The 47,025-nt window shown below is 51.0% G+C and carries 51 protein-coding genes, 1 other RNA gene, 5 pseudogenes and 1 other annotated feature; of the genes and pseudogenes, 23 read left to right on the plus strand and 34 right to left on the minus strand.

Going from position 1 to position 47,025, the window contains the following annotated elements; translation table 11 throughout:
• Window positions 1–235: 235 nt before the first annotated feature.
• Complete coding sequence (locus ABLV12_RS09575) at window positions 236–367, plus strand: type II toxin-antitoxin system CcdA family antitoxin (RefSeq protein WP_223175080.1); 132 nt, start codon at window positions 236–238, stop codon at window positions 365–367.
• Here the strand turns inward: ABLV12_RS09575 and ABLV12_RS09580 are convergent.
• The 3 genes from ABLV12_RS09580 to ABLV12_RS09590 all read right to left on the minus strand — a co-directional run bounded on the left by ABLV12_RS09580 (window position 323) and on the right by ABLV12_RS09590 (window position 2,569).
• The gene (locus ABLV12_RS09580) at window positions 323–469 is read right to left on the minus strand and encodes a hypothetical protein (RefSeq protein ID WP_348867022.1); all 147 of its coding nucleotides are present in this window, start codon (window positions 467–469) and stop codon (window positions 323–325) included. The two genes, ABLV12_RS09575 and ABLV12_RS09580, sit on opposite strands and share 45 nt — an antisense overlap.
• Window positions 466–1,101: a phage baseplate assembly protein V gene (locus ABLV12_RS09585; protein ID WP_064397987.1), complete on the minus strand. Its 636-nt coding sequence runs from the start codon at window positions 1,099–1,101 to the stop codon at window positions 466–468. Before ABLV12_RS09585 ends, ABLV12_RS09580 begins: the two co-directional genes overlap by 4 nt.
• A 109-nt stretch (window positions 1,102–1,210) precedes the next feature.
• Window positions 1,211–2,569: an adenylate/guanylate cyclase domain-containing protein gene (locus ABLV12_RS09590; RefSeq protein ID WP_064397989.1), complete on the minus strand. Its 1,359-nt coding sequence runs from the start codon at window positions 2,567–2,569 to the stop codon at window positions 1,211–1,213.
• Window positions 2,570–2,687: 118 nt separating this feature from the next.
• Here ABLV12_RS09590 and ABLV12_RS09595 point away from each other — a divergent pair, with 118 nt between their 5' ends.
• Complete coding sequence (locus ABLV12_RS09595; RefSeq protein WP_148720829.1) at window positions 2,688–3,041, plus strand: hypothetical protein; 354 nt, start codon at window positions 2,688–2,690, stop codon at window positions 3,039–3,041.
• Window positions 3,042–3,145: 104 nt separating this feature from the next.
• Here the strand turns inward: ABLV12_RS09595 and ABLV12_RS09600 are convergent, their stop codons facing one another.
• The 4 genes and pseudogenes from ABLV12_RS09600 to lysB form a co-directional block, all read right to left on the minus strand.
• A complete protein-coding gene (locus tag ABLV12_RS09600; RefSeq protein WP_064397991.1) occupies window positions 3,146–3,595 on the minus strand; it encodes a phage virion morphogenesis protein in 450 nt (149 codons plus the stop codon).
• Window positions 3,592–4,007: pseudogene (locus ABLV12_RS09605) on the minus strand (phage tail protein). Before ABLV12_RS09605 ends, ABLV12_RS09600 begins: the two are co-directional and overlap by 4 nt.
• The gene (gene lysC / locus ABLV12_RS09610; protein ID WP_074185865.1) at window positions 3,970–4,215 is read right to left on the minus strand and encodes an Rz1-like lysis system protein LysC; all 246 of its coding nucleotides are present in this window, start codon (window positions 4,213–4,215) and stop codon (window positions 3,970–3,972) included. Before lysC ends, ABLV12_RS09605 begins: the two are co-directional and overlap by 38 nt.
• Complete coding sequence (gene lysB, locus ABLV12_RS09615) at window positions 4,115–4,396, minus strand: Rz-like lysis system protein LysB (RefSeq protein WP_077266543.1); 282 nt, start codon at window positions 4,394–4,396, stop codon at window positions 4,115–4,117. The genes lysC and lysB overlap by 101 nt, the downstream gene beginning before the upstream one ends.
• Before the next feature lie 28 nt (window positions 4,397–4,424).
• Between lysB and ABLV12_RS09620 the strand changes: the two are divergent.
• Window positions 4,425–4,547, plus strand: a pseudogene (locus ABLV12_RS09620) (3-hexulose-6-phosphate synthase); the annotation flags it as partial.
• 84 nt (window positions 4,548–4,631) lie between these two features.
• On the opposite strand, the gene ABLV12_RS09625 reads toward ABLV12_RS09620, so the two are convergent.
• The 5 genes and pseudogenes from ABLV12_RS09625 to ABLV12_RS09645 all read right to left on the minus strand — a co-directional run bounded on the left by ABLV12_RS09625 (window position 4,632) and on the right by ABLV12_RS09645 (window position 8,173).
• Window positions 4,632–4,838 (minus strand): hypothetical protein, encoded by a 207-nt coding sequence (locus tag ABLV12_RS09625; RefSeq protein ID WP_064397993.1) that lies wholly within the window; start codon window positions 4,836–4,838, stop codon window positions 4,632–4,634.
• A gap of 440 nt (window positions 4,839–5,278) precedes the next feature.
• Window positions 5,279–6,292, minus strand: a complete 1,014-nt coding sequence (locus tag ABLV12_RS09630) for a Gfo/Idh/MocA family oxidoreductase (RefSeq protein WP_064397995.1) — start codon at window positions 6,290–6,292, stop codon at window positions 5,279–5,281.
• Window positions 6,293–6,302: 10 nt separating this feature from the next.
• A complete protein-coding gene (locus tag ABLV12_RS09635; RefSeq protein WP_064397996.1) occupies window positions 6,303–7,283 on the minus strand; it encodes a PTS glucitol/sorbitol transporter subunit IIB in 981 nt (326 codons plus the stop codon).
• Window positions 7,280–7,655, minus strand: a pseudogene (locus tag ABLV12_RS09640) (PTS glucitol/sorbitol transporter subunit IIA). Before ABLV12_RS09640 ends, ABLV12_RS09635 begins: the two are co-directional and overlap by 4 nt.
• Window positions 7,652–8,173, minus strand: coding sequence for a PTS glucitol/sorbitol transporter subunit IIC (locus ABLV12_RS09645; RefSeq protein WP_064397997.1), 522 nt, complete (start codon window positions 8,171–8,173; stop codon window positions 7,652–7,654). The pseudogene ABLV12_RS09640 and the gene ABLV12_RS09645 overlap by 4 nt, the downstream one beginning before the upstream one ends.
• A gap of 371 nt (window positions 8,174–8,544) precedes the next feature.
• On the opposite strand from ABLV12_RS09645, the gene ABLV12_RS09650 reads away from it, so the two are divergent.
• Complete coding sequence (locus tag ABLV12_RS09650; protein ID WP_047723069.1) at window positions 8,545–8,955, plus strand: helix-turn-helix domain-containing protein; 411 nt, start codon at window positions 8,545–8,547, stop codon at window positions 8,953–8,955.
• Window positions 8,956–9,005: 50 nt separating this feature from the next.
• Here the strand turns inward: ABLV12_RS09650 and ABLV12_RS09655 are convergent, their stop codons facing one another.
• The 4 genes and pseudogenes from ABLV12_RS09655 to ABLV12_RS09670 all read right to left on the minus strand — a co-directional run bounded on the left by ABLV12_RS09655 (window position 9,006) and on the right by ABLV12_RS09670 (window position 13,428).
• Complete coding sequence (locus ABLV12_RS09655) at window positions 9,006–9,278, minus strand: hypothetical protein (protein WP_148720830.1); 273 nt, start codon at window positions 9,276–9,278, stop codon at window positions 9,006–9,008.
• A 451-nt stretch (window positions 9,279–9,729) separates the two neighbouring features.
• Window positions 9,730–11,799, minus strand: a complete 2,070-nt coding sequence (locus tag ABLV12_RS09660) for a DUF927 domain-containing protein (protein WP_348867020.1) — start codon at window positions 11,797–11,799, stop codon at window positions 9,730–9,732.
• Between the two features lie 35 nt (window positions 11,800–11,834).
• Window positions 11,835–12,050, minus strand: coding sequence for an AlpA family transcriptional regulator (locus ABLV12_RS09665; protein ID WP_047723071.1), 216 nt, complete (start codon window positions 12,048–12,050; stop codon window positions 11,835–11,837).
• A 347-nt stretch (window positions 12,051–12,397) separates the two neighbouring features.
• Window positions 12,398–13,428 (minus strand): annotated as a pseudogene (locus ABLV12_RS09670) (IS630 family transposase).
• Between the two features lie 584 nt (window positions 13,429–14,012).
• Here ABLV12_RS09670 and ABLV12_RS09675 point away from each other — a divergent pair.
• Both ABLV12_RS09675 and ABLV12_RS09680 read left to right on the plus strand, forming a co-directional pair.
• Entirely contained in the window at window positions 14,013–15,236 is a 1,224-nt protein-coding gene (locus ABLV12_RS09675; protein ID WP_064397999.1) for an ATP-binding protein, read from the plus strand.
• Between the two features lie 5 nt (window positions 15,237–15,241).
• On the plus strand, window positions 15,242–15,913 hold the full coding sequence (locus tag ABLV12_RS09680; RefSeq protein ID WP_064398003.1) for a hypothetical protein: 672 nt from the start codon (window positions 15,242–15,244) through the stop codon (window positions 15,911–15,913).
• Window positions 15,914–16,032: 119 nt separating this feature from the next.
• Here the strand turns inward: ABLV12_RS09680 and ABLV12_RS09685 are convergent.
• Both ABLV12_RS09685 and ABLV12_RS09690 read right to left on the minus strand, forming a co-directional pair.
• Window positions 16,033–16,116 (minus strand): annotated as a pseudogene (locus ABLV12_RS09685) (hypothetical protein); the annotation flags it as partial.
• 88 nt (window positions 16,117–16,204) lie between these two features.
• Window positions 16,205–17,401 (minus strand): hypothetical protein, encoded by a 1,197-nt coding sequence (locus ABLV12_RS09690; protein ID WP_064398005.1) that lies wholly within the window; start codon window positions 17,399–17,401, stop codon window positions 16,205–16,207.
• A gap of 130 nt (window positions 17,402–17,531) precedes the next feature.
• Here ABLV12_RS09690 and ABLV12_RS09695 point away from each other — a divergent pair, with 130 nt between their 5' ends.
• On the plus strand, window positions 17,532–17,807 hold the full coding sequence (locus tag ABLV12_RS09695) for a hypothetical protein (protein ID WP_224314291.1): 276 nt from the start codon (window positions 17,532–17,534) through the stop codon (window positions 17,805–17,807).
• Window positions 17,808–17,907: 100 nt separating this feature from the next.
• On the opposite strand, the gene ABLV12_RS09700 is transcribed toward ABLV12_RS09695, so the two are convergent.
• The 4 genes from ABLV12_RS09700 to smpB form a co-directional block, all read right to left on the minus strand.
• A complete protein-coding gene (locus ABLV12_RS09700; protein ID WP_064398009.1) occupies window positions 17,908–18,549 on the minus strand; it encodes a hypothetical protein in 642 nt (213 codons plus the stop codon).
• Between the two features lies 1 nt (window position 18,550).
• Window positions 18,551–19,798: an integrase domain-containing protein gene (locus ABLV12_RS09705; protein WP_064398011.1), complete on the minus strand. Its 1,248-nt coding sequence runs from the start codon at window positions 19,796–19,798 to the stop codon at window positions 18,551–18,553.
• A gap of 166 nt (window positions 19,799–19,964) precedes the next feature.
• Window positions 19,965–20,328, minus strand: a transfer-messenger RNA (tmRNA) gene (gene ssrA, locus ABLV12_RS09710).
• Window positions 20,329–20,471: 143 nt separating this feature from the next.
• Window positions 20,472–20,954 (minus strand): SsrA-binding protein SmpB, encoded by a 483-nt coding sequence (gene smpB, locus ABLV12_RS09715; RefSeq protein ID WP_004104655.1) that lies wholly within the window; start codon window positions 20,952–20,954, stop codon window positions 20,472–20,474.
• 149 nt (window positions 20,955–21,103) lie between these two features.
• On the opposite strand from smpB, the gene ABLV12_RS09720 reads away from it, so the two are divergent.
• Both ABLV12_RS09720 and ABLV12_RS09725 read left to right on the plus strand, forming a co-directional pair.
• Complete coding sequence (locus tag ABLV12_RS09720; RefSeq protein WP_004104653.1) at window positions 21,104–21,541, plus strand: type II toxin-antitoxin system RatA family toxin; 438 nt, start codon at window positions 21,104–21,106, stop codon at window positions 21,539–21,541.
• Complete coding sequence (locus tag ABLV12_RS09725; RefSeq protein ID WP_004104651.1) at window positions 21,531–21,821, plus strand: RnfH family protein; 291 nt, start codon at window positions 21,531–21,533, stop codon at window positions 21,819–21,821. Before ABLV12_RS09720 ends, ABLV12_RS09725 begins: the two co-directional genes overlap by 11 nt.
• Window positions 21,822–21,891: 70 nt before the next feature.
• Here ABLV12_RS09725 and bamE read toward each other — a convergent pair whose 3' ends face one another.
• The 3 genes from bamE to nadK form a co-directional block, all read right to left on the minus strand.
• A complete protein-coding gene (gene bamE, locus ABLV12_RS09730) occupies window positions 21,892–22,233 on the minus strand; it encodes an outer membrane protein assembly factor BamE (RefSeq protein WP_004104649.1) in 342 nt (113 codons plus the stop codon).
• Window positions 22,234–22,380: 147 nt separating this feature from the next.
• Window positions 22,381–24,042: a DNA repair protein RecN gene (gene recN, locus ABLV12_RS09735; protein ID WP_064399039.1), complete on the minus strand. Its 1,662-nt coding sequence runs from the start codon at window positions 24,040–24,042 to the stop codon at window positions 22,381–22,383.
• 86 nt (window positions 24,043–24,128) lie between these two features.
• Window positions 24,129–25,007 (minus strand): NAD(+) kinase, encoded by an 879-nt coding sequence (gene nadK / locus ABLV12_RS09740; RefSeq protein WP_004104646.1) that lies wholly within the window; start codon window positions 25,005–25,007, stop codon window positions 24,129–24,131.
• Window positions 25,008–25,132: 125 nt separating this feature from the next.
• On the opposite strand from nadK, the gene grpE reads away from it, so the two are divergent.
• On the plus strand, window positions 25,133–25,723 hold the full coding sequence (grpE, locus tag ABLV12_RS09745) for a nucleotide exchange factor GrpE (RefSeq protein ID WP_148720850.1): 591 nt from the start codon (window positions 25,133–25,135) through the stop codon (window positions 25,721–25,723).
• A 64-nt stretch (window positions 25,724–25,787) separates the two neighbouring features.
• Here the strand turns inward: grpE and ABLV12_RS09750 are convergent, their stop codons facing one another.
• Both ABLV12_RS09750 and ABLV12_RS09755 read right to left on the minus strand, forming a co-directional pair.
• Window positions 25,788–27,077, minus strand: a complete 1,290-nt coding sequence (locus ABLV12_RS09750; protein ID WP_004104643.1) for an HlyC/CorC family transporter — start codon at window positions 27,075–27,077, stop codon at window positions 25,788–25,790.
• A gap of 18 nt (window positions 27,078–27,095) precedes the next feature.
• On the minus strand, window positions 27,096–27,887 hold the full coding sequence (locus ABLV12_RS09755) for an inner membrane protein YpjD (RefSeq protein ID WP_004104642.1): 792 nt from the start codon (window positions 27,885–27,887) through the stop codon (window positions 27,096–27,098).
• A gap of 164 nt (window positions 27,888–28,051) precedes the next feature.
• Here ABLV12_RS09755 and ffh point away from each other — a divergent pair, with 164 nt between their 5' ends.
• From ffh to ABLV12_RS09790, 7 genes are all read left to right on the plus strand, one after another.
• Complete coding sequence (ffh, locus tag ABLV12_RS09760; RefSeq protein ID WP_004114506.1) at window positions 28,052–29,419, plus strand: signal recognition particle protein; 1,368 nt, start codon at window positions 28,052–28,054, stop codon at window positions 29,417–29,419.
• 235 nt (window positions 29,420–29,654) lie between these two features.
• Window positions 29,655–29,903, plus strand: coding sequence for a 30S ribosomal protein S16 (rpsP, locus tag ABLV12_RS09765; RefSeq protein WP_004104640.1), 249 nt, complete (start codon window positions 29,655–29,657; stop codon window positions 29,901–29,903).
• A gap of 18 nt (window positions 29,904–29,921) precedes the next feature.
• A complete protein-coding gene (gene rimM, locus ABLV12_RS09770; protein WP_004104638.1) occupies window positions 29,922–30,470 on the plus strand; it encodes a ribosome maturation factor RimM in 549 nt (182 codons plus the stop codon).
• 45 nt (window positions 30,471–30,515) lie between these two features.
• Window positions 30,516–31,283, plus strand: a complete 768-nt coding sequence (trmD, locus tag ABLV12_RS09775; protein WP_004104636.1) for a tRNA (guanosine(37)-N1)-methyltransferase TrmD — start codon at window positions 30,516–30,518, stop codon at window positions 31,281–31,283.
• Between the two features lie 39 nt (window positions 31,284–31,322).
• The gene (gene rplS, locus ABLV12_RS09780; protein WP_004104634.1) at window positions 31,323–31,670 is read left to right on the plus strand and encodes a 50S ribosomal protein L19; all 348 of its coding nucleotides are present in this window, start codon (window positions 31,323–31,325) and stop codon (window positions 31,668–31,670) included.
• 120 nt (window positions 31,671–31,790) lie between these two features.
• On the plus strand, window positions 31,791–32,228 hold the full coding sequence (locus ABLV12_RS09785; protein ID WP_004104630.1) for a DUF2946 domain-containing protein: 438 nt from the start codon (window positions 31,791–31,793) through the stop codon (window positions 32,226–32,228).
• A gap of 53 nt (window positions 32,229–32,281) precedes the next feature.
• Entirely contained in the window at window positions 32,282–33,652 is a 1,371-nt protein-coding gene (locus tag ABLV12_RS09790) for a PepSY-associated TM helix domain-containing protein (protein ID WP_201505905.1), read from the plus strand.
• Between the two features lie 4 nt (window positions 33,653–33,656).
• Here ABLV12_RS09790 and ABLV12_RS09795 read toward each other — a convergent pair whose 3' ends face one another.
• Genes ABLV12_RS09795 through ABLV12_RS09805 form a run of 3 tightly spaced genes read right to left on the minus strand, consistent with a single transcriptional unit; the run spans window position 33,657 to window position 35,876 of the window.
• Window positions 33,657–34,139, minus strand: a complete 483-nt coding sequence (locus ABLV12_RS09795) for an OmpA family protein (protein ID WP_004104626.1) — start codon at window positions 34,137–34,139, stop codon at window positions 33,657–33,659.
• A gap of 11 nt (window positions 34,140–34,150) precedes the next feature.
• On the minus strand, window positions 34,151–35,374 hold the full coding sequence (gene dgcN / locus ABLV12_RS09800; RefSeq protein ID WP_064398979.1) for a diguanylate cyclase DgcN: 1,224 nt from the start codon (window positions 35,372–35,374) through the stop codon (window positions 34,151–34,153).
• The gene (locus ABLV12_RS09805) at window positions 35,367–35,876 is read right to left on the minus strand and encodes a YfiR family protein (protein ID WP_004104622.1); all 510 of its coding nucleotides are present in this window, start codon (window positions 35,874–35,876) and stop codon (window positions 35,367–35,369) included. Before ABLV12_RS09805 ends, dgcN begins: the two co-directional genes overlap by 8 nt.
• Before the next feature lie 344 nt (window positions 35,877–36,220).
• On the opposite strand from ABLV12_RS09805, the gene aroF reads away from it, so the two are divergent.
• From aroF to ABLV12_RS09820, 3 genes are all read left to right on the plus strand, one after another.
• A complete protein-coding gene (gene aroF / locus ABLV12_RS09810; protein ID WP_004104620.1) occupies window positions 36,221–37,291 on the plus strand; it encodes a 3-deoxy-7-phosphoheptulonate synthase AroF in 1,071 nt (356 codons plus the stop codon).
• 9 nt (window positions 37,292–37,300) lie between these two features.
• Window positions 37,301–38,422, plus strand: a complete 1,122-nt coding sequence (gene tyrA / locus ABLV12_RS09815; protein WP_004104619.1) for a bifunctional chorismate mutase/prephenate dehydrogenase — start codon at window positions 37,301–37,303, stop codon at window positions 38,420–38,422.
• A 68-nt stretch (window positions 38,423–38,490) separates the two neighbouring features.
• On the plus strand, window positions 38,491–39,363 hold the full coding sequence (locus ABLV12_RS09820) for an SMP-30/gluconolactonase/LRE family protein (protein ID WP_348867021.1): 873 nt from the start codon (window positions 38,491–38,493) through the stop codon (window positions 39,361–39,363).
• Here the strand turns inward: ABLV12_RS09820 and pheA are convergent.
• From pheA to bamD, 4 genes are all read right to left on the minus strand, one after another.
• A complete protein-coding gene (gene pheA, locus ABLV12_RS09825; RefSeq protein WP_004104617.1) occupies window positions 39,360–40,520 on the minus strand; it encodes a bifunctional chorismate mutase/prephenate dehydratase in 1,161 nt (386 codons plus the stop codon). The two genes, ABLV12_RS09820 and pheA, sit on opposite strands and share 4 nt — an antisense overlap.
• Window positions 40,521–40,550: 30 nt before the next feature.
• Window positions 40,551–40,675, minus strand: a sequence feature (Phe leader region).
• Window positions 40,627–40,674, minus strand: a complete 48-nt coding sequence (gene pheL / locus ABLV12_RS09830; protein ID WP_101706155.1) for a pheA operon leader peptide PheL — start codon at window positions 40,672–40,674, stop codon at window positions 40,627–40,629. (Overlaps the previous feature by 48 nt.)
• Window positions 40,676–40,781: 106 nt before the next feature.
• On the minus strand, window positions 40,782–41,117 hold the full coding sequence (raiA, locus tag ABLV12_RS09835; protein ID WP_004104616.1) for a ribosome-associated translation inhibitor RaiA: 336 nt from the start codon (window positions 41,115–41,117) through the stop codon (window positions 40,782–40,784).
• Between the two features lie 271 nt (window positions 41,118–41,388).
• Window positions 41,389–42,126, minus strand: coding sequence for an outer membrane protein assembly factor BamD (bamD, locus tag ABLV12_RS09840; protein ID WP_004104615.1), 738 nt, complete (start codon window positions 42,124–42,126; stop codon window positions 41,389–41,391).
• A gap of 132 nt (window positions 42,127–42,258) precedes the next feature.
• Here bamD and rluD point away from each other — a divergent pair, with 132 nt between their 5' ends.
• The 3 genes from rluD (at window position 42,259) to clpB (ending at window position 46,668) form a co-directional block, all read left to right on the plus strand.
• Window positions 42,259–43,239 carry a 23S rRNA pseudouridine(1911/1915/1917) synthase RluD gene (rluD, locus tag ABLV12_RS09845; protein WP_004104614.1) on the plus strand — a complete coding sequence of 327 codons (981 nt, stop codon included), beginning with the start codon at window positions 42,259–42,261 and terminating at the stop codon, window positions 43,237–43,239.
• Entirely contained in the window at window positions 43,236–43,967 is a 732-nt protein-coding gene (gene yfiH / locus ABLV12_RS09850) for a purine nucleoside phosphorylase YfiH (RefSeq protein ID WP_016808274.1), read from the plus strand. Before rluD ends, yfiH begins: the two co-directional genes overlap by 4 nt.
• 127 nt (window positions 43,968–44,094) lie before the next feature.
• Complete coding sequence (gene clpB, locus ABLV12_RS09855; protein WP_004104610.1) at window positions 44,095–46,668, plus strand: ATP-dependent chaperone ClpB; 2,574 nt, start codon at window positions 44,095–44,097, stop codon at window positions 46,666–46,668.
• The last annotated feature ends 357 nt before the right edge of the window (window positions 46,669–47,025 follow it).

Genomic DNA, 47,025 nt, shown 5'->3' on the forward strand with positions numbered 1-47,025 from the left:
TGAACCCGATGCTTACGTATACGCAGCGATGCTGTTTTGCATCTTTGGTGAGGCTTTCATGAATAATTATCCGGAAATGCCGCCCGCAAAGGCTCGCTAAAGCGAGCCTTTGCGGGCGTAGATTTTAAATTTTTCTGATGGTTCAAACCACGCTATCTCAGCCGTACCTAAAATACTTAAACGAACAGAGTGGGGATGCAGAATGATACAACGCACCACGCGGAATGTTACTGTGATGCCGAACGCAGTTCCCTCTGATCCAGAAGCGAAAAAGCAGGCCAGTTCTCCCTGGCAAGAAGAAAATCAGGAAGGACTGGAGGCGCTAAACAGCTTCCATGCTGAGTACGGGCATTTTAGTGGTGACTAATCGCGGCGCATCACGCGAGAGCCGACCGGCCTGACCGACGTGCTCAACGTCAGTGTTAGCGCGCCCTATCTCGCGGTTCATGCCGATGTAACGTGTTGTCATAGTGGTGTCCCTGTTTCACCGCCGCTGTCGCCGGGGTGTTTATGCAGATGAAGCACTTTTCCGTTTGAAGAAAGCGATCCGGCGGTATGGGTAATATTGCCTTTCATCGTCCCGCCTTTGGTGACCTCGAGTGACCCGGTCGTCAGCTTGTTGGTGCAGACCACCTCTGGGGTGTCGAGGGTGATGCGGGTCTCCGCTTTCACCGTCACCACCGGCACCGTCACGGCGATGGAATCCGACGCCGTAATGTCTGCGGTTTTTATGCCGCTTACGGTCAGCGCGCCGGTCTCCGGCTCGTACTCGATAACCGCCCCGTCAGGAAAGGTAATGTGAAATACATCAGCCGATGCCGACGGTGCGGGGTAGTCATCAGAGAAAATACCGGGCAGCACAAAGGCGGTATCGAGCTCGCCGCCCACGGCCAGCAGTAAAACCTGCTCGCCCACAGAGGGAGCCCACCACGTGCGAGAGCGACCAGCGCGCGACGTCAGCCACTGAAGCCAATCGGTAACGATGCCGCCAGTCTGGACACGACAGCGCCCGTTATCGAGGTCAACTTCGACGATAACGCCGGTGCGGATCAGATTGCGTAGGAGACGTAAAGCGTCCTGAAGATTTGCGCGAGTATTCATACATTGAAGGATCCGCCCAGAGTTCTGAGCGGCAATTTGTATTAATTTGATGAGTCAGGGCACAACAAGGGTCAAGAATAAAGATTGGCGTTGATAACGCTACAGGCAGTCAGTCATTTATGAATACTGAGAAGCATTTTTCCGGTTCAATTAGTTGTTCACCATCCCAGAAAGACACATACATATGATGAAGGCCTTTATATTTTGTATCTTCCCAATGCGGAGCGAAATATCTACCATCTGAATACTTTGCAGGCTCAAAAAAATAATGATCTCCATTATTCTCAGCATCTGCCGCTTCCGCTCCAGTATTTTTTACTCTAAATTTAAATTTGGGGTTGTCGTAAGTGATCGTAGAATGATAATACCCCTTAAATGAAATACCCATTCCTTTTCTAACCACCCGAGAGCAAGAAATATAATTATCATCAGATGGATCGTTTTTGTCTCTTTTCAGACTGGCTCGTATATAGAAATCACTATCAAGCATCCCTGTTGGCAAAAGCTTGTAGTATGACTCATTCTTTAAAAGATGCTGCCTGTAATTAATTGATTTCCCCGACGCATCCTTATAATTCGGGGTGATATAATGAAGAGAAACCTCTTCATTATTTTTTATTTTTGTTCTCACTGCCAGTTGATTGGTATCAAAGCCTAAAAGTTCTGCTAAACTATCACCTATCATAATCGAGTTTTTCGGTGCCTTTTGTTGTAGTTTAGCTGCTACGTCGACAAAAAAAGATGTAGCAGTTACCTCCTGACTTTCCATATAACCATATTTACCCCAGATAACTTGGTCATGTGCTCCATAGTCGATTCCTATACGTATGCCAAGATTTTCATCTACCCCCAGCTCATTTAGTTTAGGGATTACCGTACTTTTAAACATATCGATTAAATATGTCGCGCAATTCAATGCATCAATGGCACTGTCTGCAATGCGACCTTCTCTCTCGCACTTATCACTTCTAAAGAAGGCCATCACAGCATCACCCATAATACGATGCACATGTCCATCGAAAGAGTTTACTGTTTCTATTGCACATCTAATAATATCATTTTTTATTTTAAAAACAGTTTCAGGACTGAAGATTACACCAAGTTTAGTGGAGCCAATGATATCCATAAACATAGTAACTGAGTAGCCATTTCTCAACTCTCCTTCATCCATATTATCGAAATCAGGATGACATCCAAAACTTGGCATTAATCGGCCATGCTTTCCAAAATTATGCCTCACTAATTCAGTTATCCCGTAATGTTGTTCATTAGAATCAGCACGCACGCTTTCTAAGGCAACAGAGCTTTTCACAAAATCATATCTACTATCTAGATTTTCCATCCCTGCAAGGGAACTCGATGCTGCCTCAGAAATATAGCCAGAATCACGCAACCGTATACTCCTGGACTCAGAAATAGTTTTCTCTAAGCTTTTTTCCAAATTAGAATATATATTTTTAGCCGACATAAACCCCTCTTAGCAATTAGCTATAATAATCATATACACTGAAAAACACAGGACGTACGCAGTTGCTTCAATACAGGTTATTGCAGTAATCTGCTTATTATACTTTGCAACGAGCGCTTTGGATAAATTATGGTTTAATGAAATTAATTCATTTAAATACTCCAGTTTAGATACTGAATTAAAACGTTCTTTATATAAATGTAACTCATGGAAATTAATTGAAATATCAACAAATGAAAAGGTGTTACTTACCGTACTTGGTTTAATATATGGAGTAATACCTCTAAGCGAGAAAACAATTGACGTTATTAGTAAAAAAATCATCAAACTTATCAGAACAGCAAGAACAGCTTTATCTGAATCAACTATCACCATACCCGTGATGTTCTTGAAGTTTACAGACAGAGCAACTAATAGTGCTGATGACAAACTAAGTAATATAGTAGACTTAGTGTTTGCTGAGTTTAGATAAGAGTCAGTACGAATAATAACCTTTATCATTAATTCAATTTTTTTGTCTATCGCGCCTTCATTCCCCTTGCTTAATTTTCGCACTGGCACCTCGCATTTTTAAGATCACTCCGATAGATAATTAACGGTCTTTGTGGATACAAAGTCAATATCGGAAGGCGAAAATCCAAGCAAGATACGTGCAGGGTATTCTACAGAGCCGCTATTAGGGCTAGGTTTGTCCTTAAGCCCGTACTTATGCACATTCACCATCCTTTGCACCTTGCCAGTGAACTCCACAACCGCCACATCATTTCCCGCCGTGGCTTTCATAAAGCGACTGATGCGGAGTTTCGCGAACATTTCCCGCTTAACCCGGTCTTTCTTCGCTTTCACCGGCTGGCGTTTTCGTGCGGCGTATGGGGTGCCGTCGGGCGCTTTTTGCGTTTTAATCCGGCGCTGTTGTCGGGCTCTCAGGGGCTTCGCGATATCTGCGGCCATCTTGCGCCGGGCGGTCGGTGACAGCGCCGCAATCAGCCCGGCGAGCTTATCGTCGAACGGTTTAAAGTCATTCATACGAGCGGCTCAGGGGGCTGAGGTTTCGGCACTGTCTCGATATGCAGTTTTCCCCCGTCTTCCCTGACGATGGTGCGCTCGGTTAGCATCAGGCTGATACTGATATCGGCGCTGTCGTTGTCGTTGATATCGGCAAAATAGGGGAAGCCTTTTTGCGACCCTCGTCGGTCGTCATAATGTCGGCCTGATGGATGCGCAACCATGCCTGAATCGGCACGAGCAGCAGCTCGATATCGCCGGTGAAGTCGGTCACCACCACATTGAGCGTGTATTGATTTTCAAACGACAGCGACGCCGACAGCGTCGAGGCCAGTTTTCCGTTATCGATAAAGATGCGCATCATTTCGGGATTACGCGCCAAATCAGGCACGGCGTCAGTTAAGGCTTTTCGCAGACTCTTTGACTTGTACATCGATTTTGTCCTGGCAGTTTTTTACCGTTCTGACCTGAAGCGCGCAGCCCTCGAGGGCGCTTACGAGCTGGCGTATATCCGCGCTCAGATCGCCATTGGTGGTCGGGTCACTTCCCGGCATCGGGCAAAGGCTGACCCTCGGGCAAGCGTTGTAAACAATCACCGGCGTCGGCACAGGCGGCGCGCTGGTGCAACTGGCGCACAGCATCAGGCAAATCAGCGCAGTACCAGCGGCGAATCTGTTCATTCTCATTGAGTAACCTCGTTATAGTCTGTTCCCGGCGTTGCACCCGAGCCCCGGCGTTGATGAGTTCACCACGCAGTAAGACCTGAGCGGTTTCGTTTTCACCACTGATACGGTGGGCGGTTTTGAGCTGGCTTTTCAGCATGCTGATAACCGTTTTTTGCTCACCCGCGACTTTAAAGGACTATGCGCTGTTAGGACCGGATGTGGTGATTGTGGGATCTGCGATCACGCATGCAGCGGATCCGGCAGGTGAAGCGAGGAAGATTTCGCAGGTGTTGTTGCAGCATCACTGAGGTGAAGGCGCAGGGGGAACTCTGCGCCTGATTTCCTGATTACAGTTGTACATACAATTTAATCATTCTGGGCAATGTATTCATCTATTCGACTTCAGCGGGAACCTTGATATTTTCTGGATCTTGAGTGCTTTCTTGAGGCGGAACAACCTCATAGCCAGCGCGCTTTACTATCCAGAGAAAAGTTTCCAGAGAGGCTATATGTTCATCTTTTCGAATTTGGCGAACATTGGTAACAACACCATTTTCAATGGTTAATGCAATATTGATAGCTTCATGCTCAGATTCCATTATTTAATCCTCATATAGTGGCTTTCAGATAGTTTTATCGAGTTGGCGCGGAGAGGCTTTCATGCGCCCGAACAACACTATCCGCTCATCCAATTTTTATAATGTGTGGTAGCGCAAACAAATAGTCGGAAAATTTTGCGATTTTTTATAAAAAATAATTTTTGCTATGTATCGAAGGAAATATAGGGCATGAAATAAATAACATTATCCAAAACACGGTAGTCAGTTGGTTCGACAGAGAAAAACGTATGCTTTCCCTAAATATACTAAGTATGTGAATATTGCTGTGGCAAAGCATACGCGTATTACTATTCCAGCAGATGGAGGTTGGGACAGTTGGTTTGATAGTGGGAGCGTGAAGTCTGATTTTATGGTGACGCGTGGATAGAGCTTAATAAAATCGTACGAGACTGGCGCAGAGAACTATCTGCGCCATTAGTTTAAATGTTTTCAGGTTTACCGCTCTCCAGGCTGCGGTGTACCACCTCACAAATCCGGCTCACCGCCAGCCCGTCCACTGCCGTTACCGGATACGGCACTTTGTGCCTGACTGCCCGCACAAAGTCGTTTATCGGATCGATACCAAAACCGCTGGCGACGCCGTTGCGGTAGTTGATGAAGTAGCTGTTGGGCGTGAGCGTCTTATCCGGGGTGGTAATTTCCAGTCCCCGATGCTGTGAGGTGCTGCGGATATATGTCGTCCCGCAGAGGATCTCGATGCGCCCGTCGTTGTCCTTCGGGAACCCCTCCGGCAGCACCCACGAATTCTCGACCACCCATGAACTGCCGTTGGCCATCGTCAGCAGGCTCTGCACGCTGTCATAAGTGTCCATCCCCCATATGTCCAGCAGTTGTTTTTGTCCTACCGCGTACACCGATGCAACCTCCTGACCGGATAGGTAGCGCACCAGGTCAAAGCAGTGGGAACCGAGAAACCACACAGGGGAGCTTGCGCCCGCCCAGTTCAGCCACGCCGTCGGGACCGTTATCACGTCGTCCATACTGATATGCCCGCGCAGGATCTTCCCGGTCTCCGGATTTTCCAGTTCAGCTTTAATGCGCATCACTGCCGGGTCCCAGCGTTTGTGGAAATCGACGCCGACCAGCAGGTCCCGCTGCTGCGCCATCTCCACGATAAGCTCGCACTCGCGTACTGAGGTGGCGAGCGGTTTTTCCGCCAGCACATGTTTGCCGTGGCGCAGGGCGGTGAGGATGGATTCAGTGTGGTACGGGTCAGGTGTTGCCACCGAGACCACGTCGATGGCTTCCTCCTGCAGCAGGACATCCAGCCGGGTATAGCCCATCACGCCGTAGGTCATGGCGAGGTCATCACAGCGCTCTGTGTCGGTGTCGCAGATGGCGACCAGCACTGTGTCCGGATTATGACGGTACGCGTTCATGTGGTGTTTGCCATAGATACCTGCGCCGACCACGGCAACTCTGATTTTGTTCATATTTGAGTCCTCAGAATAAGCCCAGGGAAAACAGCCAGCCGATGATGACGGCCAGCGGCCCGGTTAACTGCCGCGAGAGCAGAAAGGCGGGAACGCCCTTCGCGATGGTCTCCTGTTTTGCCTCCTGCATCGAAAGGCCCACCGGCACAAAGTCGCAGCCGACCTGCACGTTGATGGCGAACAGCGCGGGCAGAGCGAAGGCCGGGGATATCGCACCCGCGCCAATCTGGGTACCAATCATCACGCCAATCACCCGCGAGATAGCCGCGCCCGGTCCGAGCACCGGCGAGAGGAACGGAATGCCGCAGATGAGCGACAGCAGCACCAGCCCCCACAGCGAGTTGGACAGCGGTGTCAGGGCGTGGGCAATCAGGCTGCCGAGTGCGGTTTCTTGTACCAGGGCAATCAGCAGCGAGACAAAGGCCATAAACGGGATAATGTTGCGCAGCGACACGTCCACCGCCTCGCGGCTGGCGGCGAACAGCAGGGCGATAACGTGGCCGACGGTAGTACCTGTCTTTTCAACCATGCGCACCAGCTTCTCCGCGCCGCGCGGCGGTGGCGGCGTGGTGATAACCCGAGGTGCAGGCTCCGGTTTTGTCTCAGGCTCGCTGTCTGGTGCTTCGGCGGTATCGACCAGAACCAGTTGCTCCGGGGTGACGCCGGAAACGTAGTTCTCCTCGGTAATAAACTGCGCCAGCGGCCCGGCCCGCCAGGTGGGGAGCACGTTGATGGTCGGGATACCTTTCTGCGGGTACAGACCGCAGCGCAGGGAACCGGCGCAGTTAATCACCACGCACAGGATGTCGTTATCCGGCGGGATATCGGCAAAGCCGTTGACGATTTCCGATTCGGTGAGCGCGCCGATTTCTATCGCCACTGGATGGATTTCCCGCCCGGTCAGCGACAGTACTTTTTTACCGCTGCCAACGGGCAGCCACAGTCCCTTGCCGTAACCGCCGGGGCCGGGAGGAATAAGCACCGTGTTCATGGCCGCCCCTCCTCAATCACCAGATTGCCGTGGAGGTCATGGAGTTTCGGCACCGGGCCGGAGAGATGAACCGCGCCGACATGGCAGGGATTCAGGTCACCATTGAACACCAGCGTCAGGTGGCCGAGTTCAAACAGCGCCTGCTGTGCACCCTTGCCGACGGCAGTCACCAGATAATTGTGGCCCTGCCAGCATCAGGCGGTCGCCGGGGAGTATCATCAGGCTCTCTTCCCGGAACGACGGCTCCAGCGAGAGGGAGTAATCGAGGCAGTCCTTCGGCCCGTTGCTGTCGAAGGTGATGAGCATCTTGTCGGTGAGGCCGTCGGCGACAAACAGCCCGATGGCAGTAATACGTGCGCAGTAAATCATCATGGCGCATTCCCCCGCCTGCTGAGCCGCAGGAACAGGTACTCGGTGATAATCCCGCGTATCAGTCCAGTCAGCATGGCGGCTGCGATATAGCGCAGCGCCAGCGAGGTGACGGGCAGGCCGAGTGCCTTAACCCCGGCGGCGACGCCGAGCCAGACAAACAGCTCCGACGGCACCACGTGGGGGAACAGGCTGGTGAGCGGATGGGCGGTGGTACCGAGCGCATCCTCATAGCCGGGTTTGCTCTTTTCAGGCAATAGTTTACCGAGCGTCAGCGCGCCGGGGCTGCTCATAAAGAACCAGCCAAGCACCGGCAGCACACCGTAGGTGAGGATGCGCGAGCGGCCGAGCAGGGCGGCGACTTTCTCCATTCTGACGGTACCGACCAGCTTCATCAGGAAGTTGATGGCCAGCAGCAGGCAGATGAGCATCGGGATAAGCCCGGTCATCATGTCGAGGAAGATTTTGCCTGCGGTATGGAATACATGAATAAACGCCTCAGCGAGGCTGACTGTCCACATAAGGAGTCCTCCGGGTAAAAGGCCCGGAGCGCACAGACTTATCGGACAGAGGTTAAGACATGACAGGCGTAAGCGTCTGGGGCTCCGGTAATGGCGATAAACAGCTATGGCTCATACTGCTTTCTTTGTTATTCCCGCTTGTGGCGTGTTTTTGTGAGCTGAGCGGTTTTCAGGACGAGCGGATGCGTGGCAATTCAGCCCTGAGTATGCGATGCTCAGCAGTTGGGTTTGCAGAGGGTGATAGTCTGCAATTTGTACAGATTACTATAACACAAGAAAGTTAAGTTTAAACAAAAATATTAACTTTCTTTTTTATTGGTGATCTTTAATTACTTTTTGAATATCAAAGAGTTGTTCTTCTGGTTAGATTGATGGACAAAACAGAAAACAAGAATCGCGAAGAAGATCACAAAATCCAGTTTGGCAGACGACTGGCGCAGGCCATGCTGCTGACAAAGCATACCAATGCCTCATTGGCCCAAAAGATTGGGGTCAGTGAACCAATGGTTAAGAAGTATGTGGATGGGCAAAATCTTCCTAAGGCTGATGTGTTGCTTAAGATCGCCCGTGCGACAGGTATCAGTACGGCATGGTTACTTGAAGAGCAGGAAGATACTCAAACCCCGGAAGACTCTGCTGAAAAAGATCTTGAATTTCTAAATGACATGTTCAAATTCTTATCGGCTATGCAACGTAAAATAGTCCTGAAACAAGTATCTGAAACGGTAGCGAAGTTGCTTGAACAGGAAGGAAAATATCTTGAAAAAAGAAAGCGTGATTGAATTTTAATTAATTTCATTCAATATTGACCGGATGATTCCGGCCAATACACTCATTGATTTTTTTGCCAGTTTGTGAGGCTTGCACTTACTATTGCCATTATGCTTTTACTTATTTCTTGTGTGCTCCACTCCCCACTATGATATCGACCATACGCAAGAGTAATACCTGGAGCCTCCAAAGCAAACCCAATTGTGATGACCGCATAAATTATATCTGTAATTAATATGCAACTAATTTTTGAACCGGCCTCAAGTTCGTGAGAAATTTTAACTTCTGTTAATTTAGAAAGAAATTGAGCGTACTTTTCTGGATGTGATGACATTGTTATACCTCATGAAAATCCCTTATTCTTAGGGATGTGAAGCATCATGCTAACAATATTACTGTGAGTAAATTATTTAATAATGTTGCTATTTATATTTATGGTAAATGTTTCTTGCCAAAAGCTTTGCCTTTTAAGGGCAAGCCCGTTCCCCTTATTCTCCCTTCCTTTCAGCCTTTGCCTTTGTAGTTCCTTTTCGCCATTTTCATTCCTTCTGTGTTTGAGGTGGTACAGGTGGGACAAGTGGTACAACCGCGCCAGCCGTGGCTTTGCGCTGTACCACCTGAAAAATGTCTGTCTGAAAAGTGGGACAGAATCAGCAACGGCTGTCCCACCCTGTACCACTTTTTTAAACCAAATTCTCTAAGTGGGACGCTGAAACCCGCGCCAGCTCTGCGTGTACCACTTGTCCCACTCTGTACCACCTTTTTTAAGACACGCGAGATGGCACTCAGATACTGAGGATGCGGGAGGTAAGGCGGTAAACCCTGGCTTTGCCGATCTCCGGCAGGCGAACCTGCGACTGGTATTTCCCGTCACTGCCGGGCAGCAGGCATTCCGTTTCAAGACATAACCTCGCCGCCCTGGCGGGACTGAATCCCCGGCACATTTCCCGCCAGCCCTCCGGCAGGATGAAGAACAGCGTGTGTTCCTCGCCCGTCAGCGGATCTTTTTCCACCCGGCGAAAGCCCACCATATTCAGCGGGCGGTCCGGGCCATCCCACGAGGCAAAACGGCTGTACTGGTGCGCGGTGATGAACCGTTTTATCTGCGCCAGCACGCCTTCATCCTCCTGGTTGGCAATATGGCCGCGTTCGTTCAGCCAGGCGTGCAGGCAGATCTGCACCGCCTCATACGCCGTGCCTTCCTGCCAGCCCGTGATGCCGTGCAATGTTGCCATCTCTCCGGCCACCGCCAGCAGCGCAAAACGGGCCACGATACGCTGCACCTGGTTTCCGGCGTTCTCCGGCATCAGGGCGGTCTGGTAGCGGCGAAGTAATTCTCTTGCCAGCGTGGTGCTGATGTCCTGGTCGTGGGTGAGGAAGGCCAGCCAGGCACGAAAGGCAGTGCCATGGAAGCGGGCCACCCGGTCGCAGAGGGTATCGGCGAACTGCTGGCCGCTGGCAAAACCGCGTAGCTGCTCAAACGCACCATGCTGTCCGGTGTCGCTGGGGATTTGTACCATGCGCACATCCATTCCGGCGTAGAGGCGTTCTCCGGCGCGTTCGGTATGTTCCGCCAGCGACAGTTCCCCGGTGGAGAACAGCAGCAGTGTCCAGTGCCTGCGGTTGCGTACTTCGCCGTCGGTGCGGGCTCGCCCCTTGCCCTGGCCGTTCGCCAGCATATAGGCAATCATCCCGGCTTCACGCGGATCCACTTCGCGCAGTTCATCGAGCGGCAGCAGGGCATCGTTGTGGCGACTGGCAATTCCCTCCAGCGCATTCCCGGTCGCCCGCCAGGAGTGCCAGTAATCCGTCCCGCCACAGACGGAAGCTGCCACCTTCATTACCGTGGTTTTGCCGTCGGTGGACTCACCGCGCAGATGAAAGCCTCCGCCGCCCGTTCCGGTCAGGCGCAGCAGCGGGGCGGCCAGCGCACAGCAGACGGCAAAGACTAGCCGTGAGTTACCTGCACAGAGCGCGGCGACCTGCTCCTGCCACTCCGCCAGTGTGCCGGACTGCGCAAAGCCGCCAGTCAGATAGTGACTGCCCTGAAGGATGACATTGTCGCCACCCGGACCGATAACCTCATCCGGCAGCACGTACACGCCGTGGTGCCAGCCGGTTTTCTCCACGCAGGTGACCCGGCGTCCGGGGAGTGACCGTGAGATGTACTCGCACAGCAGGCTGCGCAGGGCGGGGCGGGTGGAGATGTAGGTCAGGCCATTCTCCAGCAGAATGCGCCTCAGCTCCTCGCCGTTGCCGCTGAGCATCGCCATCGGCATGGCCCAGCACCGTGACTGCCCGGTGGTGGTGTGCCATTCCAGCAGGCGGCCATAGCTGCCATCATGACTGTCGCAGGTGATGGCGGTGACGCGCAGAGGGGAACAGATGCGCTGGGGCTGGACGTCGCTTTCCCCGTCGCGTCGTTCGGTGAGCTTATCAAACCACAGTGCATCTTCATCGAGGCGGAAGTGCTCTGGCAGGATGTCAGAGGGCCTTTCCTGTCGCAGGCGTGCAAGCTGACCGCTCCAGTCCTCCAGCAACTCACCGTCAGGGCTCATCAGCCGGGCCATCTGCACACCCGCGTGTGCCAGTTTTACGGCAATTTTCAGCAGGTCTTCTTCGCGGATATCGCCGGTACGAAGTACCCGGGCGTAGAGTATGTCGGGCCTGATTATGGCCAGGTTGTCCAGATCGGCCAGTTCATCCGGGCCGAGCACCACCGGAGGAATATCATCTTCCCGGTCGGGATCTTTTAGCCAGGCGCGTGAGGTTTCCCATGCCAGACTTCCGGCAAGGATTACCACTTCGAGTGTGCGGTCCGGAGACTGCTTACAGAGAAAAGGGGCGCGTTTCATGATGGGGTATCGGTCGGCTCATCCCTGAGCGTGGATTAACGGATGGCGGCGCGGCGCTGTTGCCACTGGCGGATTTCAGCGGCATCGAAGACCACCAGTCGGGAAGAGAGGTGGACGGGGCGGGGAAAGTCGGTGTTTTTAATCAGGCGGTAAACCGACGATTCGCTCATCGCCAGAAACTGGACCACCTGCCGCATACGTACATTGCCGCTTTCGGGAAAAGCATCGTTACTGTCAGCACGGGTTTTCATGATTGTACCTCACGGGAACAGAGTGTCGGAGCGGTTATAGCGCGGAACGGGGAGGGGAGGTATAGGTCCGGGTGAAAAAGTGGAGTCCGGATAGAAAGTAATGAGTCCGGGAAGAATTTCTTAGCCATCAAAACTGATGGTTTTAGATTAATTTATTGAAAATAAAAGGTTTTTATTCGTTTGAGCTCCGTCGAGATAGGATTTGCTATGGTTAACGAATGGCAACGCACGACTACAAACACTTCAAATAGTTGCTACTGCCTCACCGTCAACTATAAGCGAAGCATAGACTTTCAAGCCCTGAAAATTACACTATTAGGTGATCTAAATAGCTGCGCCTAATACCGCTACACTTTTGCCAGTCCATGTTTACCTCCGGGGAATGGGCTGACCGTTTCCATAAAATGGTGAACTTTTTCAACAACTGCCACATCGAACGGCACTGATGATTGCGCGTTATCGTGTCGTGAAGCGCCTGCCATAACCGCTCAACATGATTCACCCAAGGTGAGTAAACCGGCTGATAAATCACCCTGAGCTTCGGGTTCTCCTTCAGCCAGCGCTGTGTTTCCCGGCTTTTGTGAATAATGTAGTTATCCACGATGAGCGTGATAGTTTTCGCCCGTCGGTACGTCGACTTCAGGTGTTTCAACAGACTGATAAATAAGGCTGAGCTTTTGCTGTTGCCGCCCACATAACTGACTTTACCTGTTCCGCTGTGCAGCGCGCCAGCCAGATAATATTTTTCATTTTGTCCCGGCGTTACCACGCGTTTTTGTTGCCCGCGTATCTGCCAGTTCGCACCGATTTTGGGATTAAGGTGGATATCCACTTCATCTTCGTAAAATACCGGATGCTCTGCGCTACATTCGTCCAGCGCTTTGTGGATTGCTGCCATCTTTTCATCCTTATGCGGGTCGCGGATCCGCAGAGTTGGCGCAGCCCTGCGCCACACAAGCCCCGCAGACGGCAACCAGCGGCGAACGGTTCCGGCATGTAACTGGCAGCCGGTTATCTCATTGATTTTTATTGCCAGAAGCTCTGTACTCCAGCGTGAACGCTGGTAGCCAAAATCGCCGGGAGCGTGTTTCACCAGCTCGCGTAACAGTGTGCAGATATGCTCAAACGGCCAGCGGCGGGCACGCCCGGCGGGTAATGATTTCAGCCCTTCAACACCCGACAGCGTAAACCAGTTAATCCAGCGCCCGACGGATGAACGGGCGCAGCAGAGCGTTCTGGCAACGTCGCTGACACGAGCACCCCGATGCAGCATCAGCATAGCAGTCAGCCTGCGGGCATGATTTTTATCGCGTATTTTATGGATTGCTTTTTGCATCAGACGTCGTTCGTCACGGGGAATTGGTGCTATGATCGGCATCGCTCAGTCCGGTTGGTGATTTTGGTTGGTTTGGCGATTGATCAGATCGCACAATCCGGGCTGAGTTCCCTCAAAGTGATCTACTATTCGGCGCAGCTATTTAGGGGATGCACTTGCTGGTTACGAATATTAAGCGAGAATCATGTGATGATCACCGCTATTCTTTCTAGTTAGTAAGTGCTCCACGTTCGTTATCAGAGCTGACCGATGAACTGCTGGCGAAAATCCGAGCTTACGAATACAACTACGCTATGGATCTCAGTAATTAATTAGATAACGTTTTTGGCGTTAGGACTTGATTCTGACGTCAACAAGGTTGAACAACGAGCCATGCGAGGTGTTAGCTGCTTTGTTCAGGTCAATGCCGCATGAAAGTGCATGATCGTTCGAGGATCGTTTTTTGCTGAAGCCTGCCTGAACTGGCGGGCTTTTGCTCATGTTATGCAGGTGCATGAAAACTACTACCTAAAGTGGGCAGGCATGGCGGTGATACCAGTGCGTGTTAGCAATGTATTGTAAAGATGGGTTTGACTACGTTATTGTTGTGCAACATGACTCACTCGGCAAATATATTAAGGACGTTTATGAAGTTTTCAATAGAAAAACTAATACATAAAGATGATTTTGGTAATGATTTTGAAATTGAGCTTGGAGGAAAAAATCTAATTATTACAGGTAATAATGGATCTGGAAAAACAAATATACTGAGAAAACTGAATGCTCGTTTAGAGCAGAGATTAGTTAGTACAGGGAATAACACTTTACAGCAAGCTGAAAGTAAATTTCGAGAAGCAGAGGAGAGATTGAAAAATATCCTCCCGGGTGATGCATTATACAATCATTATTGTATGCAGATGAATGCTGCGCAATCAACAATTGATGGTGAAAAAAGTTTCTCTATAACTTTTAATAATGAAAGAGATTTCAAAACTTCAATTCATCAAAGAAAATCAATTATCAGATTTTTCGAAGCAACACGTCAAGCAAGTATACGAGGAGATGGTTCGATTTCAGGTATCGAAAAATTGCTGCAAGAACACAAGCAGCTCGCTCTGAATTTAGACTCTGGTGTAATGTTTGAACGCTACTTGGTATCATATTGGAACTATGGATTACTTCAAAAAGGAAGCGGAAACGATGTGGAAGCTGAACGTGTATTTAGTTGGATAACTAAAATAAATCAAGATTTAAAAGTGCTATTTGAGGATGATTCTTTGGTGCTTGATTTTAATCTGGTTGAGTTGCGTATTTATTTAAAACAAAATGGTAAATCACCTTTTAGACTCGATCAATTATCATCTGGTTTTTCATCGGTACTATCTATTTATGCAGATCTGTTAGTGAAAGTTGAGCTTGAAAAGCTCTCGCGCCATGAAATTTCAGGGATCGTTTTGATTGATGAAATTGACGCGCATCTTCATGTGACCCTGCAGAAAAAAGTTTTCTCATTTTTTAATGCAGCGTTCCCAAATATACAGTTTATAATTACGACTCATTCTCCATTTGTTGTACAATCTGTATCAGATTGTATTATTTTTAATTTGTCTACTCTAGAAAGCATGCACGATCTTTCTATGTATTCTTACACATCGATTATAAAAGGATTGTTAGGGGAAACTTCAGAATCTGAGGCTCTAAAAGAAAAAATTAAATCGTTGGAATCTATTTTTAATAATCCGGAAATTAATGTTATTGAATTGCAGCAATTGGTAGGAGATCTTGAGCCTTATATTGATAAGATGGATGCAAGTTCGAAAGTAAAAGTAGCTCTAGCCCAGAATAAAATTATTGAGCTTCTGGGGGAGTAATAATTATGTTTAATGTTTCGAGAGTTGCACCAGCTCCTTCCTGTTTAGCTCGTAATATTTATAATGATCCCACTGTGGTTGCTATTCTAAAACCCATGTTTTTTGGTAAGTGCTATCTATGTGAGCAAATTGATCTTACAGACCCAGAAATTGAACATTTTGTGCCTCATGAAGGTGATGTTTTGCTAAAATATAATTGGGATAATTTATTCTATGCTTGCGGTCGTTGTAATAGTATTAAAGGGGCGCATCACACTAATCTTCTAAATTGTACGGACTCCAGTGTGAATGTCACCAAGGAAATTGAACATATTTTACCAGGGGTCAGTTCTGAAAAAGTAATTGTACGCGCTCACTATTCAAATCCTAGTCAAGAGACATTAAATACTGTGGCATTGCTTGATGAGTGTTATAATTTAGATAATACAGGCTTGCGTGGTATTACGCGAGAGAACTTAATGGAAAAAATCTTTGACTACTATTATGAGTATATAAATGCTAGACGAGTGCTGATCACTAGAACTAGTTTACAGAGTAAGATCGACGAAGCAATTGAAACTTTAAAAATAATGTGTAAACCCAAGTTTCCTTTTTCAGCGTTCTGGGTATGGCATTTTAAGCTTGATATACGACTGCATGAGTTACGGCCTGAAGTTTTAGAGTTTATTGATGTGTAAATGAATTTTCGCGCCTGCATATGTAGGCGCGATTTTTCTATGCTTGGTATCATTATTATATGATGTTGTCGCTAAACTTATAGGGGATAACGTCGATTACTTTTTCTCCCGATGATTATTTAATTCTTTAATTCTTTCATTCTTTCTTGAAGGTGAATGAGTTCATTTCGAACAAAGATGTGACTTGTTTTCTCCACATCCCCAACAGAGTCAGTTGCAAAGGTTCGGAGGAATGATGAGGTGGAAACAGTTACCCATAACACTCTATTACGATGCCTGGCTATTTGATACTCATACTGAGTATTTGAAGCTTAATTGTTTAATGTCATTTATGAAAATTTTGGGAGTCCACCCCTTAGTTAACTCGGAAAACAGATATTCGTCAGCCATGTCTAAAATATAATCAGTAATTGGGCCAGCAACTTTTGAACCTAATGCACCGACATATGGTCCAATACTCGCATCCACTTGGGCACCAGCGTATGCTCCTAGTATCATCATGGCAATACTCTTTGTTGACTTTCCAAAGAATGAATCAAATATCCCTTTGGGATTTTGAGTGCTTTCTAAGTAATAGCGTTGCGCTTCAATTGGATCTGAAATTGAATGGAGTGTATCTAACCATTTCCTAAATTTTTTAGAGTTTTTGCTTTTTCTAACTCTGATTAACTCGTCCATAGGGAGCCCCATGGATTTGAATGAAGATTGAATGTCTGGGAAGTCTTCAAGCTTTAATATAGCAGAGAATATATTTTCTTTAGACATCACAGTTGATTTACCAATGGTATTATTTAATAAAATTTGCACATTGCTTGTTGGGCTTGCTGAAGCATGTTTGCGAATAAGATATTTGTAACTTAAAAGATCTGATGCACATTTTGTTAATGTAATTTTATCTTCGCGACTAAGATGGTCGTTAGGCTTAACTGGTGCAGACAAACCTAAACTTTTAAGCTTTCCACTTTCGAGAGCGGACATTGTAATGCTAACACAATCATGTTCTATCCCTTTTGGAACAAATAGGTACAAATCTCTAATTTTTCTGGTTAATGCTCTTACTTCGCCTTTTCTTAGCGGTGATCTCATAAAACCTAATCCCAAATTTACAGATTCCTCGGGATCAACATAGGGCCCATTGCTATAACGCCCAGCAGCGATTGGTGTTATACCATCTAATTTATCAACCATATGAACTATCATTGGTTCCCATAATGTAAAACTTAAAGCATTATCATCTATTAGCTCCTCAATGCCTCTCAATCCAATTTCATTTACGAGTACGCATAGGGGAATGTTTTCACCTTCAACTTTAAAATTAATTTCTTTGTTAAGGATGAAGCTTTCAAAAAGACATGATTTAATTTCATTGTATTTAGTTGGAAACTCAAGAACTTCATTCTTAGTCGGTTCGATTGGACCTTTTATAAAATATTTTCTGCATAAATCATTCAGTTCTGTGTTGAAGACCGCTCCATTAAGATCTCTCACGTAAACTCCTTACCTGCCATTGTATCGTCGATGGTACAATTTTATTGAATCCCCGATGAAATGAAAGCATTTCATCATATTATCATGAATGCACAACTAACCCTTGTTTTCCGGTACTTCGGAAACTGTCTTGCTTCAGAAGCTTGCCCCTAGAGAGCGGATGTTCGGCGCGCCACTTGTCGGCGGAACGGAACTCCTGCTACTGAAAGGGGGGATTACTGCAACAGAATTTGAACTCCTTCCGGAAGTAGGTCACGCGGAGCCTGAAAAGCTCTCCGCTCAAGGATATTGGGCTGATAAATTTACAGGGATCGCCAGTGAATGGTCAGTGCAATTCTCAGGTTATTTTGCCGACGTAATTGATTCTGCGTCGAAGGGAGTTCAACGCTGGCTGCAAAAAATGTAATTTAGCGAAAATAGTTTGCCGTCTGTGCTGGCCATAAACCTAATGAAGCAGCATTTGCCTCTGGTTAGATAATGAGTTGGTGCATTGCAGCAACTACCTACTATTCCTTCTCACGCCCCATCTTCAACACCTCATAAAACGTCCCTCGCCCAAGCCCGTCTGACGGTAATTCCCGCTCCTGCGCTAGCGCTCTCAGCTTTCGAAGTATCCTATCCGAAGCCGGTTTATCAGACGTCCCATAACGCCCATCAGTCTCCTCAACCAGAAGTTGAACCAGTAACCAGCAGAGCCTGGCAGTATTCTCCCGTGCCTTGTCGCGCTTATGTATCCCACGCTGGGAAGGTTGTGCTGAAGTAGTGATATCCGGTAGCGCGTCGTCGCCGAGCGTCTTCAGCCATTTGCGGCCACGGCTGTTGCGTGACAGTTTCATCACCGCCTTCAGGCTGCGAGCCTTAATTTCTGGCGGCGTGAGTTCGTCATCAATAAGCCGCCAGGCCAGCGCGAACATTTCATCGGCATAGAACATGCGTTTATTCGCCGGGGCACTGACCATGCCAGTGGCTTTGATGGTGCGACTGATGGCGTCGTGCAGGATACGGTAATTTTCCTGATGTTCTTCCGGCAGGGCGTTTGCCGGTTGGGAAGCATCAAGGCCGAGAAGCAGAAGGGCGAGATGCCGCGCTTCCAGCAGCGGCATATCGCATTCCCGTTCAAACAGATTCTGACGAATGGGACTGGTCACATTATTCTCCTTCCACGATCCGCAGCGGTTCTTCTTCACCGAGCAATGCCTGCCGTCTGGCGGCATCAACGTAGTTTCCCCACCACTGCATCAGCGGTCGCCTTTGTTCCAGATAGTCGCTGCGGTTGTAGGCCGCTTCGATCTCGTCTTCTTTCTGGTGCGCCAGCGCAGACTCCAGGACTTCACGGGGGAAATGACCTGCTCCCGCCGTTCTGGCAATGCTGCGCATGCCATGGGCAACCAGCTCACCGCCGAACCCCATACGGATAAGCGCGGCGTTAGCGGTCTGCTGGTGCATATGCTCCAGCGGTTTGCGGATGCTGGGGAAGACCCACGGGCGATGGCGGCTGACGGGCTCCATGATCTGAAGAACGCGCAGCGCCTGTTTGCTGAGTGGCACCGTGTGCGAACGGTTCATCTTCATAAAGGTGTCGGGGATGCGCCATTCCGCTTTTTTCATATCGATGTCGCACCAGCGAGCGCTAACGGCTTCGCCGGGGCGAACCCAGGTCAGTAGCTCCCATTCGATAAGGCAGCGGGTTTCCTTGCGGATAGAGGCGTTCTGTAGCGCCAGCATTAGTCTGCCCAGTTCAGTGGGGTGAAGGGCGGGCATGTTCTGCTTTTTCGGTTTTTTGAAGCGGGCGACCAGGTTGTCAGCCGGATTGAACTCGATGAGCTCTTCGGAGATGGCGAAGCGGAATATTTCATTGAGCCGTGAGATAACCCGCCGCAGCGTTTCGAGGATGCCCTGTTCTTCCAGCGGTGTGAGGTGTTCCTTGAGCATCTTCGGGCGGATCTCGGTGACGGGCGTATTGCCCAGAGAAGGGAAGACGTGCATCTCCAGCGAGCGCCAGACATCTTTGGCGTGATCTTCGCTAAGATCGCTGGTCCGTTTTTTCTCTTTGAGCCACTGTTCCGCAACTTTTTCCAGCGTGCATTCATTCTGGATGCGTTTTTCTTCGGCTATTCCTGCTAGGTGTTGACGGGGATCGATGCCCTGCCAGAGCAGTCGTCTGTATTTCGTGCGAGTTTCGCGAGCCATGGCCAGTGTAACGACCGGGTAAGGGCCAAGGCTGGTTTTGGTGCGCTTTTTGGTGACGGGATGATAATACTCGAAATGCCAGGCCTTCCTCCCTGAAGTCTTAACCAGAAAGTACAGGCCTTCACCGTCCCGTAGCTCATAATCTGTGCTACGGGGCTTCGCGCCAGCGATCTCCACATTTGTTAAGGGTTTCAGTTGCTTAGGCATGTTTTAGCACCACGCTTTTTTAGCCCCACGATACCGTGGTGCTAAACATGGTGCCAAAAGGTCAAGATTTATACAGAGATCATGACCACACATGCAACAAAAAAGCCTGCAACTTGTTGAAGTTACAGGCTTTTTTAAGGTTCATGATGCATCATGAATGAATGTTTGGTGGAGCTGGCGGGAGTTGAACCCGCGTCCGAAATTCCTACATCCTCGGTACTACATGCTTAGTCTGTCTTTACATTCGCCTGGCACCTGCGGACGGACACGCCACTACCAGACTAGCCTGATTAGATTTAACGCTTCAACCCCAGGCAGGGCCTCCACGCGATCTCTTTTGGGTTTGACCTCTCTTTGATCCCCGTCTTAAGAGCGGAAGCTAGGGAGAGAGGGCTCAGAGCAGGTTATTAAGCTGCTAAAGCGTAGTTTTCGTCGTTTGCGACTATTTTTTTGCGGCTTTTTACGAGGCCAACCGCCCCTCGGCATGCACCTTGGGTTTCGCAAATCCCGTCGAATCCAGAATCAGCCCCAATGTGTACGTTGAGTATAACAGATTTATGAATGCGCTGACCAGCCCTCGTTTTGAGGATTATGGCGCCAGAGTGGATGAAAAATCAGCATCAACAACAATATAGCGTGAGGGCCAGCTGGCTGACCCTCAAGAGAAGGGCAATTAACGACCTGCGTGTTTCATAATGCGGGCTTTATCAACTGCCCACTCGCGATCTTTTATATCGGTGCGCTTGTCGTGCTGTTTCTTACCTTTCGCTACGCCGATTTTGACTTTGCACCAGGCATTCTTCCAGTACAGGGAAAGAGCGACCACGGTGTAACCTTCACGGTTGATACGTCCGTATAGGGTATCCAGTTCACGCTGATTGAGCAGAAGCTTACGGGTACGCGTTGGGTCGCATACGTAGTGGGTGGACGCTACCGCCATCGGCGTGAAGTTGGCGCCAAACAGATAGGCTTCGCCATCTTTCAAAATGACATAGCTGTCGCCAATATTGGCTTTACCTGCGCGGAGAGATTTTACTTCCCATCCCTGCAGGGCAAGACCCGCCTCGTATTCATCTTCGATAAAGTATTCATGACGAGCGCGTTTATTCAGCGCAATGGTGGCTGATCCAGGTTTGTGGGCTTTTTTCTTAGTCATAGTATCCTGAAGTCATCGTCTTAAAACAGTCGTACCTCAATCTTCCTGCGAGGCGTAATGGGCTATCTTAGCACGAGTTGCGGTACAGCGTTTTTTTTAGCAGCAGATAAATGATATTATTTGCCCTGTGTTTATATGTGGAACCTGCTATGCCTCAGATTAGCCGTACCGCGCTGGTGCCGTTCAGTGCTGAACAGATGTATCAACTGGTAAATGATGTAAAGTCCTATCCTGATTTTCTGCCGGGCTGTACCGGTAGCCGGGTTCTGGAGCTTGGGCCGACGCAAATGACTGCGGCGGTTGACGTATCCAAAGCGGGTATCAGTAAGACCTTCACAACGCGAAATACGCTCACCAGTAACCAGAGTATCCTGATGAGTCTGGTCGATGGTCCGTTTAAAAAGCTGATTGGCGGCTGGAAATTTATCCCCTTAAGCCCGGAAGCGTGCAAAATTGAGTTTCATCTCGATTTTGAATTCACCAATAAACTGATTGAAATGGCGTTTGGTCGTATCTTCAAAGAACTGGCCATGAATATGGTTCAGGCATTCACGACGCGCGCTAAAGAGGTCTACAGTGCCGGCTAAAATCGTGGTTGAAGTGGCCTACGCGTTGCCGGAAAAACAGTATCTGCAAAGCGTCAAGCTTGAGGAGGGGGCGACGGTCGAGCAGGCGATTGTTGCCAGCGGTCTTCTGGCGCTACGTGACGATATCGATCTGACGAAAAACAAAGTGGGAATTTATAGCCGCCCGGCTAAGCTTCAGGATCGCGTCCATGATGGCGATCGGGTCGAAATCTATCGTCCGTTGATTGCTGACCCGAAAGAGCTACGTCGTCAACGGGCGGAGAAAAACGCCGGAAAGTAACCGTTTCGCACCAAAGATGCAGATATAAAAAAAGCGCTCAATGAGCGCTTTTTGTGTATTGATAGCTTTATTACTCCGCCGTCAGGGCAGGTTTGTTATCAATGTTGGTCAGCACACCGCTGCTGTTAAAGGTCAGGGTAAGCGTCTGCTGGGTAACTTTTTCATGCCCAGGCTGCTGACGGAAAACGTAGAACCAGGTATTAGTGCCAAACGGATCCGACATCATCGGCGTACCCAAGGCATAGGCAACCTGTTGTTGCGTCATGCCGACACGAACTTTTGCTACATCGGTTGGTGCCAGATAGTTACCCTGGTTGATGTCAGGACGGTAAACCACTCGTTCCAGAGTGGAACAGCCTGCGGTCAACATAAGAAGAACCGCTGCGGCAGCAGTCAGCGTTTTACAGCGCATAGTGATTTGATTCCTTTTTGGGCCCGAGCAGTACGTGGCTCATCTGTAATATGCCGATGATAATAGACCTTTGCCCGGTTGGGAACCTTCGGCTGCAGGTCTATCGGCAATTTGCTGTTCACTATGACTCTGTGAAAATCAAAAAGTTTACGCGGCAAGCAACTCTTTCGCGTTTGCCAGAGTGTTACGAGTGACTTCACTGCCGCCCAGCAGACGGGCCAGTTCCTGCAAGCGAGCGCGTTTATCCAGAGGGTGCATATGCGTCTCGGTCATTTCACCGTCTGTTTCCTTGCAGACGAAGAAATGATGATGTCCGCAACCGGCCACCTGCGGTAAGTGGGTAACGCACATCACCTGGGTTGACTCACCTAGCTGGCGCAGCAGTTTGCCCACCACCGCTGCCGTAGGGCCACTGATACCGACATCTACTTCATCAAAAATCAATGCCGGAGTTTCCATTTTCCGCGCGGTGATCACCTGAATCGCCAGCGCAATACGCGAGAGTTCGCCTCCGGAAGCAACTTTAGCGATTGGCTGCAGCGGCTGACCCGGGTTGGTGGTTACCCGGAATTCAATATGGTCTGCGCCTTCAGCGGTGAGATGACGCTCATCAAACGCGACATCAATGCAGAATACACCGTGTGGCATTGAAAGTGAGTGCATACTCTCCGTAATTAACTGAGTCAGCTCATCAGCGCTATTCTGACGCAGGGCATGTAGCTGCTTCGCCGTCTCAAGGGCTAACTGATGATGCTCCACGACCATCTGATTGAGGGATTCCAGGGAACCGGCGCTATCATCCAGCAGACGCTGCTCTTCCAGCAGTGACTGGTAAAATTCTGGAAGCTCCTCGGGCGTAATTTGATGCTTGCGCGCCAGGGCAATCTGTCGGGAGATACGTTGTTCCAGTTCGAACAGACGATTCGGATCGAGATCGAGGCGATCGTGATAATGACGCAGCTCGTCCGTGGCTTCGCTAAGCTGAATAGATGCTTCTTCAAGCATATCCAGCACTCCGGAGAGTTTACTGTCCATACCAACCAGCTCGCTCACCAGCTGCTTTGCGGCATAGAGCTGGCTTTGCAGATTGGATTCTTCGCCGTCTGCCATCACCGACAGCGCATGCTGACAGGTCGACAGCAATTGGCCGCTGTTGGCCAGACGTTTGTACTCTTCATCAATTTGCTCGAATTCGCCCGGCTGCGGATTAAACTCGTTGAGCTCTTTTAGTTGATACTGCACCAGATCCGCACGCGCGGCGCGCTCCTGGCTTTGCTGCTGATGCTGCGCCAGATCGCGGCAGCTTTTGTGCCACTGACGATAGCGCTCAGCCATTAGCTGAGTAAGCGCATACTCACCGGTATAGCCATCAAGTAAGGTCTTCTGATGTTCGGGCTTAGTTAGCAGTTGGTGCGCATGCTGGCCATGGATCTGGATAAGAAGCTGTCCCAGTTCGCGGAGCTGGGATAAAGGCACCGCCGTACCGTTAATAAAGCCGCGAGAGCGGCCGTCTGCGCTGATAACGCGGCGAAGTAAACACTCACGCCCGCTTTCCAGCTGGTTTTGTTCCAGCCAGCGTTGTGCGGCCGGCGTGTCTTTCAGGGAGAAGCGCGCGCATAAATCAGCCCGGCTGGCGCCTCTGCGCACCATATCGGCTTCCGCCCGACCGCCCAGGCACAGCCCCAGCGCGTCGATAGCGATCGATTTACCGGCGCCGGTCTCGCCGGTAATAGCGGTCATACCGCTGTGAAAATCGATTTCCAGCTCACGAACGATAGCAAAATTACTGATAGTGAGTTGTGCCAACATAGCTGCCTTCCTGTATGAAAAACCATTACTGTGTTTTCGTACAGTATAATCGGGTTTTTTATCCAGTAAAGGGGCTGGCTATAAAATCAGAACAATTTTTTCGACCAGCCAAGCTTAGTGCTTAATGTATTGAAATAGCTGTAATCTTTAGGATGGATGAGATTAAGGTGATAATCACACCGGCGGATCAGCACATCTTCTCCATCCTGAATGGGCAGCGCTATCTGGCTATCGCAGCTAATTTCGAGGTCGCTGCAGCGCTGCGAAAAACGCAGGCGAATAGTACTGTCACCGTTGATCACCAGCGGCCGGGCCGAAAGCGTATGCGGGAACATAGGCACCAGGGTGATAGCATCCAGCGAAGGGGTGAGGATCGGCCCGCCGGCGGAGAGGGAATAGGCCGTGGAGCCGGTGGGCGTGGAGATGATGAGCCCATCTGAGCGCTGAGAGAAAGCAAACACTTCGTCAATATAGACTTCAAACTCAATCATATGCGCTACTTTACCGGGGTGCAGGACGACTTCGTTAATCGCCGTGCTGATACGCTTCTGGCAATCCTGCTGACAGACCTGAGCTTCCAGAAGGAAGCGTTTTTCGGCGATATAGTGGCCTTCGAGCACATCAGCGAGCTGCTGTAGCGCGTTGTCCGGATCGAGGTCGGTCAGAAAGCCGAGATTTCCGCGGTTAATGCCAATAACGTTAATATCGTAGCGCGCCAGCGTCCGCGCCGCGCCGAGCATATTACCATCGCCGCCAACCACGACGGCCAGGTCTGCCTGCTGGCCAATTTCCGCCAGCGTCCCGGTCTTCACATTGCTGAGCTGTAATTCATGAGCGATTTGCTGCTCAACCAGAACTTCATAACCTTTGCTGGACAGCCAGCGCCAGAGCATTTCATGTGTGGTCAGCGCGGTTGGGTGACGAGGGTGTCCCACAATGCCTATACACTTGAAGTGATTCTTCATGATCTGGATGTCCTTGAGTTAAATGAATAGTGACAATCTGGCTGCGTTCCCTTGAAACCCGGAAACTGATCCCCATAATAAGCGAAGTTAGCGAGATGAATGCGAAAAAAAACGCGGAGAAATTCATGAGTAGTAAAGAACAGAAAACGCCTGAGGGGCAAGCCCCGGAAGAAATTATCACGGAGCAGCACGATGACGTTGAGGCGGTAGAGCCTGAGGTTTCGGCTGAGCAGGTGGATCCGCGCGATGAAAAAATTGCGAATCTGGAAGCTCAGCTCGTTGAAGCCCAGAAGCGCGAACGTGAAGTATTGCTGCGTGCGAAAGCCGATGAAGATAACCTGCGCCGTCGTACCGAGCAGGATATCGAAAAAGCGCATAAGTTTGCGCTTGAGAAGTTCGTCAACGAACTGTTGCCGGTCATCGACAGCCTGGACCGCGCCCTGGAAGTGGCTGATAAAGCCAACCCGGAGATGGCGCCGATGGTTGAAGGTATCGAACTGACGCTGAAGTCGATGCTGGACGTGGTTCGTAAGTTTGGCGTGGAAGTCATTGGCGATACTAACGTGCCGCTGGATCCGAACGTGCATCAGGCCATTGCGATGGTTGAGTCCGAGGACGTACCGGCAGGTAACGTTCTGGGCATTATGCAAAAGGGCTACACCTTGAATGGCCGTACTATTCGCGCGGCGATGGTAACCGTAGCGAAAGCGAAGTAAATAAGCGAAACGGCTACCATGAGGTAGCCGTTTTTCTATTCAGACCTGCACCGTGCCAGGTATGCTATGACTCCGCCACGCTTTCACGAATGGGTTTTACCGGCATAACCTTCACCTGTTTAATCATATTCTCCTGAACATCAAGAATATCGATATCATACTGTTCAATGCGCACGCGGGTGCCGGGGGCAGGGATCTCTTCAAGAGCTTCCAGAATGATACCGTTAATGGTTCGCGCTTCATCTTCCGGCAGATGCCAGTTAAATGCTTTATTGATTTCACGTACGTTGGCGGTACCGTCGATAATCACTGAACCATCGTTAAGCGGCGTTACCTCTTCTGCAAGCGTAGGCGACATGGAGGTCGTAAAATCGCCGACGATCTCTTCGAGGATATCCTCAACCGTGACCAGCCCCTGAATATCCCCATATTCATCCACCACCAGGCCCACTTTCTTTTTGTTGCGCTGGAATTTTACCAGTTGGGTGCTGAGCGGCGTCCCTTCCGGCACGAAGTAAATTTCGTCGGCGGCGCGCAGCATTACCTCTTTTGTGAACTCTTTTTTCTCCGTCATCAGGCGATAAGCTTCGCGTACCCGCAGCATGCTGATGGCATCGTCAAGGGTGTCGCGGTACAGCACGATGCGGCCGTGGGGAGAGTGGGTCAGCTGGCGGACAATGGACTTCCAGTCGTCGTTAATATTAATACCGACGATATCATTGCGCGGGACCATGATGTCGTCCACGCTAACTTTCTCGAGATCCAGAACCGACAGCAGCATGTCCTGATTGCGGCGGGAGATTTGCGAGCGTGATTCATTAACGATAGTACGCAGTTCATCTTTGCTGAGCGCCCCGCTAATGACGATATCGGTTTTAATGCCCATGATGCGCATCAGAATGCGGGTGATGGTGTTGAGCAACCACACCAGCGGCATCATCAGTATTTGCAGCGGCGCGAGCAGAAGGCTGCTGGGATAGGCGACCTTTTCCGGGTAGAGCGCCGCAATGGTTTTGGGCAGCACTTCGGCAAATACCAGCACCACGAACGTCAGAACTCCGGTGGCAATGGCAACGCCTGCATCGCCGTACAGGCGCATACCCACGATGGTGCCGAGCGCCGAAGCGAGAATATTAACCAGATTATTGCCAATGAGGACCAGGCTAATCAGACGGTCAGGTTTGCGCAGCAGCTTTTCAACGCGTTTTGCCTGACGATTACCCTGTTTGGCCATATGACGCAGGCGATAGCGATTTAGCGTCATCATGCCGGTTTCAGAACCGGAGAAATAGGCGGAGATAACCACCATGATGATCAGCGTTACGATCAGCGTGGTGGTGGAGATATGTTCCACTAGGGATTCCTTAAAGACTTAGCTCATGAACTGTTGCAATACGCGGCTACCAAAGTAGGCCAGCGTCAGCAGGCCTGCGCCAGTCACGTTAAACCAGACGACCCGGCGTCCGCGCCACCCTTCATGATAGTGGCCCCAAAGCAGGACGATATAAACGAACCACGCCACGATAGAGAGTACGGCTTTATCAATGTTTTCCGCACTAAACAGGTTATGCATGTAAAACAGCCCGGTACACAGCGTCAGGGTTAACAGCACCACGCCTATCTGGGTGATATGAAACATTTTACGTTCGATGCTCATCAGCGGCGGCATTTCGCTACTGAAGGTCAATCGTTTGTTCTTTAACTGATAGTCAATCCACGCCAGCTGCAGAGCGTAGAGCGCGGCGATAATCAGCGTAGCATAAGAAAAGAGCGACAGGCCGATGTGGACCAACATCCCCGGCGTGGTTTCCAGATGCGTGATGTACTCGTTCGGCATAAAGGTAGCGAACGCGAGGTTGATCAGGGCGAAGGTGTAGACAATGGGCAGCAGCAGCCAGCCGCGATTGCGCGATGCGACGATGGTCATCACCGTACAGATCATCAGGCTAACCAGCGATCCCACGTTTAATAAGCTGAGGTTTTGCCCGCTTTCGCCGCCGGGAAAAATGCGTGACTCCAGCGCAAAGGCGTGACAAATCAACGCAATAGTTGCGGAAAGAATCGCCATCCGCCGCCAGCTGCTGTTTTTTTGTAACAGACCAGGGACGATCAGCGCGAGGCTGATGGAGTAGGCGACAAGGGCGAGTAGAGCAAAAACAGGCATATGCGCGTCGACTGTTGACTAAATAGTAGAGAGAAGCAGTATAACGTCACGCGAGTCTGGCTCCAACCGTTGCAGCACATTCGCGTTTATGTCGTGTTATACTGCGCCCATTCCGTTTTTGTGTCGCTGCGGCGACCGACCGTTTCCACCTCAGGCGAGAGACAATGTTTGATAATTTAACCGATCGTTTGTCGCGTACGCTGCGCAACATTAGCGGCCGCGGACGCCTTACTGAAGACAATATTAAAGATACTCTGCGCGAAGTGCGCATGGCGCTGCTGGAGGCGGACGTTGCTCTGCCTGTGGTTCGCGACTTCATCAACCGTGTAAAAGAGAGCGCAGTTGGTCATGAAGTTAATAAAAGCCTGACCCCGGGGCAGGAGTTCGTCAAAATCGTGCGCAACGAACTGGTTGCCGCGATGGGCGAAGAGAACCAGGCGCTCGATTTAGCCGCGCAGCCGCCTGCCGTAGTTCTGATGGCCGGTTTGCAGGGGGCGGGTAAAACGACCAGCGTCGCTAAGCTGGGTAAATTCTTGCGTGAAAAGCACAAGAAGAAAGTCCTGGTGGTTTCCGCTGACGTTTATCGTCCCGCGGCGATCAAACAGCTGGAAACGCTGGCAGAGCAGGTTAGCGTCGATTTCTTTCCGTCTGACGTTGGCCAGAAACCGGTTGATATCGTTAATGCCGCGCTGAAAGAAGCGAAGCTCAAATTCTACGACGTGCTGCTGGTGGATACCGCTGGTCGTCTGCACGTTGATGAAGCGATGATGGACGAGATTAAGCAGGTCCATGCAACGCTTAATCCGGTAGAAACCCTGTTCGTTGTCGATGCGATGACCGGCCAGGATGCGGCGAATACCGCGAAAGCGTTTAACGAAGCGCTACCGTTAACCGGTGTTGTATTGACCAAAGTGGACGGCGACGCCCGCGGCGGCGCGGCGCTGTCGATTCGTCATATCACCGGCAAGCCGATTAAATTCCTCGGGGTTGGCGAGAAAACCGAAGCGCTGGAGCCGTTCCATCCGGATCGTATCGCTTCCCGTATTCTCGGCATGGGCGATGTCCTGTCCCTGATCGAAGATATCGAAAGTAAGGTCGACCGCGCGCAGGCTGAAAAGCTGGCTTCTAAGCTGAAAAAAGGCGATGGTTTTGACTTGACCGATTTCCTTGAGCAGCTGCGTCAGATGAAAAACATGGGCGGTATGGCCAGCCTGATGGGCAAGCTGCCGGGCATGGGGCAGATACCGGACAACGTTAAATCGCAAATGGACGACAAAGTGCTGGTGCGTATGGAAGCCATCATCAACTCGATGACGCTGAAAGAGCGCGCTAAACCGGAAATTATTAAAGGTTCGCGTAAGCGCCGTATCGCCGCAGGCTGCGGAATGCAGGTGCAGGATGTGAACCGTCTGCTCAAGCAGTTTGACGATATGCAGCGCATGATGAAGAAGATGAAGTCGAAAGGCGGCATGATGAAGATGATGCGTGGAATGAAAGGTATGATGCCGCCAGGTTTCCCCGGAGGCCGATAGTATTGTAGCTATTGCTGCCGGCGCGCCCTCCTTTCCTGTCCCATTGTTGGCGCGCTCTGGCTATGAATTACTCGCAGGTACCCAATTTAGGGTATCTGCGGTGCCCTTCCACAGCAGAGTTTATAACTGCTGATTGCAATTTCCCCAGAAATCAGTAAAATTTTCGGGCTTTTAATATGACACCGGGCTCCGTTCCTCGATGGGGCCCGGTGTTTTATTCACACAAGAGGATGTTATGGTTACTATTCGTTTAGCACGTCACGGCGCGAAAAAGCGTCCGTTCTACCAGGTTGTTGTTACCGACAGCCGTAATGCACGCAACGGTCGCTTCATCGAGCGCGTTGGTTTCTTCAACCCGATCGCTTCTGCGACCGAAGAAGGAACTCGTCTGGATCTGGATCGTATCGCTCACTGGGTTGGCCAGGGCGCGACTGTTTCCGATCGCGTAGCTGCGCTGATCAAAGCCGCTAACAAAGCAGCTTAATCTGTCACGGTGGTCATGATGAGCAAGCAACACACCGCACAAGCACCTGTTGATCCGATTGTATTGGGCAAAATGGGTTCTTCCTACGGTATCCGTGGTTGGCTCAGAGTGTTTTCCTCCACCGAAGACGCCGAAAGCATTTTTGACTATCAGCCCTGGTTTATCCAGAAGGCGGGTCAGTGGCAGGTTGTTGAGCTGGAAAGCTGGCGCCACCACAATCAGGATATCGTCATTAAGCTGAAAGGCATTGACGATCGCGATGCAGCGAATCTATTGACTAATTGCGAAATTGTTGTGGATTCATCGCAGCTGCCTGCGCTTGAAGAGGGTGACTATTACTGGAAAGACCTGATGGGCTGCCAGGTAGTGACCACTGAAGGCTATAGCCTCGGTAAAGTCATCGACATGATGGAAACCGGGTCTAATGACGTTCTCGTCATCAAGGCAAACCTGAAAGATGCATTTGGTATCAAGGAGCGGCTGGTTCCGTTCCTCGATGGGCAGGTTATCAAGAAAGTCGATCTCGCTACTCGTACTATCGAAGTAGATTGGGATCCTGGTTTTTAAATTCTCCGAATAAACGGTAAAAAACGGCACTATGGGGATTGGCTTGTGTTTATAGGTATCGTTAGCCTGTTTCCAGAAATGTTCCGCGCAATTACCGATTACGGGGTAACTGGCCGGGCAGTAAAAAATGGCCTGCTGAGCATCCAGAGCTGGAGTCCTCGAGATTTCGCTCATGACCGGCACCGTACCGTGGACGATCGTCCTTACGGCGGCGGACCGGGGATGCTAATGATGGTGCAACCTTTGCGGGATGCGATTCATGCAGCAAAAGCCGCGGCAGGTGAAGGCGCAAAGGTGATTTATCTTTCACCTCAGGGACGCAAGCTTGATCAAGCTGGCGTCAGCGAACTGGCAACAAATCAGAAGCTGATTTTGGTGTGCGGTCGCTACGAAGGCGTAGATGAGCGCGTAATTCAGACCGAAATTGATGAAGAATGGTCAATCGGCGATTACGTTCTCAGCGGTGGTGAGCTACCGGCAATGACGCTGATTGATTCCGTTTCCCGGTTTATTCCGGGGGTTCTGGGTCATGAAGCTTCGGCAATCGAAGATTCGTTTGCTGAAGGATTGCTGGATTGCCCGCACTATACGCGCCCTGAAGTGTTAGAAGGTATGGAAGTACCGCCGGTATTGCTGTCGGGAAACCATGCGGAGATACGTCGCTGGCGTCTGAAGCAGTCGCTGGGCCGAACCTGGCTTAGAAGACCTGAACTTTTGGAAAACCTGGCTCTGACTGAAGAGCAAGCAAGGTTGCTGGCGGAGTTCAAAAAGGAACTCGCGCAACAGCAACATAAACATGATGGGATGGCGTAAGCCCCCAATATCAGTTTACCCAGGATAAGAGATTAAATTATGAGCAACATTATTAAGCAACTTGAACAAGAACAGATGAAGCAGGACGTACCTTCCTTCCGTCCGGGTGATACCGTGGAAGTGAAAGTATGGGTTGTTGAAGGTTCCAAAAAACGTCTGCAGGCATTCGAGGGCGTGGTTATCGCTATTCGTAACCGCGGTCTGCACTCTGCATTCACTGTTCGCAAAATTTCCAACGGCGAAGGCGTTGAGCGTGTCTTCCAGACTCACTCTCCGGTAGTTGACAGCATTTCTGTCAAACGTCGTGGTGCTGTACGTAAAGCTAAACTGTACTACCTGCGTGAGCGTACCGGTAAGTCTGCTCGTATCAAAGAGCGTCTTAACTAAGATTCGCTTTCGCGACATCCTGAATGAGAGGGCTGGCCTGATGGGCCAGCCCTTTTTTTATCTTCATTTTAACTATTTCATTGAGAATCATTTACAATATGGCCCTCATTCGGAGGGACCGTGGTCAGCACTATTTTTCATCACCCGGCATCACAACGGCACGCCGCATGGCTGGCGCTGTTTGCGATCCTGCTGATCGTGGTGGCGCCGCTGATCTCTGTCGCGCTGCAAAAAGATCCGATGAGCGGTATGCACCATTTAACGATGGAAATGACGCAAGAGATGCCATCACATCAGATGCCCATGATGCATACTGACGCCTCGATTGCGGAACACGCGCACAGCATGCCGGTCGATCATGCTGAAGCCTGCGGCTACTGCGTACTATTAGCCCACGTGCCAGGGATGATTTTTGCGCTGGTACTGCTGATCAGCCTGGTGCTTCGACGCTATAGCGCACCGGTTTTCCGTCCGGAACGGAAACACTGGCACTACTTTCCCTGGCTTTACCCTCATACCCGCGCTCCGCCGCAACAGTCTGCTTGCTTCCTTAACTAAAAAATCATGTGCGCACTGCGCAACGTTCTCTTTTGCTCTCAAAAAGGAAAAGTATGACTACCTGCACCTCGCGCGCGGCATGGCTGAACCTGCTGCGTCGTCTTCATTTCTATATCGGACTGTTTATCGGACCGTTTATCTTCGTGGCGGCTCTGACCGGTACGCTCTATGTCGCCACCCCGCAGCTGGAAAGCTGGCTCTATAAAGAGACTCTGGAGGGGACGCTCAGCGGCGAAAAGCAGCCGCTGAGCGCGCAAATTACCGTAGCAATGGAGGCGGTCCAGGGAAACCTCCGTTTGCACGCGGTTCGACCGGGGATTATGGCTGGCGATACTACCCGAGTGATGTTTATTGATCCAAATCTTGGCGAGTCTGAAACGCGGGCAATTTTTGTCGATCCGGTGACGTTACGCGTGACAGGTGATATGCCGGTTTACGGCACCAGCGGTATTTTGCCGCTGCGGCAGTGGATTGATTATGCCCATCGCTCTTTGCTGCTGGGTAACTTCGGCCGACTGTACAGCGAGCTGGCAGCCTCCTGGATGTGGGTTGCCGCTCTTGGCGGGATCGCGCTGTGGTCGATGACCCGACCGCATCGTCGTATAAATAATAGAGTGCAGAATAACCGTCGCCTGCATGTTTCTCTCGGCTGGGCGCTGCTAATCGGTATGCTGTTATTCTCTGCGACCGGTTTGACCTGGTCACAATGGGCGGGCAGTAACGTCGACAAGATGCGCGCCGCCTTTGGCTGGTTGACGCCGCAGGTGAACGCGCAGCTGGAAAGAGCCACTCCGGCAATACAGGATCCACATGCGGAACATCATATGAGACACGGGGCGATGGAGAAGACGAACATCCCACCTCGCGTAGAGGATTTTGACGAGGTCTTGCAGGCTGCTCGCAAGTCCGGGCTGGAAGCAGGCAAGCTGGAGATTCGTCCTCCGTCGGCCTCCGGACGCGCGTGGACGGTAAATGAAATCGACAGAAGCTGGCCGACACAGGTTGATGCGGTAGCGATCGATGGTTCAAATATGCAGGTCGTGGACCGCACTCATTTTTCCGACTTTCCGCTTATGGCTAAACTTACCCGCTGGGGCGTGGATTTCCATATGGGAATTTTGTTCGGGCTTGCCAATCAGCTACTGCTTATCGTATTCGGGATTGCGCTCTGCGTGATGATCGTGGTGGGGTACCGTTTGTGGTGGATACGCCGTCCCGCGAGTTCGGCCTTTAACCCGGCTAATACGCTGCTCCACGCGTGGCTGGGCTTAGCATGGCCTGCTCGTCTGTCGATCGGCGTTATCACAGTGATGTTGGGGCTGGCGCTGCCGCTAATGGGGATTAGCCTCGCGCTGTGTCTCGCCGTTGATTATCTGCGCTGGCGCGCAGCAACGGCGATGACAGAGGCTAAGTCAGTCGAATAGGTGCTTAAGGCGTGCTGATAACCACCGTGACGCGGCGGTTTTCAGCGCGTCCTTGTGCGGTAGCGTTGCTGGCTATCGGATACTTTTTCCCGAGCCCGCGAGTGGTCAAATTGGTGCGCGGAATATTTGCCCCTTCGGCCCAGGCATCCGCAACGCTGTTCGCGCGTTTAAGCGATAACATTTCGTTGTAAGCGTCTTCGCCGTAATTATCAGTATGTCCTTCCAGACGACTATGGGTAATTCCGGTGGTGGCCAGACGCGAAGCCATAGTGCGAATTTGCTGTTTGCTATCGGCACGCAGGTGATAGTCGTTTTTGTCGAATAATATGGAGTCAGATATTCCTAATGACCAGTCGCCATTGGCTTCAGTAAAGCCGTATGACTTCATTGCTGCAATTTGTTCTGCAGAGAATTTTCCTTGCGGAGCCTGACAGCCGCTTAGAAAAAGTGCGGCCAGTAAAGCAGGAGCAAAATATTTCCCGATCATGGTGATTCCTTTTATTTTTGCGTTCGCTGTAAGCGCTGGTGTTTCATCCGATACATATTTTGGTCGGCAAGTTCTTGCAGATTTTCCGCGGAGGCATGTTCCCAGGTTAACGCGTAACCAATACTCAGCGACAGCCTGACGGTGTGGCCGTTGTGGAGATTAAACGGCGGGATAAACTGTTCCGACAATGCGCTGCAGAGTGCCTGAACTTCAGCCTCTGTATGAACATTGCGCAGCAGAATGGCAAATTCATCGCCGCCGAGACGCCACGCCTGGTGCTGTTTGCCGACAAAGGCCATCAGGCGGCTGGCGACCTCAATTAACACCTTGTCGCCGGCAGCATGGCCCCAGTTATCGTTAATGAGCTTGAAATTATCGCCGTCAAGAAACAGCAGCGCAGAACTACCATGGACGGTTTCGTCTTTCATCAACGAATTAATAACGTTGCGGAAAGCGGCTCTGTTAGCCAGGCCGGTCAACGGATCGTGCAAGGAGCTACGCAGAAGCTGGGCATTTTTAGCCTGAAGCTGCCGCTGCCAGTCCTCCATCTCGCCCAGCAGACTATTAAAGTCCTGGGCAAAGAGGTGAAACTCTTCAATACGCTCTTCGAGGACCCGACGAGAGAAATGGCGATTTTCGCGGATATCATGGACTACCTCGGTAATACTCTGCAGCGCAGCCACGATGCCGCGATGCAGCGAGTGGGTAAGCAGCAATGCAATGCATGAGGCGAGAAAAATGCTGCCGGTTAGCACAATAATTGAGATACCGAGGAAATAGCTTATCAGCCTGTCCAGCGCGGTCAGACGAAGTTCACCGATAACTTTCCCCTGGTGCAGGATAGGTTGTACCGTGGGTTCCGGGAATAGCCATTTGCTGATAACGTCGCTGACTTTATCCTGCCTGGCCAGGCCATCGTTATGCCATGAGGCAAAGGGCTTCTGCCGACCGTCGACCAGGATTGCCTGCGAAAACTGTCCCTGCTTGCCCAGCGTGGCCAGGGTATCTTCAGCCGCCGCGCTATCGCCAAAGACCAGCGCGGCTTCCAGACTACGGCCCATCGTGGCGGCGGTGAGCTCCAGATTTTTTTGTGCGTATTGCTTGAGTGTGAATATGGAAGCGGCGCAGAGCAATAGCCAGACCAGTGTCATAGAGATAACAACGCTTATCATGCTGATACGGCGTAGCGCTCTTTTAAATGTGGGGCGCGGGGCCTGAGAAAAATCCTTATTCATGTGATGTTTTCCGGGCAAGCATCAGCACATCCGGATTAACCCGAACGCCGCTGTGCGTCAGTACATCCAGATTTACGGAAAATCTGACTCTCTCATTGTTTATAAGCAGGCAAAATGCGCTGCCAATAGAGCAATCGGTGTTTTGTTCCGCAATAAGCAATAGGGGCCGGTTTCCATATTTAGCTGTAAATTCAGACTGCTGAGTCGGAGATTCACTGCCAAAATAAAAACCATCGCAGGTCGTCTGTAAGGCTTCTTCCGTATTACGAACAATCACGGGTTTATAAGGCAATAATTCCGGTGCTTCTTCGGCCAGGCTATGGATATAACGTGATGTCGAAAAAATACAAAGCTTTGGCGGGCCGGATAACTGCGGCCAGCGTGTATAGGTCACGATTCCCGAAACGATCGTCCGAACATTTTCAGACGGTTCGGAGGCAACAGCAGAGATACCCACGAGCGATAGTACTAAAGTCAAAAAGAGACGGTGAAGAACTGTCATTACGGATCCGTCAGGTTGTCATAGCGCGGGGGATGCAGATTGCTGAAACCCGGGCGAAGAATAGCATTATTGCTGAAAACCGTCATTAGCCAGCCCCGCCGCTTTAAGATAATTCTCACCAGGATTTTTCGTAAAAAAATGGAGTGAAAAGAGGGGAAGTGCTGAACCTGCATGCTTGTTGTAAATATAATTGTACATTATGAAGTGAATCTGGCGCGATTTAATTTATAAATGTAAAGTAAAATTTACGGAATATGGATTGAAATCTTTACTTCATATGGTATCGTTACGTCATCCTCGCTGAGGCAATAACTATCGCAAACGAGCTATACAGGATCGCAATCATGCAAAAAGACGCGCTGAATAACGTACATATTACTGACGAACAGGTTTTGATCACTCCGGATCAGTTGAAAGCTGAATTCCCTCTGAGCGTTGAGCAGGAAGCGCAGATCGCGCAGTCTCGTCAGACCATCTCTGACATCATCGCCGGTCGCGATCCGCGCCTGTTGGTGGTATGTGGTCCTTGTTCGATTCACGATCCTGAAACCGCCATTGAGTACGCTCGTCGTTTTAAAGCCCTTGCCGAAGAGGTCAGCGATAGCCTCTATCTGGTCATGCGCGTCTATTTTGAGAAACCCCGCACCACCGTTGGCTGGAAAGGGCTGATTAACGATCCGCATATGGATGGTTCGTTTGATGTAGAAGGCGGCTTGAAGATTGCGCGTCGTCTGCTGGTTGAGCTGGTCAATATGGGGCTGCCGTTAGCGACGGAAGCGTTGGATCCTAACAGTCCTCAATACCTCGGCGATCTGTTTAGCTGGTCCGCCATCGGCGCGCGTACGACAGAATCTCAGACTCACCGCGAGATGGCCTCCGGGTTGTCGATGCCGGTCGGTTTTAAAAACGGCACCGATGGCAGCCTTGCAACGGCAATTAACGCCATGCGCGCTGCCGCAATGCCGCACCGCTTCGTCGGTATTAACCAGGCCGGTCAGGTGTGTCTGCTGCAAACGCAGGGCAATCCAAACGGACACGTCATTCTGCGTGGCGGTAAAGCGCCCAACTACGGCCCGGAAGATGTCGCGAAGTGCGAAAAAGAGATGACTCAGGCGGGACTGAAACCTTCTCTGATGGTAGATTGCAGCCATGGGAATTCTAATAAAGACTACCGCCGCCAGCCTGCGGTTGCTGAATCCGTCGTCGCGCAGATTAAAGATGGTAATCGTTCCATTATTGGTCTGATGATTGAGAGCAATATCCACGAAGGAAACCAGTCCTCTGAGCAGCCGCGTTGCGATATGAAATACGGTGTCTCCGTGACCGATGCCTGCATTAGTTGGGAAACCACCGATGCGTTGCTCCGCGAACTTGATAAGGATCTGCGAGGCCATCTGGCGGCTCGTCTGGCGTAAGAGGATTATATGGTTGCTGAACTGACCGCGTTACGCGATCAAATTGATGAAGTCGATAAAGCGCTGCTGGAACTGCTGGCTAAGCGCCTGGAGCTGGTAGCGGAAGTCGGAGAGGTTAAAAGCCAATACGGCCTGCCGATTTACGTCCCTGAACGTGAATCGGCGATGCTGGCTTCCCGCCGTGAGGAGGCTGAGGCGCTAGGGGTTCCGCCGGATCTTATCGAAGATGTTTTGCGTCGCGTCATGCGTGAGTCTTACTCCAGCGAGAACGATAAAGGTTTTAAAACGCTTTATCCGAATCTGCGTCCGGTAGTGATCGTCGGCGGCGGTGGGCAAATGGGGCGACTGTTTGAAAAAATGCTGACGCTTTCCGGATATCAGGTGCGTATCCTCGAGAAAGACGACTGGTCTCGGGCCGAGGAGATCGTCGCCGATGCCGGAATGGTCATCGTCAGCGTACCGATTCACACAACAGCGGCAACGATTGCGCAACTGCCGCCGCTGCCGGCGGACTGCATTCTGGTCGACCTGGCCTCGGTGAAAGCGGAACCGCTACAGGCGATGCTGGCCGCGCATAACGGACCGGTATTGGGATTACACCCCATGTTTGGGCCTGACAGCGGCAGCCTGGCGAAGCAGGTCGTGGTGTATTGCGATGGCCGCCAGCCTGAGGCGTACCAGTGGTTCCTGGAACAAATCCAGGTCTGGGGCGCGCGGCTCCATCGTATTAGCGCCGTCGAACACGATCAGAACATGGCCTTTATTCAGGCGTTGCGCCACTTTGCCACCTTCGCTTATGGCCTGCACCTGGCCGAAGAGAACGTGCGACTTGAGCAACTTCTGGCGCTGTCGTCACCGATTTATCGCCTTGAACTGGCGATGGTTGGCCGGCTGTTCGCCCAGGATCCGCAGCTCTACGCAGATATTATTATGTCCTCAGAAAACAACCTGGCGCTGATTAAGCGCTACTACCAGCGCTTCGGTGAAGCTATCGGCCTGCTGGAACAAGGGGATAAACAGGCATTCATTGACAGCTTCCGTAAGGTCGAGCACTGGTTCGGTGATTATGCCCAGCGCTTCCAGAGCGAAAGCCGGACGTTGCTGCGTCAGGCAAATGATAATCGGCAGTAAGTGTTAAAAGACGTATACAATAAAGCCAGAGGGGTGACCCGCTGGCTTTTTTTATAGGGATGAAAACGATGGCTGAACCACAACCGCTGTTTGATTACATCGGGCATTTACCGGAATGTCCGACCTGGAGCGAAGCCGAACAGGCATTGTACTGGGCCGATATTATGGAGTGCGAGATTCATCGCTACGACGTGCAGACGGGCGATCATCAGGTACTGCAGTTTCCCGAAGAGCCCGGCTGTTTTGCACTACGCGAAAAGGGCGGTTTTATCGTCGCTTTACGTAGCGGTATCTGGCTCACCGATGTTCATGGATTACTGCAGCGAAAAGTCTGCGATAACCCCAGTAATCCGCAATTAGCCCGTTTTAACGATGGCGGAACCGATCGCGATGGCTGCTTTTATGCCGGGACTTTCTGGGGGCCGGGAGATTTTAACGGCGCGCTCTTGATGCGCATTGATAACGATCTCTCTCCGCAGGTTATCCAGTGCGATATTCATGGCGCCAACGGTCTGGCATTTAGCGAAGACAAGCGGTGGATGTATACCTCGGATACGCCCAATGCCGTTATCTATCGTACACCGCTGGATGAGCAGGGCGAGGTGGGTAAACGCGAGGTCTTTCGTCGCTTTCAGCCCGGTGAGGGCATTCCTGATGGCGCGGCCATCGATACTGAAGGTTGCTACTGGAGCGCGATGTTTGACGGTTGGCGTATTGCGCGCTTTTCTCCGACGGGCGAGCAACTGGAGGAGTACCGTCTACCGGTGCGTTGCCCGACGATGGTGTGCTTTGGCGGAGCGGATATGAAAACGCTCTATATCACGACCACGCGGGAGAATATGGATGCTGAAGAACTGGCGAAATATCCGCTTTCCGGCGCGATCTTCACCCTGCCGGTGACCGTGGCAGGGATGAAGAAGTTGCCGTTTACAGAACGTTAAACCGGATCGACCGGCACCACGTTTTCGCTGGCATAGCATCCAAGCACTTTCATTGAACGGGTTATCTCGGCCAGCTCTTTTAATGCCTTACGCATTGGCATTGACTCCAGGTTGGCCTGGATATCCAGATAAAACATCTCTTCCCACGGATTGCCATGAATAGGACGCGATTCCAGCTTGGTCATAATCAGGTTATGGTTTCTCAGCACCAGTAGCGCTTCTACCAGGGCCCCGGCTTGCTGGCCGGTAGCCATCAACAGAGTGGTTTTCGCCGGCACCTGATCGGAGACCTCCACCGCTTTACGCGCCAGAACGAGGAAGCGGGTGATGTTTTGCGTCTGGTTAGCCTGGCAATGTTCCAGTACCTGCAAACCGTGCAGCGCTCCGCCTGCTTCGCTGCCCAGAGCGGCAACGGTTGGCGATTTTGCCTGAGCGACCTTTTCCATCGCCGAAGACGTGCTATCGGTATATTCAATGTTCCAGTGCGGATAGCGGCTTAGATACTGGCTGCACTGCTGGAACGGCTGCGGATGGCTGTAGACCGTCGTAATCTGTTGCGCATCGGTGGATGTTGAAACCAGCACGCAGTGATCGATAGGCAGCGTCAGCTCGCCAACGATAGATAGGCTGGTGTGCTGCAGAAGGTCATAAACATCATTGATGCCGCCAGAACTGGTATTTTCAATAGGGACGACGGCGTAATCAGCCTGACCGGTTTCCACTTGCTCAAAGATATCCGCGAATTTAGCGCAGCCGCTTTCGATAAACTGTTCAAAGTGGCGGGCGGCATACTGACGAGCCGCAAGATGCGAGTATGAACCTTTGGGCCCGAGAAACGCGACGCGTGCAGAGTGCGGATTAATTTTATTCAGATGCTGCTGGAGCAGCGTTTGCTGGGTAAGGACCGAGTCTTCAATAATGAGTTGAAACAGGCGTGTGATGTAGTGGGCATCAAGATGGTGTTTTTTTCCCAGCGTCATCAGGCGTTCAAGCAGATCGCGCTCGCGGTCGATATCCCGCACCGGCCGGTGCGATGCCAGCTTGGCTTTTCCAACCTCTACGGCCAGGCCGCGGCGTTCCGCCAGCAGCGCCAGCAGTTTTTCATCCAGAGCGCTGATCTTATCGCGTAGGGCCAGTAATGGGTTTTCCTCGGTCATATGTGTTGCCTTTCTTGTTATTGATTATCAATAAAAAAGGCCTCCCTTTTGGGAGGCCTTATTGTTCGTCTTCGCATTCTTTATCACACGACGAATTGCCTCCCATTCAGGGGAAGGTAAAAAAGAATGCGAAGAAGAACGGGATGAGTTTCACGATGAATTCCTTGAGTTAGTGGGGATTACAGTACCTGTACTGTTTTCACTCTGTCAATAAAAAACGCGCCCGAAGGCGCGTGGCATGACACAAGCTTAAGTTAAGGATTACTCTTCTTCTTCCACAAAGCCTGCCTCTTTCACCGATGTGGCGGCGCGGCGGGCTTCCCCTTTGTGTTGCACTTTATTTAGCTGCCGTTCCAGCTTGTTGATCAATTCGTTGATTGCGGCATACATGTCTTCGTGCCGTGCGCTGGCAACCAGGTGACCGTTCGGCGTATTGATGGTTGCGTCAGCGACAAAACCCTGCGGCTCCTTAGAGAGGATGATATGCGGGTTGATTAAGTGAGTTTGCCATTTATCCAGTTTGGCGAGACGGTCTGCGACGTGCTGGCGAATTGCCGGAGTAATTTCCATTTGTTTACTGGTAATGTTCATTGTCATAAATTTTACCTCTTGTCTTTCCCGTCTTGGTGAATTCAGCATACCTCGCCTAATGTCAAAAAGCGTGATTTAAATCACATTTTATTGTCACTTTTTGTCAACGAATCTGTTTTGTGAGAAAGGACAGGAACAGGCGAGATTTTACTTGTCGAATGGCAGAAAGAGAGCCATATTTGATGAGTTAACTCGGGGCTAAACCGCTTCAGCTAAACTATTTAACGAATAAAAAAACGGCAGCCCTTGGGCTGCCGTTTTGTTTAGCGACCGACTATCAGGTGTTCTTGCTATTAGCCGCAATGATCTTCGCAACCTTGTCAGCCTGAGCGTTCATTTGCATCTGACGGTAGGCATTTTCCATCTTCGGTAGCGCATCACGGGTGGCCTGCGTATCCGGGTAATTACGCAGCATGCCATCGACGCGGTTAACTACTGCAACCCATGCGCCACGATCGGTATAGTAATCGACCACTGACAGCTCGTACTTCGCCAGGCGATCCTTCAGGAACACCATACGCTTGTAAGCATCGGTAGAGTACTGACTGTTAGGATAGCCACGGACCAGCCTGGAGAAGTCGTTAAAGGCATCACGCGCGTGTTGTGGGTCGCGATCGGAGCGATCGACGCCAAAGAAGCCCTGCAGCGCACTGTCATCCAACGCCATATTTGTCAGACCACGCATATAAATGACGTAATCAATGTTAGGATGCGTAGGGTTCAGGCGTACAAAGCGATCGATGGCTGCCTGAGCCAGCGGCAGGTCTGCGTTTTTGTAGTACGCATAAATCAGGTCCAACTGCACCTGTTGGGAATAAGGTCCAAAGGGATAACGGTTATCCAACGCTTCCAGTTGCGTTATTGCCTGTTTCCAGTTACCGTCCTGCAGCTTTTGCTGAGCGGTCGCGTAGATCTCATTCGGCGGATTATCGGGCACCTCCTCCTTTGAGCCAGAGCAACCCACCAAAGCCAGGCTCAGTGTGGCTGCTGCCACCAGGTATTTCATGCGCGTCATGACGTTTTGACTTCCTCAAAATGTTTATGCGGGAGAATCTCTGTTCCTGCTCCCGATTAAGACCAGCTACAATAGCACACTATATTAAACGGCAAAGCCGTAAAACCCAACGTTAAAACGAAGAAGCTGTATATGGCACAACGAGTACAACTCAACGCAACGGTGTCCGAAAATCAACTCGGACAACGCTTAGATCAGGCTTTGGCCGAATTGTTCCCGGATTATTCGCGTTCGCGCATAAAAGAATGGATCCTTGACCAGAGAGTGCTGGTAAACGGCAGCGTCAGCGACAAGCCGAAAGAGAAAGTTCTGGGAGGGGAGACGATTGCTATCGATGTTGAAATCGAAGAAGAAGTTCGTTTCCAGGCACAGGATATTCCGCTCAATATCGTTTATGAAGATGATGACATCCTCGTAATTAATAAACCGCGCGATTTAGTTGTGCATCCTGGCGCGGGTAACCCTGACGGTACTGTGCTGAATGCGCTGTTGCACTACTATCCGGCCATTGCTGACGTGCCGCGTGCGGGGATTGTGCACCGTCTTGATAAAGACACCACCGGTTTGATGGTGGTCGCGAAGACTATTCCGGCGCAAACCCGACTGGTGGAGTCCCTGCAGCTGCGCGAAATCACCCGCGAGTATGAGGCGGTGGCGATTGGTCATATGACGGCTGGCGGAACGGTTGAAGAACCGATTAGCCGCCACCCGACCAAGCGTACGCATATGGCGGTACATCCCATGGGAAAACCGGCGGTAACACACTACCGGATTATGGAGCATTTTCGCATCCATACTCGGCTGCGCCTGCGCCTGGAAACCGGCCGTACGCACCAGATTCGCGTACATATGGCGCACATTACTCACCCGCTGGTGGGCGATCAGGTCTACGGCGGTCGCCCGCGTCCGCCCAAAGGGGCATCCGAAGAGTTCATCGCTGCCCTGCGGAAGTTCGATCGTCAGGCGCTGCATGCCACCATGCTACGCTTATACCATCCGATCAGCGGAATTGAGATGGAATGGCATGCGCCAATTCCACAGGACATGGTGGATTTGATTGATGCCATGCGCGCGGATTTTGAAGCCCATAAAGACGATATCGACTGGCTATGACTAAACTGATTGTACCGCAATGGCCGATGCCGGAAGGCGTGGCTGCCTGTAGTTCCACGCGCGTTGGCGGGGTAAGTTTATCGCCATACGATTCACTTAATCTCGGCGCCCATTGTGGAGACAATCTACAGCACGTAGAAGAGAACCGTCGGCGTATGTTCGCCGCTGGCGGCCTGCCGTCATATCCGGTATGGCTGGAGCAGGTTCACGGTACGGCAGTTTTGCGACTCGATGGCGGACCGTACGAGTCAAAGCGAGCGGATGCTTCGTACTGCAATGTGCCGGGGACGGTCTGCGCGGTGATGACCGCTGACTGCCTGCCGGTGCTTTTTTGTAACCGCGCGGGTACTGAAGTTGCGGCTGCGCATGCCGGTTGGCGAGGGCTGTGCGAAGGCGTACTGGAAGAAACCATCGCCTGTTTCGCCGATAAACCGGAAAATATCATGGCCTGGCTTGGGCCCGCCATTGGGCCGGATGCGTTTGAGGTCGGCCCGGAAGTGCGGGAAGCTTTTATGGCAAAAGATGCCCTGGCGGAACGTGCATTTCGTCCCGCGGGTGAAAAATATTTTGCTGATATTTATCAACTGGCTCGTCAGCGTCTGGCGGGCGTTGGCGTTGAGCAGATTTACGGCGGTGACCGCTGTACCCTCAGCGAAAAGGATGATTTTTTCTCTTATCGCCGCGACAAGATGACGGGTCGTATGGCAAGTTTCATCTGGCTGATATAACCTGCCGAACTAAGACGATCCAGAAGGCAAACTTATTTTTGCATAGTTCAGGTCTTTAACCTTGAATAATTGAGGGATGACCTCATTTAATCTCCAGTAGCAAATTTGACCTGTTATGGGAGGAGTTATGCGTCTGGATCGTCTTACCAATAAATTCCAGCTTGCTCTTGCCGATGCCCAGTCCCTTGCGCTTGGGCACGACAACCAATTCATCGAACCTCTTCATCTTATGAGCGCCTTGCTGAATCAGGAAGGGGGATCGGTACGTCCTTTATTAACTTCGGCTGGCATCAACGCCGGAGAGCTACGCACGAATATTGAACAGGCGCTAAGCCGTTTGCCGCAGGTGGAAGGTACCGGTGGTGATGTTCAACCGTCCCAGGACTTAGTGCGTATTCTGAACCTTTGCGACAAGCTGGCGCAAAAGAGAAAGGACAACTTTATTTCGTCAGAACTATTCGTTCTGGCTGCGCTTGAATCACGCGGTACGCTGACCGACCTTTTAAAATCTGCCGGAGCAACAACCGCCAACGTGAGTCAGGCGATTGAACAAATGCGCGGAGGTGAAAGCGTGAACGATCAGGGTGCCGAAGATCAACGTCAGGCATTGAAAAAATTTACCGTCGATCTGACCGAGCGTGCCGAGCAGGGCAAGCTTGACCCGGTCATCGGTCGTGATGAAGAAATTCGTCGTACGATTCAGGTTCTGCAGCGTCGTACCAAAAATAACCCGGTGCTCATCGGTGAGCCTGGCGTAGGTAAAACGGCCATTGTTGAGGGGCTGGCGCAGCGGATCGTTAACGGCGAGGTGCCGGAAGGGCTGAAGGGCCGTCGAGTTCTGGCGCTGGATATGGGCGCGCTGGTGGCGGGTGCCAAATACCGCGGTGAGTTTGAAGAACGCTTAAAAGGCGTACTGAACGATCTCGCTAAGCAGGAAGGTAACGTTATCCTGTTTATCGATGAGCTGCACACGATGGTGGGGGCAGGTAAAGCAGACGGTGCAATGGATGCCGGCAACATGCTGAAACCGGCGCTGGCGCGCGGTGAACTGCACTGCGTGGGTGCCACAACGCTGGATGAATACCGGCAGTATATTGAGAAAGATGCCGCTCTGGAACGTCGTTTCCAGAAAGTATTCGTGGCGGAGCCGACTGTTGAGGATACCATTGCGATTTTGCGTGGTCTGAAAGAACGGTACGAACTGCACCATCACGTGCAGATCACCGACCCGGCGATTGTGGCGGCAGCCACGCTGTCCCATCGTTATATTGCCGATCGACAGCTGCCGGATAAAGCCATCGACCTGATCGATGAAGCCGCTTCCAGCATTCGGATGCAGATTGACTCAAAACCGGAAGAGCTGGACCGGCTCGACCGCCGTATCATCCAGCTCAAGCTGGAGCAGCAGGCGCTGAAGAAAGAGTCTGATGACGCCAGCATTAAGCGACTGGATATGCTAAATGAGGAACTGGCGGATAAAGAACGTCAGTACTCAGAATTAGAGGAAGAGTGGAAGGCTGAAAAAGCCTCGCTTTCCGGCACTCAGACCATTAAGGCTGAACTGGAACAGGCTAAAATCGCCATTGAGCAGGCGCGTCGTGTCGGCGATCTGGCGCGAATGTCCGAGCTACAGTATGGCAAGATCCCTGAGCTGGAAAAACAGCTGGCGGCGGCAACGCAGTCTGAAGGCAAAACGATGCGCCTGCTGCGTAACAAAGTAACGGATGCCGAAATCGCGGAAGTGCTGGCTCGCTGGACGGGTATTCCGGTGGCCAGAATGCTTGAAGGTGAACGTGAGAAACTGCTGCGTATGGAGCAGGATTTGCATAGCCGCGTTATTGGTCAGAACGAAGCGGTGGAAGCAGTATCTAATGCGATTCGCCGTAGCCGTGCTGGTTTATCCGATCCTAACAGGCCGATTGGCTCGTTCCTGTTCCTTGGGCCTACCGGGGTGGGTAAAACAGAACTCTGTAAAGCTCTGGCCAACTTTATGTTCGATAGCGACGATGCAATGGTACGTATCGACATGTCAGAGTTTATGGAGAAACATTCCGTTTCACGTCTGGTTGGGGCGCCTCCGGGATACGTGGGCTATGAAGAAGGCGGCTATCTGACCGAGGCGGTCCGTCGTCGTCCTTATTCTGTCATCCTGCTGGATGAAGTGGAAAAAGCGCACCCGGATGTCTTTAACATTCTGCTGCAGGTGCTGGATGATGGACGTTTGACCGATGGGCAGGGGAGAACGGTCGACTTCCGTAATACGGTGGTCATCATGACTTCTAACCTTGGCTCCGACCTTATTCAGGAACGCTTTGGGGCACTGGATTATGGCCATATGAAGGAGATGGTGCTGGGCGTGGTTAGTCAAAGCTTCCGTCCAGAGTTTATCAACCGTATTGACGAAGTGGTTGTCTTCCATCCGCTGGGTGAAAAACATATTGCTTCTATCGCGCAGATTCAGCTGCAGCGGTTGTATAAACGACTTGAGGAACGCGGCTACGAAGTCCACATGTCTGATGAAGCGCTGAAATTGCTGAGCGAAAATGGATACGATCCTGTTTATGGCGCACGTCCTCTGAAACGTGCTATCCAGCAACAGATCGAAAACCCGCTGGCGCAGCAGATCCTCTCCGGTGAATTGATACCGGGTAAAGCAGTGCAACTGGTTGTGAAAGATGACCGGATAGTGGCAGTGCAGTAAATCACAAAACAGCAAAAACGGGCCCCTGGGGCTCGTTTTTGTTTAAAAACCAGGCAATAATCTCTTTCCTGCTGGCGATTTGGCTGAAAATTAAGCGGGTGAGTTTTTTTTTGAAAATACCGCTTGTCACTTTGAAATTACTCCCTATAATGCGCCTCCACTGACACGGAACAACGGCAAATAAGCCGCCGGGTCGATAGGCTCAGCGATGAGTTCCGACAGAGAAAAGCGAAAATAAATGCTTGACTCTGAAGCGGGAAAGCGTAATATGCACACCCCGCGCCGCAGCGAAAAGCGAAGCGGCACTGCTCTTTAACAATTTATCAGACAATCTGTGTGGGCACTCAAAGTGACATG

This window comes from Klebsiella sp. CN_Kp100, from assembly GCF_040065315.1.
Lineage (GTDB): Bacteria > Pseudomonadota > Gammaproteobacteria > Enterobacterales > Enterobacteriaceae > Klebsiella > Klebsiella oxytoca.

What these genes read in the sequence shown, in the direction of transcription:
- ABLV12_RS09575 (WP_223175080.1), top strand. Translation starts at nt 236, where the DNA reads ATGCCGAACGCAGTTCCCTCTGATCCAGAAGCGAAAAAGCAGGCCAGT.
- ABLV12_RS09580 (WP_348867022.1), bottom strand. Translation starts at nt 469, where the DNA reads ATGACAACACGTTACATCGGCATGAACCGCGAGATAGGGCGCGCTAAC.
- ABLV12_RS09585 (WP_064397987.1), bottom strand. Translation starts at nt 1,101, where the DNA reads ATGAATACTCGCGCAAATCTTCAGGACGCTTTACGTCTCCTACGCAAT.
- ABLV12_RS09590 (WP_064397989.1), bottom strand. Translation starts at nt 2,569, where the DNA reads ATGTCGGCTAAAAATATATATTCTAATTTGGAAAAAAGCTTAGAGAAA.
- ABLV12_RS09600 (WP_064397991.1), bottom strand. Translation starts at nt 3,595, where the DNA reads ATGAATGACTTTAAACCGTTCGACGATAAGCTCGCCGGGCTGATTGCG.
- lysC (WP_074185865.1), bottom strand. Translation starts at nt 4,215, where the DNA reads ATGCTGTGCGCCAGTTGCACCAGCGCGCCGCCTGTGCCGACGCCGGTG.
- lysB (WP_077266543.1), bottom strand. Translation starts at nt 4,396, where the DNA reads ATGCTGAAAAGCCAGCTCAAAACCGCCCACCGTATCAGTGGTGAAAAC.
- ABLV12_RS09625 (WP_064397993.1), bottom strand. Translation starts at nt 4,838, where the DNA reads ATGGAATCTGAGCATGAAGCTATCAATATTGCATTAACCATTGAAAAT.
- ABLV12_RS09630 (WP_064397995.1), bottom strand. Translation starts at nt 6,292, where the DNA reads ATGAACAAAATCAGAGTTGCCGTGGTCGGCGCAGGTATCTATGGCAAA.
- ABLV12_RS09635 (WP_064397996.1), bottom strand. Translation starts at nt 7,283, where the DNA reads ATGAACACGGTGCTTATTCCTCCCGGCCCCGGCGGTTACGGCAAGGGA.
- ABLV12_RS09645 (WP_064397997.1), bottom strand. Translation starts at nt 8,173, where the DNA reads ATGTGGACAGTCAGCCTCGCTGAGGCGTTTATTCATGTATTCCATACC.
- ABLV12_RS09650 (WP_047723069.1), top strand. Translation starts at nt 8,545, where the DNA reads ATGGACAAAACAGAAAACAAGAATCGCGAAGAAGATCACAAAATCCAG.
- ABLV12_RS09655 (WP_148720830.1), bottom strand. Translation starts at nt 9,278, where the DNA reads ATGTCATCACATCCAGAAAAGTACGCTCAATTTCTTTCTAAATTAACA.
- ABLV12_RS09660 (WP_348867020.1), bottom strand. Translation starts at nt 11,799, where the DNA reads ATGAAACGCGCCCCTTTTCTCTGTAAGCAGTCTCCGGACCGCACACTC.
- ABLV12_RS09665 (WP_047723071.1), bottom strand. Translation starts at nt 12,050, where the DNA reads ATGAAAACCCGTGCTGACAGTAACGATGCTTTTCCCGAAAGCGGCAAT.
- ABLV12_RS09675 (WP_064397999.1), top strand. Translation starts at nt 14,013, where the DNA reads ATGAAGTTTTCAATAGAAAAACTAATACATAAAGATGATTTTGGTAAT.
- ABLV12_RS09680 (WP_064398003.1), top strand. Translation starts at nt 15,242, where the DNA reads ATGTTTAATGTTTCGAGAGTTGCACCAGCTCCTTCCTGTTTAGCTCGT.
- ABLV12_RS09705 (WP_064398011.1), bottom strand. Translation starts at nt 19,798, where the DNA reads ATGCCTAAGCAACTGAAACCCTTAACAAATGTGGAGATCGCTGGCGCG.
- smpB (WP_004104655.1), bottom strand. Translation starts at nt 20,954, where the DNA reads ATGACTAAGAAAAAAGCCCACAAACCTGGATCAGCCACCATTGCGCTG.
- ABLV12_RS09720 (WP_004104653.1), top strand. Translation starts at nt 21,104, where the DNA reads ATGCCTCAGATTAGCCGTACCGCGCTGGTGCCGTTCAGTGCTGAACAG.
- bamE (WP_004104649.1), bottom strand. Translation starts at nt 22,233, where the DNA reads ATGCGCTGTAAAACGCTGACTGCTGCCGCAGCGGTTCTTCTTATGTTG.
- recN (WP_064399039.1), bottom strand. Translation starts at nt 24,042, where the DNA reads ATGTTGGCACAACTCACTATCAGTAATTTTGCTATCGTTCGTGAGCTG.
- nadK (WP_004104646.1), bottom strand. Translation starts at nt 25,007, where the DNA reads ATGAAGAATCACTTCAAGTGTATAGGCATTGTGGGACACCCTCGTCAC.
- grpE (WP_148720850.1), top strand. Translation starts at nt 25,133, where the DNA reads ATGAGTAGTAAAGAACAGAAAACGCCTGAGGGGCAAGCCCCGGAAGAA.
- ABLV12_RS09755 (WP_004104642.1), bottom strand. Translation starts at nt 27,887, where the DNA reads ATGCCTGTTTTTGCTCTACTCGCCCTTGTCGCCTACTCCATCAGCCTC.
- ffh (WP_004114506.1), top strand. Translation starts at nt 28,052, where the DNA reads ATGTTTGATAATTTAACCGATCGTTTGTCGCGTACGCTGCGCAACATT.
- rpsP (WP_004104640.1), top strand. Translation starts at nt 29,655, where the DNA reads ATGGTTACTATTCGTTTAGCACGTCACGGCGCGAAAAAGCGTCCGTTC.
- rimM (WP_004104638.1), top strand. Translation starts at nt 29,922, where the DNA reads ATGAGCAAGCAACACACCGCACAAGCACCTGTTGATCCGATTGTATTG.
- rplS (WP_004104634.1), top strand. Translation starts at nt 31,323, where the DNA reads ATGAGCAACATTATTAAGCAACTTGAACAAGAACAGATGAAGCAGGAC.
- ABLV12_RS09790 (WP_201505905.1), top strand. Translation starts at nt 32,282, where the DNA reads ATGACTACCTGCACCTCGCGCGCGGCATGGCTGAACCTGCTGCGTCGT.
- ABLV12_RS09795 (WP_004104626.1), bottom strand. Translation starts at nt 34,139, where the DNA reads ATGATCGGGAAATATTTTGCTCCTGCTTTACTGGCCGCACTTTTTCTA.
- dgcN (WP_064398979.1), bottom strand. Translation starts at nt 35,374, where the DNA reads ATGAATAAGGATTTTTCTCAGGCCCCGCGCCCCACATTTAAAAGAGCG.
- ABLV12_RS09805 (WP_004104622.1), bottom strand. Translation starts at nt 35,876, where the DNA reads ATGACAGTTCTTCACCGTCTCTTTTTGACTTTAGTACTATCGCTCGTG.
- aroF (WP_004104620.1), top strand. Translation starts at nt 36,221, where the DNA reads ATGCAAAAAGACGCGCTGAATAACGTACATATTACTGACGAACAGGTT.
- tyrA (WP_004104619.1), top strand. Translation starts at nt 37,301, where the DNA reads ATGGTTGCTGAACTGACCGCGTTACGCGATCAAATTGATGAAGTCGAT.
- ABLV12_RS09820 (WP_348867021.1), top strand. Translation starts at nt 38,491, where the DNA reads ATGGCTGAACCACAACCGCTGTTTGATTACATCGGGCATTTACCGGAA.
- pheA (WP_004104617.1), bottom strand. Translation starts at nt 40,520, where the DNA reads ATGACCGAGGAAAACCCATTACTGGCCCTACGCGATAAGATCAGCGCT.
- raiA (WP_004104616.1), bottom strand. Translation starts at nt 41,117, where the DNA reads ATGACAATGAACATTACCAGTAAACAAATGGAAATTACTCCGGCAATT.
- bamD (WP_004104615.1), bottom strand. Translation starts at nt 42,126, where the DNA reads ATGACGCGCATGAAATACCTGGTGGCAGCAGCCACACTGAGCCTGGCT.
- rluD (WP_004104614.1), top strand. Translation starts at nt 42,259, where the DNA reads ATGGCACAACGAGTACAACTCAACGCAACGGTGTCCGAAAATCAACTC.
- yfiH (WP_016808274.1), top strand. Translation starts at nt 43,236, where the DNA reads ATGACTAAACTGATTGTACCGCAATGGCCGATGCCGGAAGGCGTGGCT.
- clpB (WP_004104610.1), top strand. Translation starts at nt 44,095, where the DNA reads ATGCGTCTGGATCGTCTTACCAATAAATTCCAGCTTGCTCTTGCCGAT.